General features: G+C 63.7%; 52 protein-coding genes (1 of these 52 only partly in view). 35 read left to right on the forward strand and 17 right to left on the reverse strand.

The window, feature by feature from the left end; translation table 11 throughout:
* Positions 1 to 239 (reverse strand): hypothetical protein (locus V0R59_RS21725; RefSeq protein WP_330076594.1); only part of this gene is annotated, 239 nt, incomplete at its 3' end.
* A gap of 54 nt (positions 240 to 293) precedes the next feature.
* On the opposite strand from V0R59_RS21725, the gene dkgB reads away from it, so the two are divergent.
* Positions 294 to 1,097 (forward strand): 2,5-didehydrogluconate reductase DkgB, encoded by an 804-nt coding sequence (dkgB, locus tag V0R59_RS21730; protein ID WP_330076593.1) that lies wholly within the window; start codon positions 294 to 296, stop codon positions 1,095 to 1,097.
* A gap of 1 nt (position 1,098) precedes the next feature.
* Here dkgB and V0R59_RS21735 read toward each other — a convergent pair whose 3' ends face one another.
* On the reverse strand, positions 1,099 to 1,350 hold the full coding sequence (locus V0R59_RS21735; protein ID WP_330076592.1) for a DUF2790 domain-containing protein: 252 nt from the start codon (positions 1,348 to 1,350) through the stop codon (positions 1,099 to 1,101).
* A 153-nt stretch (positions 1,351 to 1,503) separates the two neighbouring features.
* Between V0R59_RS21735 and pdxR the strand changes: the two genes are divergently transcribed.
* A complete protein-coding gene (gene pdxR, locus V0R59_RS21740; RefSeq protein WP_330076591.1) occupies positions 1,504 to 2,937 on the forward strand; it encodes a MocR-like pyridoxine biosynthesis transcription factor PdxR in 1,434 nt (477 codons plus the stop codon).
* On the opposite strand, the gene V0R59_RS21745 is transcribed toward pdxR, so the two are convergent.
* Both V0R59_RS21745 and V0R59_RS21750 read right to left on the reverse strand, forming a co-directional pair.
* A complete protein-coding gene (locus tag V0R59_RS21745) occupies positions 2,930 to 4,144 on the reverse strand; it encodes a CynX/NimT family MFS transporter (RefSeq protein ID WP_330076590.1) in 1,215 nt (404 codons plus the stop codon). The two genes, pdxR and V0R59_RS21745, sit on opposite strands and share 8 nt — an antisense overlap.
* Positions 4,141 to 4,599: a nucleoside deaminase gene (locus V0R59_RS21750; protein ID WP_330076589.1), complete on the reverse strand. Its 459-nt coding sequence runs from the start codon at positions 4,597 to 4,599 to the stop codon at positions 4,141 to 4,143. Before V0R59_RS21750 ends, V0R59_RS21745 begins: the two co-directional genes overlap by 4 nt.
* A 91-nt stretch (positions 4,600 to 4,690) precedes the next feature.
* On the opposite strand from V0R59_RS21750, the gene V0R59_RS21755 reads away from it, so the two are divergent.
* Both V0R59_RS21755 and V0R59_RS21760 read left to right on the forward strand, forming a co-directional pair.
* On the forward strand, positions 4,691 to 5,542 hold the full coding sequence (locus V0R59_RS21755) for a LysR substrate-binding domain-containing protein (RefSeq protein WP_330076588.1): 852 nt from the start codon (positions 4,691 to 4,693) through the stop codon (positions 5,540 to 5,542).
* 99 nt (positions 5,543 to 5,641) lie between these two features.
* Positions 5,642 to 6,082 (forward strand): carboxymuconolactone decarboxylase family protein, encoded by a 441-nt coding sequence (locus tag V0R59_RS21760; RefSeq protein ID WP_330076587.1) that lies wholly within the window; start codon positions 5,642 to 5,644, stop codon positions 6,080 to 6,082.
* Here the strand turns inward: V0R59_RS21760 and V0R59_RS21765 are convergent.
* Positions 6,079 to 7,089, reverse strand: coding sequence for an AraC family transcriptional regulator (locus V0R59_RS21765; protein ID WP_330076586.1), 1,011 nt, complete (start codon positions 7,087 to 7,089; stop codon positions 6,079 to 6,081). The two genes, V0R59_RS21760 and V0R59_RS21765, sit on opposite strands and share 4 nt — an antisense overlap.
* A 175-nt stretch (positions 7,090 to 7,264) precedes the next feature.
* Between V0R59_RS21765 and V0R59_RS21770 the strand changes: the two genes are divergently transcribed.
* The 8 genes from V0R59_RS21770 (at position 7,265) to makE (ending at position 14,435) form a co-directional block, all read left to right on the forward strand.
* A complete protein-coding gene (locus V0R59_RS21770) occupies positions 7,265 to 8,449 on the forward strand; it encodes an acetyl-CoA C-acyltransferase family protein (protein WP_330076585.1) in 1,185 nt (394 codons plus the stop codon).
* Between the two features lie 11 nt (positions 8,450 to 8,460).
* Positions 8,461 to 9,312 carry a 3-hydroxybutyryl-CoA dehydrogenase gene (locus V0R59_RS21775; RefSeq protein WP_330076584.1) on the forward strand — a complete coding sequence of 284 codons (852 nt, stop codon included), beginning with the start codon at positions 8,461 to 8,463 and terminating at the stop codon, positions 9,310 to 9,312.
* A gap of 6 nt (positions 9,313 to 9,318) precedes the next feature.
* Positions 9,319 to 9,921: a TetR/AcrR family transcriptional regulator gene (locus V0R59_RS21780; protein WP_330076583.1), complete on the forward strand. Its 603-nt coding sequence runs from the start codon at positions 9,319 to 9,321 to the stop codon at positions 9,919 to 9,921.
* A gap of 321 nt (positions 9,922 to 10,242) precedes the next feature.
* Positions 10,243 to 10,635: an alpha-pore-forming tripartite toxin MakABE regulator gene (gene makC / locus V0R59_RS21785; RefSeq protein ID WP_330076582.1), complete on the forward strand. Its 393-nt coding sequence runs from the start codon at positions 10,243 to 10,245 to the stop codon at positions 10,633 to 10,635.
* A 36-nt stretch (positions 10,636 to 10,671) separates the two neighbouring features.
* A complete protein-coding gene (gene makC, locus V0R59_RS21790) occupies positions 10,672 to 11,073 on the forward strand; it encodes an alpha-pore-forming tripartite toxin MakABE regulator (RefSeq protein WP_330076581.1) in 402 nt (133 codons plus the stop codon).
* 19 nt (positions 11,074 to 11,092) lie between these two features.
* On the forward strand, positions 11,093 to 12,190 hold the full coding sequence (gene makB, locus V0R59_RS21795; RefSeq protein ID WP_330076580.1) for an alpha-pore-forming cytotoxin subunit MakB: 1,098 nt from the start codon (positions 11,093 to 11,095) through the stop codon (positions 12,188 to 12,190).
* Between the two features lie 38 nt (positions 12,191 to 12,228).
* A complete protein-coding gene (gene makA, locus V0R59_RS21800) occupies positions 12,229 to 13,335 on the forward strand; it encodes an alpha-pore-forming cytotoxin MakA (protein ID WP_330076579.1) in 1,107 nt (368 codons plus the stop codon).
* A gap of 38 nt (positions 13,336 to 13,373) precedes the next feature.
* Positions 13,374 to 14,435: an alpha-pore-forming cytotoxin subunit MakE gene (makE, locus tag V0R59_RS21805; protein WP_330076578.1), complete on the forward strand. Its 1,062-nt coding sequence runs from the start codon at positions 13,374 to 13,376 to the stop codon at positions 14,433 to 14,435.
* Positions 14,436 to 14,453: 18 nt separating this feature from the next.
* Here the strand turns inward: makE and V0R59_RS21810 are convergent, their stop codons facing one another.
* The 5 genes from V0R59_RS21810 to V0R59_RS21830 are packed head-to-tail and all read right to left on the reverse strand — an operon-like array spanning position 14,454 to position 21,013.
* Complete coding sequence (locus V0R59_RS21810) at positions 14,454 to 14,831, reverse strand: response regulator (RefSeq protein ID WP_330076577.1); 378 nt, start codon at positions 14,829 to 14,831, stop codon at positions 14,454 to 14,456.
* A 53-nt stretch (positions 14,832 to 14,884) separates the two neighbouring features.
* Positions 14,885 to 16,120: a hybrid sensor histidine kinase/response regulator gene (locus V0R59_RS21815; RefSeq protein WP_330076576.1), complete on the reverse strand. Its 1,236-nt coding sequence runs from the start codon at positions 16,118 to 16,120 to the stop codon at positions 14,885 to 14,887.
* Positions 16,114 to 16,689, reverse strand: a complete 576-nt coding sequence (locus V0R59_RS21820; protein WP_330076575.1) for a chemotaxis protein CheB — start codon at positions 16,687 to 16,689, stop codon at positions 16,114 to 16,116. Before V0R59_RS21820 ends, V0R59_RS21815 begins: the two co-directional genes overlap by 7 nt.
* Complete coding sequence (locus V0R59_RS21825; RefSeq protein ID WP_330076574.1) at positions 16,686 to 17,507, reverse strand: CheR family methyltransferase; 822 nt, start codon at positions 17,505 to 17,507, stop codon at positions 16,686 to 16,688. The genes V0R59_RS21820 and V0R59_RS21825 overlap by 4 nt, the downstream gene beginning before the upstream one ends.
* A complete protein-coding gene (locus V0R59_RS21830; RefSeq protein WP_330076573.1) occupies positions 17,504 to 21,013 on the reverse strand; it encodes a response regulator in 3,510 nt (1,169 codons plus the stop codon). The genes V0R59_RS21825 and V0R59_RS21830 overlap by 4 nt, the downstream gene beginning before the upstream one ends.
* Positions 21,014 to 21,283: 270 nt before the next feature.
* Here V0R59_RS21830 and V0R59_RS21835 point away from each other — a divergent pair, with 270 nt between their 5' ends.
* The 9 genes from V0R59_RS21835 (at position 21,284) to V0R59_RS21875 (ending at position 35,136) form a co-directional block, all read left to right on the forward strand.
* Positions 21,284 to 21,640, forward strand: coding sequence for a response regulator (locus tag V0R59_RS21835; RefSeq protein ID WP_330076572.1), 357 nt, complete (start codon positions 21,284 to 21,286; stop codon positions 21,638 to 21,640).
* A gap of 636 nt (positions 21,641 to 22,276) precedes the next feature.
* The gene (gene glgA / locus V0R59_RS21840) at positions 22,277 to 23,836 is read left to right on the forward strand and encodes a glycogen synthase GlgA (protein ID WP_330076571.1); all 1,560 of its coding nucleotides are present in this window, start codon (positions 22,277 to 22,279) and stop codon (positions 23,834 to 23,836) included.
* Positions 23,837 to 23,839: 3 nt separating this feature from the next.
* A complete protein-coding gene (gene treZ / locus V0R59_RS21845; RefSeq protein ID WP_330076570.1) occupies positions 23,840 to 25,603 on the forward strand; it encodes a malto-oligosyltrehalose trehalohydrolase in 1,764 nt (587 codons plus the stop codon).
* Positions 25,600 to 27,666: a 4-alpha-glucanotransferase gene (gene malQ / locus V0R59_RS21850; RefSeq protein ID WP_330076569.1), complete on the forward strand. Its 2,067-nt coding sequence runs from the start codon at positions 25,600 to 25,602 to the stop codon at positions 27,664 to 27,666. The genes treZ and malQ overlap by 4 nt, the downstream gene beginning before the upstream one ends.
* Entirely contained in the window at positions 27,663 to 30,455 is a 2,793-nt protein-coding gene (locus V0R59_RS21855) for a malto-oligosyltrehalose synthase (RefSeq protein WP_330076568.1), read from the forward strand. The genes malQ and V0R59_RS21855 overlap by 4 nt, the downstream gene beginning before the upstream one ends.
* The gene (locus tag V0R59_RS21860; protein ID WP_330076567.1) at positions 30,452 to 30,727 is read left to right on the forward strand and encodes a DUF2934 domain-containing protein; all 276 of its coding nucleotides are present in this window, start codon (positions 30,452 to 30,454) and stop codon (positions 30,725 to 30,727) included. Before V0R59_RS21855 ends, V0R59_RS21860 begins: the two co-directional genes overlap by 4 nt.
* Before the next feature lie 97 nt (positions 30,728 to 30,824).
* On the forward strand, positions 30,825 to 32,987 hold the full coding sequence (gene glgX / locus V0R59_RS21865; RefSeq protein WP_330076566.1) for a glycogen debranching protein GlgX: 2,163 nt from the start codon (positions 30,825 to 30,827) through the stop codon (positions 32,985 to 32,987).
* 2 nt (positions 32,988 to 32,989) lie between these two features.
* A complete protein-coding gene (locus V0R59_RS21870) occupies positions 32,990 to 33,778 on the forward strand; it encodes an endonuclease/exonuclease/phosphatase family protein (RefSeq protein ID WP_330076596.1) in 789 nt (262 codons plus the stop codon).
* 299 nt (positions 33,779 to 34,077) lie between these two features.
* Positions 34,078 to 35,136 (forward strand): autotransporter outer membrane beta-barrel domain-containing protein, encoded by a 1,059-nt coding sequence (locus V0R59_RS21875; protein WP_330076565.1) that lies wholly within the window; start codon positions 34,078 to 34,080, stop codon positions 35,134 to 35,136.
* Positions 35,137 to 35,285: 149 nt separating this feature from the next.
* Here V0R59_RS21875 and V0R59_RS21880 read toward each other — a convergent pair whose 3' ends face one another.
* Both V0R59_RS21880 and V0R59_RS21885 read right to left on the reverse strand, forming a co-directional pair.
* Positions 35,286 to 36,179, reverse strand: coding sequence for a universal stress protein (locus V0R59_RS21880; RefSeq protein WP_330076564.1), 894 nt, complete (start codon positions 36,177 to 36,179; stop codon positions 35,286 to 35,288).
* A gap of 116 nt (positions 36,180 to 36,295) precedes the next feature.
* On the reverse strand, positions 36,296 to 36,643 hold the full coding sequence (locus V0R59_RS21885) for a hypothetical protein (protein ID WP_330076563.1): 348 nt from the start codon (positions 36,641 to 36,643) through the stop codon (positions 36,296 to 36,298).
* Positions 36,644 to 36,946: 303 nt separating this feature from the next.
* Between V0R59_RS21885 and fdnG the strand changes: the two genes are divergently transcribed.
* From fdnG to V0R59_RS21910, 5 genes are all read left to right on the forward strand, one after another.
* Positions 36,947 to 39,997, forward strand: coding sequence for a formate dehydrogenase-N subunit alpha (gene fdnG, locus V0R59_RS21890; protein WP_330076562.1), 3,051 nt, complete (start codon positions 36,947 to 36,949; stop codon positions 39,995 to 39,997).
* 10 nt (positions 39,998 to 40,007) lie between these two features.
* On the forward strand, positions 40,008 to 40,901 hold the full coding sequence (gene fdxH / locus V0R59_RS21895; RefSeq protein ID WP_330076561.1) for a formate dehydrogenase subunit beta: 894 nt from the start codon (positions 40,008 to 40,010) through the stop codon (positions 40,899 to 40,901).
* Entirely contained in the window at positions 40,898 to 41,539 is a 642-nt protein-coding gene (locus V0R59_RS21900) for a formate dehydrogenase subunit gamma (RefSeq protein ID WP_330076560.1), read from the forward strand. The genes fdxH and V0R59_RS21900 overlap by 4 nt, the downstream gene beginning before the upstream one ends.
* On the forward strand, positions 41,536 to 42,423 hold the full coding sequence (fdhE, locus tag V0R59_RS21905; RefSeq protein ID WP_330076559.1) for a formate dehydrogenase accessory protein FdhE: 888 nt from the start codon (positions 41,536 to 41,538) through the stop codon (positions 42,421 to 42,423). Before V0R59_RS21900 ends, fdhE begins: the two co-directional genes overlap by 4 nt.
* 515 nt (positions 42,424 to 42,938) lie before the next feature.
* A complete protein-coding gene (locus tag V0R59_RS21910) occupies positions 42,939 to 43,394 on the forward strand; it encodes a P-loop NTPase family protein (RefSeq protein ID WP_330076558.1) in 456 nt (151 codons plus the stop codon).
* 127 nt (positions 43,395 to 43,521) lie between these two features.
* Here V0R59_RS21910 and V0R59_RS21915 read toward each other — a convergent pair whose 3' ends face one another.
* From V0R59_RS21915 to V0R59_RS21930, 4 genes are all read right to left on the reverse strand, one after another.
* Positions 43,522 to 44,406 (reverse strand): hypothetical protein, encoded by an 885-nt coding sequence (locus V0R59_RS21915; RefSeq protein ID WP_330076557.1) that lies wholly within the window; start codon positions 44,404 to 44,406, stop codon positions 43,522 to 43,524.
* Positions 44,407 to 44,621: 215 nt separating this feature from the next.
* Positions 44,622 to 45,569: an STM4504/CBY_0614 family protein gene (locus V0R59_RS21920; RefSeq protein WP_330076556.1), complete on the reverse strand. Its 948-nt coding sequence runs from the start codon at positions 45,567 to 45,569 to the stop codon at positions 44,622 to 44,624.
* A gap of 71 nt (positions 45,570 to 45,640) precedes the next feature.
* Positions 45,641 to 46,825 carry a hypothetical protein gene (locus V0R59_RS21925; RefSeq protein ID WP_330076555.1) on the reverse strand — a complete coding sequence of 395 codons (1,185 nt, stop codon included), beginning with the start codon at positions 46,823 to 46,825 and terminating at the stop codon, positions 45,641 to 45,643.
* Positions 46,809 to 47,882 (reverse strand): nucleoid-associated protein, encoded by a 1,074-nt coding sequence (locus V0R59_RS21930; protein ID WP_330076554.1) that lies wholly within the window; start codon positions 47,880 to 47,882, stop codon positions 46,809 to 46,811. Before V0R59_RS21930 ends, V0R59_RS21925 begins: the two co-directional genes overlap by 17 nt.
* A gap of 739 nt (positions 47,883 to 48,621) precedes the next feature.
* Here V0R59_RS21930 and V0R59_RS21935 point away from each other — a divergent pair.
* Together V0R59_RS21935 and V0R59_RS21940 are read left to right on the forward strand one after the other, a co-directional pair.
* Entirely contained in the window at positions 48,622 to 48,930 is a 309-nt protein-coding gene (locus V0R59_RS21935; RefSeq protein WP_330076553.1) for a DUF3077 domain-containing protein, read from the forward strand.
* Positions 48,931 to 49,338: 408 nt separating this feature from the next.
* Positions 49,339 to 50,601 (forward strand): NAD(P)/FAD-dependent oxidoreductase, encoded by a 1,263-nt coding sequence (locus tag V0R59_RS21940; protein ID WP_330076552.1) that lies wholly within the window; start codon positions 49,339 to 49,341, stop codon positions 50,599 to 50,601.
* A gap of 27 nt (positions 50,602 to 50,628) precedes the next feature.
* Here the strand turns inward: V0R59_RS21940 and V0R59_RS21945 are convergent, their stop codons facing one another.
* Complete coding sequence (locus V0R59_RS21945; RefSeq protein WP_330076551.1) at positions 50,629 to 51,567, reverse strand: LysR substrate-binding domain-containing protein; 939 nt, start codon at positions 51,565 to 51,567, stop codon at positions 50,629 to 50,631.
* 225 nt (positions 51,568 to 51,792) lie between these two features.
* Between V0R59_RS21945 and V0R59_RS21950 the strand changes: the two genes are divergently transcribed.
* The 7 genes from V0R59_RS21950 to V0R59_RS21980 form a co-directional block, all read left to right on the forward strand.
* Complete coding sequence (locus V0R59_RS21950) at positions 51,793 to 52,686, forward strand: LysR substrate-binding domain-containing protein (protein ID WP_330076550.1); 894 nt, start codon at positions 51,793 to 51,795, stop codon at positions 52,684 to 52,686.
* A gap of 98 nt (positions 52,687 to 52,784) precedes the next feature.
* Positions 52,785 to 53,489, forward strand: coding sequence for an SDR family oxidoreductase (locus V0R59_RS21955; protein WP_330076549.1), 705 nt, complete (start codon positions 52,785 to 52,787; stop codon positions 53,487 to 53,489).
* 56 nt (positions 53,490 to 53,545) lie between these two features.
* A complete protein-coding gene (locus V0R59_RS21960) occupies positions 53,546 to 54,100 on the forward strand; it encodes a pyridoxamine 5'-phosphate oxidase family protein (protein WP_330076548.1) in 555 nt (184 codons plus the stop codon).
* Positions 54,101 to 54,262: 162 nt separating this feature from the next.
* Complete coding sequence (locus tag V0R59_RS21965; RefSeq protein WP_330076547.1) at positions 54,263 to 54,862, forward strand: DsbA family protein; 600 nt, start codon at positions 54,263 to 54,265, stop codon at positions 54,860 to 54,862.
* 2 nt (positions 54,863 to 54,864) lie between these two features.
* Positions 54,865 to 55,569: an SDR family NAD(P)-dependent oxidoreductase gene (locus tag V0R59_RS21970; protein ID WP_330076546.1), complete on the forward strand. Its 705-nt coding sequence runs from the start codon at positions 54,865 to 54,867 to the stop codon at positions 55,567 to 55,569.
* Between the two features lie 66 nt (positions 55,570 to 55,635).
* Positions 55,636 to 56,199 carry a TetR/AcrR family transcriptional regulator gene (locus V0R59_RS21975; RefSeq protein ID WP_330076545.1) on the forward strand — a complete coding sequence of 188 codons (564 nt, stop codon included), beginning with the start codon at positions 55,636 to 55,638 and terminating at the stop codon, positions 56,197 to 56,199.
* 44 nt (positions 56,200 to 56,243) lie between these two features.
* Positions 56,244 to 56,772, forward strand: the start of a protein-coding gene (locus V0R59_RS21980; RefSeq protein WP_330076544.1) for an FAD-dependent monooxygenase. Its footprint extends 995 nt past the window's final position; 529 of the gene's 1,524 nt are visible here — the first part of the coding sequence; it begins with the start codon at positions 56,244 to 56,246; its stop codon lies off the right edge, out of view.

Consider the following 56,772-nt stretch of genomic DNA (forward strand, 5'->3'; position numbering starts at 1 on the left):
CGGAGCGCAGCGTAGGGCCGGATGCAGGAGCAGGCGTTTTTGGTTACTTTTGCCGCCCAGCAAAAGTGACCCGCCGTGAAGGCGGAAGGGGCCGGCAGAGCCGCCGCAGGTAATGGATAAGCTCGCAGCACCAGCACCAGCACCTCAAAGCGAAAAAGAAGTGTAGATACCATGCCGGGCCCGCCGACGATTCGTGATCCACACGCAAGAATCTTGTTCCCCACCAGCGGTTTTTCCACCTCGTCGGCCCCGGGATACTACCCTCATTCCCACCCCACCGATGAGGACCTCCCATGACCCTTCCCCTGTTCGGCCTCGGCACCTTCCGCCTCAAGGACCAGGTGGTCATCGACTCCTTGTCGATGGCCCTTGAGCTGGGCTACCGGGCCATCGACACGGCGCAGATCTATGGCAACGAGGCCGAGGTCGGCCAGGCCATCGCCGCCAGCGGCGTGGCCCGCGACCAGTTGTACCTGACCAGCAAGATCTGGACCGACAACCTCGGCGCCGACCGCCTGATCCCCAGCCTCAAGGAAAGCCTGCACAAGCTGCGCACCGACCACCTCGACCTGACCCTGATCCACTGGCCGTCGCCCAAGGGCGCGGTACCGGTCGCCGAATTCATGGGCGCCCTGCTGGAAGCCAGGGCCCAGGGCCTGACCCGCGAGATCGGCGTATCCAACTTCACCATCGACCTGCTGCGCCAGGCCATCGCCGTCACCGGCCCGGGCCAGATCGCCACCAACCAGGTCGAGCTGCACCCGTACCTGCAGAACCGCCGCCTGGTGGAGTTCATGCAAACCCAACAAGTCGCCGTGACCTCCTACATGACCCTCGGCTACGGCAAGGTTCTGCAGGATCCGCTGATCCAGGAAATCGCCACGCAGCACAACGCCACCCCGGCACAGGTAACCCTGGCCTGGGCCATGCAACTCGGCTACGCGGTGATCCCCTCCTCGACCCGCCGGGACAACCTGGCCGGCAACCTCAAGGCCGTCGGCCTGCGCCTCGATGATGCCGACATGGCGCGCATCGCCACGCTGGACAGCGGCCTGCGCCTGACCGATCCGGCCGGCCTGGCACCGCAGTGGGACTGAGTCAGCCCTGGTCGGTGCACCCCGAGGACAGCTTGCGGTAGTTCAACGCACGCTCCTGGCCCTTGGAGTCCAGGTAGGTCATGGTCGCCACCACCACCTTGCACTGGTAGTCGGTGGCGGGCTCACGCAGGTCCAGCACCTTGGCCACATCCAGGTGCATGCCGTACCGGTAGTCCATCGGGACCGGCGCCTGGGTGGCCTGGGCGGCAGCGGACAGGAGCAGCAGGGGCAGCAACATCACACGCAATTTCATGGCGAATCTCCTCGTTTCAAGGTCATGCACCGAGTTGCGGTCACATCACCTTTGAGTGTGGATTCGCTTTGTTTGCTCCGTGCTCCGAGGGGATCAACGGCAGGCAAATCGGGTAACCTGACGAACTGCCTGCCCGCCCGGAAACCCACCTCCATGGAACTGCACATCACCCTGCACGGCCGCAAGGACCTTGCCGACCAGCTGTACCGGCAATTGCGCGACGGCATCGACAGCGGTCGCCTCGCTGCGGGCACGCAACTGCCGCCGACGCGGCTGCTGGCCGAGCAACTGGGGGTGTCGCGCAAGACCGTGGCCGAGGCCTATTCGCGCCTGACCTACGACAACCTGCTCAGTGGCCAGGTCGGCCGCGGCACATTCATCACCCCTCAGCCTCTGGCCGGCGCACCGCAGCGCCACGACACGCCCCTGGCCAGCGCCGCCAGCCTCGAACGCTGGCGCGCCCGCGGCCTGCCCATGGGCCGCCCGGCGCTGGAGCAGCCGTCGCGCTACGACTTTGCCGGTGGCGTGTCGAGCAAGGCCCACTTCCCCTTCGATAGCTGGCGCCAGTGCAGCCAGCACGCCCTGCGCCAATGCCAGCGCAGCACCACACGCTACGGCGATGCCCGCGGCCTGGCGGAACTGCGCGAAGCCATCGCCCGGCATATCGCCTTCGCCCGTGGCGTGCACTGCGACGCCGACAATGTGCAGGTGTGCAGCGGTGCACAGCAGGCCCTGGACCTGATCGCCCGGGTGCTGATCGAGCCGGGGTGCACGGTGGCCATGGAGGATCCCGGCTATCCGCCGGCCAGGCATCTGTTCGAAGCCCTGGGTGCGCGCATCCAGCATGTGCCGGTGGAGGCCGAGGGCATTCGCGTCGAGTTGATCGAAGCGGGCGTGCGGCTCATCTACGTGACGCCGTCGCATCAGTTCCCGCTGGGCATGCCCATGGCCCTGGCCCGCCGCCACGCCCTGCTGGCCCGCGCCGCCGAGCTGGGCGCGGTGATCGTCGAGGACGACTACGACAGCGAGTTCCGCTACGAAGGCCGCCCCACCGACGCCCTGCAGAGCCTCGACCAGCACGGCCTGGTGGCCTATGTCGGGACCTTCTCCAAGACCGTGCTGCCGGAGCTGCGCCTGGGCTACGCGATCCTGCCGCCGGCCTTGCTGGAGCCGGTGCGGATCGCCAAGCAACTGAGCGACTGGCACACCTCGACCCTGAGCCAGTGGACCCTGGCGCGCTTTATCGGCGAGGGACATCTGCAACGGCATATCCGCCGCTGCCACGGGCTCTATGCGGCGCGGCGCGAACGTATCCTGCAGCGCCTGGACGCGGACCTGAGCCCCTGGTTCGAGGCGGTGCCGAGCACTGCCGGCTATCACCTCAGCGCCCTGGCCAAGGACGCGCTGGACGTGGAGTTCGTCATCGCCCTGGCGCGCAAGGTGGAAGTCGGCCTGTACTCGCTGCGGCCGTTCTACAGCGAGGCGCCGCCGCAGCCCGGCCTGCTGCTGGGCTTCGGCGCCATCGAGTTGCTGGATATCGACCCGGCGCTGGACCGCCTGCGCGATACCTTGCAGTCCCTCAGTTGAGCACGCTGGCCGTGGCACCGCGCGCGGCCATGGCGCTGGCATAGCCGCGCGGGGCGAAGCGGCCGGTGACCAGCAGCATCAGCACCACGGTGACCGTCAGCAGGGTCCAGGAGGCCTGGAAATCGCCGCTGATATCCCGCAGCCAGCCGGTCAGGTACGGCACCAGGCCGGTGATGATGAAGCCGATGCCCTGGACGAAGGCCGCCAGGCCACCGGCCTGGCGCGGGTCCCGGAGGTGTTCCAGGGTGAGGGTCAGGCTCAGGCTGAAACAGGCGCCGAGGCCGAAGCCGATCAGCCCGACCCACAGTCCCGGCGACAGCGCCGGGTCCAGCAGCAGGCCGGAGAAGCCCAGCAGTTGTGCAGTCAATGCCACCCACAATCCCGGGCGGCGATCCGCAATGCGCCGCAGCAACAGCGGCAGGCCGAGGGCGCCCAGCACCTGGAAGATGGTCATCAGGCCCACCAGCTCTCCGCCACCACGGGCACTGCCGCCAACCTGCTGATAGTAGGCCGGCAGCCAGGCCACCATGCTGGTGTAGCCGCCATTGATCAGACCGAAATACACCGCCAGCAGCCAGGCCCGGCGATTGCCGAAGAAATGTCCGCCGCCGCTGCCACTGCGGCCGACGGCGCCTTCCAGGGTGGGACCGACCAGCCCCAGCAGCAGAAACGCCAGCAGCACCGGCAGCAGCCACACGCCAAGCCCGGCCTGCCAGTGGCCGAATGCCTCGGCGACCCGCGGCCCCAATACCGCCGCCAGGCCGCCACCACTCATCAGCGCCGCCGAATACACGCCCATGGCCAAGGCCAGGCGCCGCGAGAACCAGCGGTTGACCAGCCCCGGCATCAGCGCCTGGACGAAGGCCACGCCCACCCCGGCCAGCACCGCACTGGCAATCAGCGCGGTACCGCTGCCCAGCAACAGGCGCCACAGGCAGGCCAGGCCAATGGCCGCAAGGCCGAGCAGCAAGCCGCCCTGCTCGCTCAGCCAGCGCCGCAGCCAGGGTTGCAACAGCGGCACCAGGCCCATGCACAGCACCGGCAGCGCGGTCAGCAATGCCGCCTGCTGGTAGCCGATGCCGGTGCCGGCGCGGATGTCTTCCAGCAACGGGCCGATGCTGGTGAGGATCGGTCGCAGGTTCAGGGTGACCGCGATCACCAGGGCCATCAGCGCGGCGCCGCGCCAGCGGGAAGTCGCCGGGATCATGCCGGGCGTACCTGCTGCCACAGGGCGTAGAGCCCTTCCTCGCCCGCCGGCTTCAGCGGGCGCAGCGCCACCGACTGCTGCTGCGGCGGCCGGGCCATCTGCGCGTAGACGGCTGCGGTGGAAAGGCCAAAGGGCGCGCCCTCGTCGTTGTCGTAGGCGAACCAGGCACGCTCGATGCCGCACAGGTGCATGGCGGCCAGGCACATCGGGCAGGGATGGCCGCTGGCGTAGATCTCGCAGCCGTCCAGGCGCGACCGGCCCAGGACCTGGCTGGCCTGACGGATCGCCTGCAATTCGGCGTGGGCGGTAGGGTCGTTGCTGGCATGGATCTCGTTGACCGCTCGGGCGATCACCTGGCCGTCGCGCACCAGCACCGCACCGAAGGGCCGGCCACCGGCGTGGACGTTGTCCCGGGCCAGGGCCAGGGCTTCGCGCATGAAGGCTTCGTTGGGCATGTTCGGACTCCTGACGAATGAGGCGCGATTATCCCGGGCGGCAGGTGTAGCATGAAATTAATTGATTTCATGCATACCAGTGGATTTACGCATGCTTGACCCGCTTCTGCTTCGCGCCTTCGTCACCGTGTTGGAAACCGGCAACTTCACCCGCGCCGCTGAGCGCCTGCACCTGACCCAGTCCACCGTCAGCCAGCAGATCATCCGCCTGGAACAGAGCCTTGGCGCCCGCCTGCTGGACCGCAGCCAGCGCCAGGTGTGGCCGACCGAGGCCGGCGAGCGGCTGCTGGGCTATGCCCGGCGGATCCTGCGCCTGGAGGAAGAAGCACGCCAGGCCATGCTGCCGGCCCAGGCGCAGACCGCCCTGCGCCTGGGTGCGCCGGAGGACCTGGCAGGCGAGCTGCTGACCGAAGCCCTGCGCGGCTTTATCGGCGAGCGCCCGCATCTGCGCCTGGAGGTGGAAAGCGGCTTGAGCAATCCGCTGCTGCACCTGTACCGCAATGGCGAGCTGGACATCCTCCTGGTCAAGCAATGGGGTGCCGACCGCGATGCCCATGCGCGCTGGCCGGAGCCGCTGTCCTGGGTGTGCAGCGCCCGCGGCATGGTGGCGGACGAGCCGTTGCCGCTGGTGGTGTTCCCGGTGGGGGCGTTGTATCGGCAGGAGATGATCCATGCCCTGGAAAGCAGCGGGCGGGCGTGGCGGATCAGCTATTCCAGTACCAGCCTGGCGGGGTTGGGGGCGGCGGTGAGTGCCGGGCTCGGCGTGAGCCTGATTCCCGCGCGCTGCGTGCTGCCGGGGCATCGGGTGCTGGGACGGGAAGAAGGCTTCCCGCCGGTGGAGGGGCTGGAGCTGGCGCTCTATGCGCGAACCGGGCTGGATGAGGACGGTGTGGCGTTGCGCGACCTGCTGGCGGGGTTGTGTGAGGTGCGGTCACAGGCCTGACGATTGGCCTCCCGAAATCTTCCGGAATTGGCTATTCGGTCCGCAGCCCACGCCGCTTAAGGTGTTCTCCATTCCCTCATCACCTACGGAGCACCTGCAATGACCACCACCCGAATCGAATGGGCCAAGCACGCACCCGAAGCCTACAAGGCCATGATCGGCCTGGAGCAGGCCATGGTGAAATCCGGCCTGGAACACTCGCTGCTGGAGCTGATCCGCCTGCGCGCCTCGCAGATCAACGGCTGCGCCTACTGCGTGAACATGCATGCCAACGACGCGCGCAAGGCCGGCGAGACCGAGGCACGCCTGCAGACCCTCAGCGTCTGGGCCGACACCACCTACTTCACCCCACGGGAACAAGCCGCCCTCGCCTGGGTCGAGAGCCTCACCCGCCTGCCGGAAAAGCACGCGCCGCAGCATCAGTACGACGCGCTGCTGGAGCATTTCTCGGAAAGCGAAGTGGTGAACCTGACCCTGGCCATCGCCACCATCAACGCCTGGAACCGCTTCGGCGTCGGCTTCGCCATGGTTCCGGCCTAAACGGCAGCCAGCCTCTGGCGATAACTGCCGGGACTCTCACCGGTCCACTTCTTGAACGCCCGGTGAAACGCACTGGGCTCCTGGAAGCCGGTCTGCGCGGCGATCTCGGCGACACTGAGGTCGCTGTCGCGCAGGCATTCGAAAGCCATGGCCCGGCGCACCTCATCCTTGATCTGCTGGAACGAGCAGCCCTCGCGCTCCAGTTGCCGGCGGAAACTGCTCGGGCTGAGTCCCATCTCCCCCGCCAGCCCCAGCAAGGTCGGCCACTGGTCGTACTCACGCTGGCGCAGGTGCCGGTAAACCCGAGCCGCCAGGCCGTTCTGGTTGCGCCAGCGCACCACCAGCCCTTGCGGCGCGCTGCGCAGGAAGGTCTTCAACGCCCCCAGGTCCTGTATCACCGGCAACTTCAGGTAGTCGGCGGAAAACTCAAGCTCCGTTCGCCCGCTGCCCAGTTGCAGGTTCGGCCCCCATAGCAGGGCATCGTCCTCCAGCCGCACCCGCGCATCGGTCAACTCGGTACGGTCGATGGCGATGCGTCGCCCGCCCAGCCAGCACAGCAGGCTGATCACCAGCACCAGCAGGGTTTCCTCGGCATAGACACGGCGCTGCGGGTCGGCGATATCCGACTCCAGGCTGATCACCGCCCGCTGGCCACGCAGGCTGAGGCTGCCGCGCAGGTCGCGCAGGAACAGGCCGAAATAGTTCAGGCACTGGCGCAGGGCCTTTTCCAGGGTCGGCTCCTGGATCAATCCGCGACAGATCAGGGCGAAGCTGCCCAGGGGCATGCCGTGGCTGTCGAGGTGGAAGAATTCGTCGTCGAGGGCTTCGATCAGCAGCAGCCACAAGCGCGCGAAGGCCGTCGCCGGCACCCGCGCACTGCTATCGTCAAGCACCGCGGGATCGATGCCGGCCTGGCGCAACAGCACCGCGGCCCGCGCGGGCTGGTCGCGCAGGGCATAGAGCATGATGTGGACGAAATACACCGCGACCGAATCGTTTTCCCGCATGGCAGTTCCGCAAGCGCCGGCCCTTCATTGCAAAAAATGACAGGCAGGCTGGACAGTTAAGGCATAGGCCGGCAAACCCGCGTTGCCTAGACTCGCAGACAACCCGGGCGTGACCGGGCGCCATTCTCGCAGAGCGGGAGGTGCCCCGCCACGCCTTCGCCCATTGGAGTGGATCATGAATAGCAACGATATCTACGTAGTCAGCGCCGTGCGCTCGCCCATCGGCACCTTCGGCGGTTCGCTCAAGGACCTGCCGCTGGCCGACCTGGCCACCCAGGTCACCCGCGCCGCCATCGAACGCTCCGGCGTCGCCGCCGAGCAGATCGGCCATGTGGTGATGGGCAACGTGATCCCCACCGAAGCCCGCGATGCCTACCTCGGCCGTGTCGCCGCGATGAACGCCGGCATTCCCAAGGAAACCCCCGCTTTCAACGTCAACCGCCTGTGCGGTTCGGGCCTGCAGGCCATCGTCTCGGCCGCGCAGACCCTGCAACTGGGCGAAGCCGAAGCCGTGCTGGCGGCCGGCGCCGAAGCCATGAGCCGCGGCCCCTACCTGCTGACCCAGGCCCGCTGGGGCGCACGCATGGGCGACATGAAGAGCATCGACTACATGCTCGGCATCCTGCACGACCCGTTCGAAGGCTTCCACATGGGCATCACCGCGGAAAACGTCGCGGCCAGGCACGGCATCAGCCGCGAGATGCAGGACGAAGTGGCGATCACCAGCCAGCAACGTGCCGCCCGCGCCATCGCCGAAGGCCGCTTCGACAGCCAGATCGTCGCCATCGAAGTGCCCGGCCGCAAGGGCCCGGTGCAGTTCAAGGTGGACGAGCATGTGCGCGGTGAAGTCAGCAGCGAACAGCTGGCCGGCATGAAGACCGCGTTCAAGAAGGACGGCAGCGTCACCGCCGGCAACGCCAGCGGCCTGAACGACGGCGCGGCGGCGCTGGTCCTGGCCACAGGCGCGATGGTCGAGCGCGAAGGCCTGAAACCGCTGGCCCGCCTGGTGGCCTACGCCCATGCCGGCGTCGAGCCGGAACTGATGGGCCTGGGCCCGGTCCCGGCGACCCAGAAAGTGCTGGCCAAGGCCGGCATCAGCGTCGCCGACCTCGATGTCATCGAATCCAACGAAGCCTTCGCCGCCCAGGCCTGCGCCGTGTCCAAGCTGCTCGGCTTCGACCCGGAGAAGGTCAACCCCAACGGCTCCGGCATTTCCCTCGGTCACCCGGTGGGCGCCACCGGCGCGATCATCGCCACCAAGGCCATCCATGAATTGCAGCGCATCCAGGGCCGCTACGCCCTGGCGACCATGTGCATCGGTGGCGGCCAGGGTATCGCCGTCCTGTTCGAACGCGTTTGAAGGATAACCAAATGAGCATTGCCAATATCGCCGTGATCGGCGCCGGGACCATGGGCAACGGGATCGCCCAGGTGTGCGCGGTCGCCGGCTACCAGGTAACCCTGATCGACGTGTCCGACGCCGCGCTGGAGCGTGGCGTGGCCACCCTGCGCAAGAACCTCGATCGCCAGGTCAGCAAGCAGACCCTGGAGGCCGCCCAGGCCGAAGCCGCCGTCGGACGCATCCGCACCAGTACCGACTACGCGCAGCTCAAGGACGCCGAGCTGGTGATCGAGGCGGCCACCGAGAACCTGGAGCTGAAGAAGCGCATCCTCCAGCAGGTGGCGGCCAACGTCAGTGAAACCTGCGTGATCGCCACCAACACCTCGTCGCTGTCGGTGACCCAGCTGGGCGCGGCCATCAGCCAGCCCGAGCGCTTCATCGGCGTGCACTTCTTCAACCCGGTGCCGATGATGGCCCTGGTCGAGGTGATCCGCGGCCTGCAGACCAGCGACGCGACCTACGCCGCGGCCATGGCCCTGACCGGCCAGGTCGGCAAGACCGCGATCACCGCCGGCAACCGTCCGGGCTTCGTGGTCAACCGCATCCTGGTGCCGATGATCAACGAAGCGATCTTCGTGCTCCAGGAAGGCCTGGCCAGCGCCGAGGACATCGACACCGGCATGCGCCTGGGCTGCAACCAGCCGATCGGCCCGCTGGCGCTGGCCGACCTTATCGGCCTGGACACCCTGCTGGCGATCATCGAGGCCTTCCACGAGGGCTTCAACGACAGCAAGTACCGCCCTGCTCCGCTGCTCAAGGAGATGGTCGCGGCCGGCTACCTGGGCCGCAAGAGCGGCCGCGGTTTCCACGTCTACGGGTAAGCCGCCATGCCAAAGACCTGTGCCGAACGCTGCGCCGACTACGAAGACCGTCGCGACAAGGCCCTCGAACTCTTCGCGCTCAAGGGCTTCGGCCAGGTCAGCATGCGCGAGCTGGCGGCCCACGTGGGGCTGACTGCCGGTTCGCTGTACCACCATTTCCCGAGCAAGCAGCACCTGTTGTTCGACCTGATCGAAGAACTCTATGAGGAACTGCTGGCGACCGTGCAACCGGTCGCGCGCGGCAAGCCGGGGGCGATGCGCCTGGCGGCGGTGATCCGTGCCCACTGGGAGCTGCATGCCGAACGGCCGTTGCAGTTCCGCCTCGCCGAGCGCGACCTGTGCTGCCTGAGCGAGGAACAACAGGCGCAGATCGCCGCGATGCGTCGTGAATACGAGGGGCGCCTGCTGGACCTGATCGCCCCCCTCACCCGCCTGGGTGGCGACACCCTCGAAGCTGCCGCGCAGGTGGTGGCGAGCCTGCTCAACAGCCTGCCGGGCTGGCTGCAGAACACCACGGTGCCCGAGGCTCAGCGGCTGGCGCTGATGGAAAGCATGCTGCTGGGTGCCATCGAGGGCAGCTTGCCGGCAAAGATCAGTTCTGCTGCGTAAAAGAACACAAGTAGAGAGCTCGACGCAGACCCTGTGGGAGCGGGTTTACCCGCGATTACGGAGGTGAGTCCACCATCGCAATCGCGGGTAAACCCGCTCCCACAAGGTCCCTGCTAAATACTTAAGGATATTGGCAAGCCAGGAACCACCCCATCCACTCCCGTCCATTCAGCCCCTTTTTTCTACCGTTCGTAGGAAACCCTCTCCGCTTCATTGCCCCTCCCCAAGTCCTCGTCTAGACCTTGAAAACCCTTGTTGCCAATGATGGCTAACTGACGTTTCACCGCTGTCGCCGGTGGCTCTTCAGTTCGGAGAACGGACTTGAACCGCATCGATATCCTGATCGTCGTGGACGTGGAAGGCGCGCTCGCCGCCGGCACGCTCCAGGGCAGCGTCTATCTGGTCGACACCAACAAATACCTGGGTTCCTGGCAGGAAGGCCAGAGCACACTCAATACCGTGTGCCAGGACGGCCAGGCCCTGACCTGGTCGGTGACCCCCGTGGACCCGGCAGACGCCGTGGCCATCGCCGGCTTCTCCGGAAACATGCTCGACAACCACATCTGCACCCCCACCCAGGACCCCTTTCTCGGCAATACCGTGTGGAACGGACTGGTCGAGACCCAAGGCGCCTACGCCAGCTATCCCTACACCGTCAGCCTCGTCCTGAGCGGCACCACGCTCAGCTTTCCCAGCACGCTCAAGGTGGTCTGACGGCCCTCTCGCGGCACTCACGCAGGAAGCATCGCAATGGCAAACGAGATCTACGTACTGGTGGTAGTGGACGTCGAGGGCGCGCTCGCCAGCGGCAACCTCGGCACGAATGTCTACCTGGTAGACACCAACAAGTACTTCGGCTCCTCCGGCGAGGGTCAGGAAGAGCTGGTCACCAGTTGCACCGACGGGCAGATCGTGATCTGGTCGGTGAGCCCGATCAATCCCGGTGACAACGTGGTGATCAGCGGTTTCACCGGGCAAATGATCAACGACAAGGTCTGCCTGCCGCAGCAATCGACCCTGGTCAGCGGAGAGACCGTCTGGTCGGCCCGGGTCGAGTCCCAGGGTTCCACCGGTCAGTACCAGTACAGCTGCACCCTGTCGTTCGATGGCGACGCCATGACCTTCGACCCCTACCTCAACGTCACCGGCTGATCCGCACGGAGGCATCATCATGCTCGCTCCCGATGTCAACGATACCCAGGACAAACTCACCGACGCCTACTCGAACATCGTCGGCATGGATGGCTTCGCCCTGAGCTGCGACAGCATCAGCATCGCCACCCTCCCCGACGAGCCGAGCTGGCTGCCGGCGGTGGCCGTCGAGGTGCAGCAACTGGACGCCGCTGCGGACACCTGGCAACTGCAGCGGGCGTCGGTCTGGGCCCCGGTGATCCTCGCCTTCGAGAATTACTACGCGATGTTCAGCGGGGTGGCCGGGCTCTCGCCCACCACCAACAACGACGCCGGGTTCTGGATCAAGCTGTTGAGTGAAACCCTGCTGCCCCAGGTGAACCAGAGCCTGGCCGCCACCCAGGCCTCCGACCAGTTGCTCAAGCAATGCATGAACGCCTTCAGCGTGGTCCTGCCGGCGATGAACGCGTCCATCGCCCAGGGCTGGGATGCCCTGGCGGACGAAGAACAGCAGATGCTGCAACTGACCGAGCAACTGGGCGAACTGGTGGAGTCGGTGCAGGCCCTGGGCGCGACCTTGACCAGCGATGGCATCGCCTCCGACAAGGCCATCGCCCAGTCCGCCGTGTCGTTGCTCTACGAAGTCGGCTCGGCGGGCCTGGAAGCCACCCTGCCGGTCGCCGGCGTGGCCATGGCGGTGATCAGCATCGGCCAGAGCTTCTACAGCCTGATCGCCGACGACAACCAGTTGATCACCGACATGAACCAGATCAACGCGACCAAGGAGCAGCTCTCCGAAGATGCCCTGGGCGTAGCCCTGACCAAGTCGACCCTGCAGACCCTGTATCGCCTCGAAGGACAGTTCCTCGTGCTGCGCGATGCCCTGCCGGCACTGGTGGACCTGTGGGTCACCCAGCAGGCGAAGACCCAGGACGCCATCGATGCCCTGCAGGCCGGCGCCCAGCCCGACCAGTACCTGGACCTCCTGACCCTGCCCCAGGCCCTGGCGGCCTGGACCTCGATCAACACCTTCGTCACGCAGTTAGCGAAGACCGACATCGGCGTCGGCGAACCTGTGACGATCGACATTGCCGCGGCCACCGTTCGGCCGACCTTTCCGGACTTTCTGCGGAACTGAAGGAACTCCCTCCCGCCCTCAACCCGAGGATATTCATGATGAATGTCGCCCTGAGCAACCCGAACGACCTGACCCAGGCCCCGGACACCCTGATCGGCAATACCGGTGTCTCCTACAACGCCGCGCAACTGATCACCTTCGCCTGCCATGCCGTGGTCAACACCGTATTCACCCCTCCCAGCCCGCAGCCGAGCTGGTTCGACCAGCTCAACCAGGAACTGCAGGCCGCGCAGACCCTCTCCCAGCAGTGGATCGACACCCTGGGCCCGGACGTCACCAAGACCATCCCGCTGCAGGTGATCAACTTCGGTTCCGACTTCACCGCGGCAACCAACGCCATCCTCCAGATCGTCCAGCAGAACCCCACCGCCTCGGGTGCCGACAACCCCTATGTGATCGAGGTACAGACCATCATCGAGCAGACCCTGCTGCCACCGATCCAGCAGGTCATCGATGAGATGACCCAGACCACCACTGCGCTGACCACCTGGGGCGACCAGATGCAGACCGCGTACAACAATCTGGTCAGCGGCGCCACCAATATCCAGACCGCGGAAAACCAGCTGAACAACGACATCAACCAGATGAACGAAGCCATCACCGCGCTGAACGCGGAAATCCAGCAGGAAAACCAGGCCATCGCCTACTCGGCGGCCGGCATCGGCGTCGGTATCTTCGCCCTGGTGGTCGGTATCGCCCTGGCGCCGGAAACCGGGGGCGCGAGCCTGCTGGTCGGCGGGGCCGTCGGTGCGGCAGGGATCGTCGGCGGCAGCGTCACCTGGGGTGTGATGCAAAGCAAGATCAACGACCAGTTCAACCAGATCGCCGCCGATACCCAGGAACTGGACGACGACGAACGCCAACTGGTCGCCCTGCAGGGGCTGCAGATGGCCTCCGATGGCGCCGTGGCCAGCCTCGCCCTGGCCACCGAGTCGCTGTCCAAGCTGATGACCCAGTGGGGAACCTTCCAGGGTGAACTGCAAGGCGTGGTCAGCCAGTTGCAGCAGGCCGACCAGCAACTGTCGACCATCACCGAAGGCGTCTTCACCCAGGCCGCGGTCACCGAATGGCAGCAAGCCATCGTCACCGCGAACAACCTGGTCAACGCCCAGGTGCCGATCGAAGCGCAGACCCTGCCGATGTAACCCGGCCCTTCGCCTCCACCCACGACAGGAGTCCCGCCATGAGTTTCAGTGCCCAGCAGACCACCCAGCAACTCAGCGATTCGATCGGCACCATGTTGCTGCTCGACTCGTCGTGCCAGGCGCTGATCGAGGCGTCGATCGCACCCTCGGACTCGCCCTGGTACCCGGTGCTCGATCAGGAACTGGGCCAGGCGGAAAACCTTGTCGTGGGCTGGAGGCAAAATGGCTATCTGTACTTCCAGACACAGATCCTGGCCCGGACTGCCGCTTGCGCCCAGGCGTTCCTCAACGCGCAACCGGGACTGGACCAGGCCTTCGCCCAGCTCCAGATGCAATTCGACAGCAGCCTCCAGGCCAGCATCGTGGCGCAACTGAACGCCCTGGAAGCACCCGTGCAGGGCATGATCGATGCCATCGACGCCTACACCGACAAGCTCGGTACGTTCAACAGCCAGCTGGCCGTGCCCTACGCGGCGATGAACACCAGCGTGGCGCAGATCCAGGCCCAGGAAGCCGATATCCAGGCGCAGATCAACAGCATCAACGTGCAGATCGCCGCCTTGCAGCAGCAGGTACAAACCGACCGCCAGGCCATCGCCCAGGCCCAGGCGCAAAAGACCAGCGGATTGGTGGAAACCATCTTCGGCGTGCTGTTGACCCCCTTGACCGGCGGCCTGTCCCTGGTCCTGGCCGGCATCGGCGTTGCCAGCATCGCCGAGGCACAGGCGCAGATTTCCTCTTTGCAGAACACCATCAGCCAGTACCAGGGCACCATTGCCAGCGACCAGCAGGACCTCGACAGCGACCAGCAACAAGTGGCCACTCTCGGAGGGCTGAGCATGAGCCTGTCGCTGGTGATGGGCGATATCGCCGACATGACCACCGCCCTCACGGCGCTCAACACCAGTTGGGGCGTGCTGGGCGGCGAACTGGACAATGCCGCCGCCGACGTCGCCCAGGCCGGGAATGCCCAGCAGGCAATCGTCGCCCAGGTCTGGTTCGATGCCGCCTGCAACACCTGGCAGGCGATTCTGGAGTTCGTCCAGACCATGCAGGCCAACAATGCGCCGCAGCCGGTGATCGTCACTATCGGCCAGTGACGACCAATGCAGGAAATATCAGCGCAGCAGTGCCTGGATCTGCTCGCGCAGGCTGTCGAGGTCGAACGGCTTGGCCAGGATCGGCGCGCGGAAGGCGATGGGGCTGCCGGACTCGCGGATCTCCGCCGGGTAGCCACTGATGAAGATCACCTTAAGGTCCGGTCGCAGCTTCACCGCCGGCTCGGCGATATCGACCCCGGAAATGCCTCCGGGCAGGCGGAAGTCGGTGACCATCAGGTCCAGGTGCGGCTTGCTGGCGAGGATCTCGAAGGCTTGCGCGCCGTCTTCGGCGAGCAGCACGCGATAGCCCTCGCCCGCCAGGTAGTCATTCAGGACCATACGGATCACCGGCTCGTCTTCGACGACCAGTACCACATCTTGTGCATCTACGCTCATGCCAACGCCTTGATTCGATATCGTTCGGGGGTGATGACCATACGACCCCGGGGTTACACAGAGGTTGCCTGCGGGCGACCACTTTCATTGCTTTCATGCATATCGCATACCAGCGGCAGGTGCACGCGGAAGGTGGCGCCCTCGCCTTCGGCGCTGGCCACGCTGATGCGCCCGCCGTGGGCCAGGGCGATCTGCTCGGAGATGTACAGGCCCAGGCCGAGGCCGGCGACGCTATGGTTCGACGCCACCCGCTCGAACTGCTGGAAGATGCGCTGCTGGTTTTCCGGGCTGATGCCAATGCCCTGGTCGCGCACTTCGACGCAGGCCATGCCGTCCTGCTCCAGCACCCGCACCTGCACCGGCTGCTTGCGCCCGTAGCGCAGGGCGTTGCTCAGCAGGTTGGCGATCACCTGCTCGATGCGGAACTCGTCCCAGAAACCTTCCACCTCGGCGCTGCACTCCAGCTCGATGCGCGAACCGGCCGCCGCGGCCTGGGCGGCAAAGTTCTCCACCAGGCGGCCGACCAGCTGCGACAGGTCGAAGCGCGACGGGCTGATGGACAGCTTGCCGGTGCGGATCCGCGAGACGTCGAGCATGTCTTCGATCAGGCGGATGAGGCTGTTGATCTGGCGCTCGTCGCGCTCGACCATCGCGCGCATCTTGTCCAGGGTGAAGGCATCGGCGTTGTCCTTGGCCAGGTGCAGCTTGCGCAGCTGGGTTTCCAGGATCAGGCCGTTGAGCGGCGTGCGCACCTCATGGGAGACGATGGACATGAAGTCATCGCGCATGCGTACCGCGCGCTCCAGGTCGGCGCGGGCCACCTGCAACTGTTCCAGCAATTGCTGCTGCTCGCGCTGGCTGCGCTCCAGTTCCTGCAGCTGGCGGTCGAGGGCCTTGCGCTGGCGGTACAGCTCGACGAACACCGTGACCTTGCTCTTCACCGCATGGGTGTCGAGCGGCTTGTGCAGGAAGTCCACCGCGCCGCTTTCGTAGCCCTTGAAGGCATAGTTCATCTCCCGCGCCGCGGCACTGACGAAGACGATGGGGATGTGCTTGGTCTTCTCCGTGCCGCGCATCAGCTCGGCCAGTTCGAAACCGTTCATGCCGGGCATCTGCACGTCGAGGATGGCCAGGGCGAATTCGTGCTCCAACAGCAGCGACAGGGCCTGGTCGGCGGAGCCCGCCTGGTACACCGCGCGGTCGTCACCCTTGATCAGCGCTTCGAGCGCCAGCAGGTTCTCCGGGAGATCGTCGACGATCAGCAGCTTGGCTTGGATGTGGCTCAACATTCGTGTGATTCCAGCTTGGCGAGCAAATGCCCGATGCCATTCAAAGGGAGTACATGGTCGGGACGGTGCAGGGCCAGCGCGGCGGCCGGCATGGCCGAGACCTGGGCCTGGGCCGGGTCCTGGACGATGCTCAGACCACCCAGCTGGCTGATTCGTGCCAGGCCGGCGGCACCATCTTCGTTGGCCCCGGTCAGCAGCACCCCGGCCAGGGCCGGGCCGTAGGCGTCGGCGGCGGACTCGAAGAGGATGTCGATCGAAGGCCGGGAGAAGTGCACCCGCTCCTCCTGGCTCAGGGACAGGCTGCGATCGCGCTCCACCGACAGGTGATAACCGGGCCCGGCCACGTAGATCATCCCCGGCTCGATGCTTTCCTTGTCCCGCGCCTCGCGCACCGGGCGCCGCAGGCGGCGGGCGAAAACCTCGGCCAGCTGGCTGTCGTGGTTGTCCGGCAGGTGCAGCACGCTGATCAACGGGATGGCGAACGTTCTGGGCAGGCAGCCCATCACCGAGAGCAGCGCGCTGACGCCGCCGGCCGAGGCGCCCATGACGATCGCTTCGATGCGCTTCATAGCTTGCGGTAGATCCGTTCAGACTTGACCAGCGCCTCGAAGCGGTTGGCGTAGGCGGAGAAATCCAGGGTTTCCTTGCTGCCCAGCACGAGGAAGCCGCGATGGCACAGCGACTCGTGGAACAGCCCGAAGGAGCGGTCCTGCAGGTCCTTGTTGAAGTAGATCAGCACGTTGCGGCACGACACCAGTTGCACCTCGGAGAACACGCTGTCGGTGGCCAGGCTGTGGTCGGCGAAGGTCACGTTGTCGCGCAGGCTGCCGTCGAGGATGGCGTTGCCATAGGCGCAGGTGTAGTAGTCGCTGAAGTCCCGGGTGCCGCCGGCGGCGGTGTAGTTGCGCTCGTACTCGCGCATCGCCTGCATCGAGTAGATGCCCTGCTTGGCCTTTTCCAGCGAGTTGGGGTTGATGTCAGTGGCGTAGATGATGGTGCGCTCCAGCAGGCCTTCCTCGCGCAGCAGGATGGCCATGGAATACACCTCTTCACCAGTGCTGCAGCCGGCGATCCAGATCTTGATCGACGGCCAGGTCTTCAGGTGCGGCACCACCTCGCGACGCAGCGCGAGGAAGTGGCTGGGGTCGCGAAACATCTCGCTGACCGGGATGGTCAGGTACTGCAGCAACTGGCTGAACATGCCCGGGTCGTGCAGCACCCGCTCCTGCAGCGCAGTGATGGTCGCGCACTCGAACTGGCGCACGGCATGCAGGATCCGGCGCTTGATGGAAGCGCCGGAGTAGTCGCGGAAATCGTAGCTGTACTTGAGGTAGATGGCCTCGATCAGCAATCGGATCTCGATGTCGGTATTACGCTCGCTAGTCAAATTCGCTCCAGTTGTGGCAGCCATACGCGGATCAGGGAGAACAGCCGGTCGAGATCGATCGGCTTGGCCAGGTAGTCATTGGCCCCGGCCTGCAGGCAGCGCTCCTGATCGTCCTTCATCGCCTTGGCGGTGACGGCGATGATCGGCAGCTTGCGCCAGCGCGGATCCTTGCGGATCAGGCGGGTCGCCTCGAAGCCATCCATCTCCGGCATCATCACGTCCATCAGCACCAGGTCGATATCGCCCCCCTCCTCCAGGCGCTCGATGGATTCACGGCCATTGCGCGCGATTTCCACCAGGGCGCCCTTGTGCTCCAGGGCACTGGTCAGGGCGAAGATGTTGCGCACATCGTCGTCCACCAGGAGGATCTTGCGCCCCTCGAAGACCTTGTCGCGGCTGCGCGCGGTCCTGAGCATGCGCTGCCTTTCATGGGACAGCGTCGATTCGACTTTGTGCAGGAACAGTGTCACTTCGTCCAGCAGGCGCTCGGGCGAGCGTGCGCCCTTGATGATGATCGAGCGGGAATACTTGAGCAGCTCGGCCTCTTCGTCGCGGCTCAGGTTGCGCCCGGTGTAGACGATCACCGGCGGGAAGGACTGGATCTCGTCGACGGTCATGCGCTTGAGCAGCTCGTTGCCGGGCATGTCCGGCAGCTTGAAGTCGATCACCATGCAGTCGTAGACATGCGCCTTGAGCAGTTCCAGGGCCTGCTGCGCCGTACCCACCGCGGTGATCTGCACGTCGTCGTCGCCGATCAGGCGGGCGATGCTCTCGCGCTGCAGGTCGTCGTCCTCCACCAGCAGGATGTGCTTGAGCTTCTGCGTCAGCTTCTCTTCGAGACGGGCGAACACCGACTTCAGCTCGTCGCGGCTGGTGGGCTTGACCACGTAGCCCACCGCGCCCATGTGCAGGGCGGTCTCGATGCGGTCCTCGACCGAGATCACGTGCACCGGGATATGCCGGGTGGTGGTCTGCTCCTTGAGGCGTTGCAGCACGGTCAGGCCGGAGTGGTCGGGCAGGCGCATGTCCAGCAGGATGGCGTCGGGCACGAAGCGCTCGGCCAGCTCGAAACCGTCGTCGGCGGCGTGGGCCACCAGGCAGTTGTAGCCCAGCTCGTGGGCCAGGTCGAAGAGGATGCGGGCGAAGTTCGGTTCGTCCTCGATCACCAGGATGCAGCGGTTGCTGAAGGGTGCTTTCTGGCGGTCGTCCTCGAAGGCCGGACGCCGGGCAGGCAGGGGCACCGGCGCGTCCTCGACCGCTTGCGGTTGCACCCGCGGGGCGATGCGCGGCAGCGGCAATGGTTGCGGCCGGTTGAGCGGCGCCTGCGGCGGCTGGTCGACGATAGGCTCGTAGGCCTCCGGCAGGGTCAGGCTGAACACGCTGCCCTGGCCTGGCGTGCTCTGCACCTGGATCTGCCCGCCGAGCAGGCGCGCCAGGTCGCGGGAGATCGACAGGCCCAGGCCGGTGCCGCCGTAGCGGCGGTTGGTGGTGCCGTCGGCCTGGTGGAAGGCCTCGAAGATGGTCTGCTGCTGGTCGGCGGCGATGCCGATGCCGCTGTCCTGCACATGGAACAGCATGCCGACGCCGGGCTGATGGTCCACGGTCAGGCGGACCTGGCCGTGCTCGGTGAACTTCACCGCGTTGGACAGCAGGTTCTTGAGGATCTGCTCCAGGCGCTGGCGGTCGGTGTACAGGGTCGCCGGCGCATGGGGCTCGACGATGACCTCGAAGTCCAGGCCCTTGTGCGCCGCCAGCGGCTCGAACATCGCCCGCAGGCCATCGGCCAGACGCGAGACGTGGGTGGTTTCGGCACGCACGTCGAGCTTGCCGGCCTCGACCTTGGCAATGTCGAGGATGTCGTTGATCAGGTTGAGCAGGTCGTTGCCGGCGGAATAGATCGACTCGGCGAACTTCACCTGCTCGTCGCTGAGGTTTTCCTGCGGGTTTTCCGCCAGCAGCTTGGCCAGGATCAGCGAACTGTTCAGCGGCGTGCGCAGCTCATGGGACATGTTGGCGAGGAATTCCGACTTGTATTTGCTGGAGCGTTGCAGTTCCTCGGCGCGCTCCTGCAACTGCACCTGGGCGTCGTTCAGTTCGGTGTTCTTCACATCCAGGGCATCGCGCTGCGAAGCCAGGGCCTCGGTGCGCTCGGCCAGTTGCTCGTTGGTCTGTTCCAGCTCCGCGCGCTGGGTTTCCAGGTGTGCCTGGGACTCCTTGAGCACCCGCGACTGCTCTTCCAGTTCCTCGTTGGCGGTCTTCAGCTCTTCCTGCTGGACCTGCAGTTCTTCGTTGAGCTGCTGGGTCTGCGCCAGCACTTCCTGCAGGCGCTGGCGGTAGCGTGCGCTCTCGATGGAGGTGCCGAGGTTGCCCGCAACCCGCTCCAGCAGCTCGCTGTCACGCGGGCTCAACGGCCGCAGGAAGCCCAGTTCGAGAACCCCGTTGATCTGCCCGTCGTTGGTCGCCGGCATCAGCATCACGCTGCGCGGCAGGCCCTCGCCGAGGCCGGAACTGACCTTGAAGTAATCCTCAGGCACCTCCTCCAGCGCCAGCAGGCGGTTCTGCACCAGGACCTGGCCCACCAGGCCCTCGTTCGGCCCGACCACCTGGTCGCGGGCTTCCTGCTCGCGGGAGAAGCCATAGCTGGCGACCCGGTGCAGGTTGTCCTGTTCGTCGCGCACGTAGAGCGCCGCCACCACGCTGCCGAGGTAATTGGAGAAGAACTGCAGGATGTTGTGGCCCAGGGTCGGCAGGGTCTGCTGGCCCAGCACCCGCTCGGCCAGCTGGCTCTGCCCGGTGCGGATCCAGGCTTGCTGCTGCAGGCCCTCGCTGGCGCGCTGCTGCGCGTCGATATTGGCCTGGTAGCTGCGCGACAGGTTGAGCAGGTCGCGCCGGCCGATCCAGGCGAGCAGGCCGCTGACGACGATGACGAACAACAGGTACAGGGAGATCGACACCCAGGTGGTGGTGCTCACCTGCTCGTTGCGTCTCTCCCGCAGTTGCTGCTCCAGGGTAATGAATTCCTCGTACTCCTTGCGGATCTGGTCGGTAACACGCTTGCCGCGGCCAGCCTGGATGTCCGAGCTGTAGTTGCCGCCGTTGCGGCGCAGCTCGATCATGTCCCCGGCGAAGTCGTTCCACTCGGCCTGCAAGGCGTCCAGGCGTTTCAGCCGGTCGATCTGTACCGGGTTGTCGGCCACCAGCTCGCGCAGGGTCTGCATCTGCGCCTGGATTCGCGGTCGGGCCAGCTCGTAGGGGTCGAGGAAATGCTCTTCGCCGGTGAGCAGGTAGCCGCGCATGCCGGTTTCCTTGTCGATGGAAAGCTTGAGCGACTCATTGGCGTTGTTGATCACCCGGTCGGTATGCCCGACCCACTGGATCACCGAAAGCAGGTACGCAATCACCGCGATGAATACCACGGCGCTCAGCAGCCCCACTCCCAGGGGCAGGCTGACGTTGCGTACCAGCAGCTTCTGGAAGCGCTGCTGATCGATAGTTGACTGATTCATCTGTTGGTCCGTGCGGCAGAGTGGCAGTTGTTTTTCTGGGTTCGTGGTTCCGCCCGGGTTCTCTGGAAGCCCGGCGGAACGGCGCTGTGCTCACAGTCTATCCGTCTTCGCGGCTTCCGACAGGGCACAAAGCCAGTATTTGAGGCATGACGTGCGCATTCGTTCCGTGCATTATCGCGGCCCGCTATGCTGCACGCATGCTCGCCGGGGGAACTTCCGCCGGCACGCTGCTTACAGAGCTAGTACATATCATTGCCGCAGGAGTCACCCATGCCCGCCACCTCCCCGCTTCTGGTCGTCGAAGACGACAACATCGTGCGCATGCTCATGGTCGACGTCCTTGAAGAACTGGGATACGAGGTCAAGGAAGCCGAGGACGCCGAACAGGCCCTGCAACTGCTGGGCGACCCCGAGGAGCATTTCGCCCTGATGCTGACCGACGTCGGCCTGCCGGGGATGGACGGCAAGGAGCTGGCCCGGCAGACCCGCGAGTTGCGTCCGCTGCTGCCGATCCTGTTCGCCAGCGGCTACGGGCAGACCCTCGACGTGCCCGAGGGCATGCACATGATCAGCAAGCCGTTCAGCATCGACCAACTGCGGGAAAAGATGCACACGATCCTCGGCTGACCCTCCTCCTTCGCCGGCCGATGGCTTGCCGCGCGCCGGCATGGGTATCTACACATCTTTTTCGCTTTGAGGTGCTGGTGCTGGTGCTGCGAGCTTATCCATTGCCTGCGGCGACTCTGCCGGCCCCTTCCGCCTTTACGGCGGCTTACTTTTTTCTTGGAAAAAGTAAGCCGCCGTAAAGGCGGAAGGCGTCGGTGGTGTCACCACCGCGACCGGATATGCTCGCAACACCAGCACCACAGAGCAAAAGATGTGTAGATACCCATGCCCCCGCCGACACGCCATCGCGGCACCGTGATTGTCTTCAGACTGAAATGTGACCAACGGGTCACCCTTTTATTCCTTCCTCTCCTACACTCCAGAATCCTGCCTGGTTCCGCCCGGAAGCACTCGGCGAAAAACTTTGAACCTTCCGCGAACCCGGCCAGTCAGGAATTCAAGTAGGTCATCGTTTCCGGCATTCCCGGGCGCGGCCCGCCCATCCCTACACTTCGTCACCTCGTCAGCGGCAGGAGCGCCGGCTGGCGCAGCGCTTGCACGAGTGACCGGGACGCAACACCGAACAGAAGAGAGAACAACGAACAGGCATCGCAATTCGGGCGCATCGCCCAAAGAACAAGGGACGGAGAGAAGTAAATGATCAGTGCCGCTGTCGAACCGCATTTCGAGCATTTCAATCCAGACAACAGCGCCCCCGTGGGCAGCGATATCGTCAGTACCGGCCGCGGCTTCGTCGGCGATAACAGGCAGAACCGGCACAAACGCAAAGTCTTGTTCGTCACTTCGGAAATCGCCGACCTGGTCAAGACCGGCGGCCTTGGCGACGTTTCCGCCGCCCTGCCGCGGGCCCTGCGCCACCTGCACGACGTGCGCGTGCTGATTCCCGGCTACCCGCAGGTGATGGACAGCGACAACCCCATCCACGTGGTCGGCGAACTCGGCGGCCATGCCGCCCTGCCGCCCTGCCAGATCGGGCGCATGGACCTCCCCGACGGCCTGGTCATCTATGTGCTGATCTGCCCCGAGCTGTACCAGCGCGAAGGCACGCCCTACGGCGCCAACAATGGCCGCGACTGGCCCGACAACCATATCCGCTTCGCCCGCCTGGGCCTGGCCGCCGCGGAGATCGCCGCCGGCGAAGGCATGGTGCACTGGACCCCGGACCTGATCCACGCCCACGACTGGCCCGCCGGCCTGGCCCCGGCCTACATGCACTGGCGCGGCCTGAGTACGCCGACCCTGTTCACCATCCACAACCTCGCCTACCAGGGCGTGGTCAGCCGCGCCTGCTGCCCGGAACTGGCGATCCCCGACCACGCCCAGCAACAGGAAGGCATGGAGTTCTACGGCAAGCTGTCGTTCCTCAAGGCCGGCCTTGCCTACTCCAGCCACATCACCACGGTCAGCGCCACCTACGCCCGCGAGATCACCACCCCGGCGTTCGGCTGCGGCCTCGATGGCTTCCTCGACAGCAAGGCCCAGCAGGGCCTGTTGAGCGGCATCCCGAACGGCATCGACGAGAGCTGGAACTCGGCCACCGACAGCCACCTGCAACACCGTTTCGGCCTCAACGACTGGGACGGCAAGGCCGCCAACGCCGCCGAGGTACGCGCCCTGTTCGGCCTGGAAGCGTCCAGCGGACCGCTGTTCGCCGTGGTGTCGCGGCTGGTCTACCAGAAAGGCCTGGACCTGACCCTGGGGGTGGCCGACTACATCGTCGAGCAAGGCGGGCAGATCTGCGTGATCGGACGCGGCGAGCCGGAGGAAGAACAGGCCATGCGCGACCTCGCCCTGCGCCATCCGGGCAGGATCGGCGTGCGCATCGGCTTCAACGAAACCGACGCCCGGCGCATGTTCGCCGGCAGCGACTTCCTGCTCATGCCGTCGCGCTACGAGCCCTGCGGGCTCAGCCAGATGTACGCGCAGCGCTTCGGCTCGCTGCCGGTGGCGCGCAACACCGGCGGCCTGGCCGACACCATCGAGAACGGTGTCACCGGCTTCCTCTTCGACGAATCCACCGTCGACAGCTACCGCGAAGCGCTGCACCGGGCCTTCTATGTCTACGGCAAGAAGGACCTGCTCAACGCCATGCGCTGCCTGGCCATGACCCAACCCTTCAACTGGTGCCAGGCGGTGGAACCCTACGCCCGGCTGTACGAGGAATTGGTCGAACGCGCCACGTGCCAGCGGGGGTGAGCCATGGCGGCACTGCCCCTGCGTTTCAGCCACGGGGCGCTGGTGGAAGATGGCCAGCGCACCCGCTTCGCGTTGTGGGCACCGGATGCCCGCAGCGTCGAACTCGAACTGGACGGCGCCTCCTTCGCCATGGCCCCCGAGGCCGATGGCTGGTTCCGCCTGAACCGGCGCTGTCCCCTTGGCGCCCTGTATCGCTACCGCATCGATGGCGAGCTGTCGGTGCCCGACCCGGCCTCGCGCTTCCAGCCCCAGGGCGTGCACGGCCCGAGCCAGGTGCTGGCGCCGCAGCGCTATCACTGGCGCAACGCGCACTGGCGCGGCCGCCCCTGGCGCGAGGCGGTGATCCAGGAACTGCACGTCGGCCTGCTCGGCGGTTATGCCGGGGTCATGCGCGAACTGCCGCGCCTGGCCGAACTGGGCATCACCGCCATCGAGCTGATGCCGATCAACCAGTTTCCCGGAGAGCGCAACTGGGGCTATGACGGCGTGTTGCCGTTCGCCCCGCAGAACAGCTATGGCACCCCGGACGAGCTGATGGCGCTGATCGACCAGGCCCACGGCCTGGGCCTGATGGTGCTGCTCGACGTGGTCTACAACCACTTCGGCCCCGACGGCAACTACCTGCACCGCTATGCCGGGCGCTTCTTCCGCGAGGACCGGCAGACCCCATGGGGTGCGGCCATCGACTTCCGCCGCAGCGAAGTGCGGGACTTCTTCATCGAAAACGCCCTGATGTGGCTCAGCGACTACCGCTTCGACGGCCTGCGCCTCGACGCGGTGCATGCCATCGACGACCCGGACTTTCTCCGTGCACTGTCCGGCGCCGTGCGCCAGCACATCGGCGAGCAGCGCCATTGCTGGCTGGTACTGGAAAACGAAGCGAACCAGGCGCAACTGCTGGAGAGCGCCTTCGACGGCCAGTGGAACGACGACGGCCACAACACCCTGCACGTCATGCTCACCGGGGAAAAGGAAGGCTACTACGCCGACTTCCAGCAACCCACGGCACGCCTGGCTCGCTGCCTGGGCGAGGGCTTCGTCTACCAGGGCGAGACCAGCCACCATGGCACGCCCCGTGGCGAGTCCAGCGCGCACCTGGCGCCCAGCGCCTTCGTGCTATTCCTGCAGAACCACGACCAGACCGGCAACCGCGCACTCGGCGAACGCCTCCCGGCCCTCTGCCCGCCCCAGGCGCTGCGCGCAGCCACCACGCTGTTGCTGCTGTCGCCAATGATCCCGCTGCTGTTCATGGGTGACGAATGGGCCAGCGAGCAGCCGTTCCTGTTCTTCACCGACCATCACGACGAACTGGCCGATGCCGTGCGCGAAGGCCGCCGCGCCGAATTCAAGGGTTTCGCCGCCTTCGCCGATCCCGGGCAGCGGGCGCGGATCCCCGATCCCAACGCCCTGCAGACCTTCCTCGACTCGCGCCCCAGGCGCAACGCCCACAGCGGCCAGTGGGAAGACTTCCATCGCCAACTGCTGGAGCTGCGCCGCCAACACATCGTGCCGCGCCTGGACGGCGCCCGCGCCCTGGGCGCCGACGTCATCGGCGAACAGGCCGTCAGCGCGCGCTGGCGACTGGGCGACGGCAGCGAGCTGCGCATCGATCTCAACCTTGGTCCGGACCCGGTGCAAACGCACCTGCCGGATTCCCATCAACCGCTATTCAACTGCACCGAAGCAGTGCATCAACCCGGTACGCTGCACCCCAGCAGCGCCGTGGTCAGCCTGAGTCCAACCTCCGCAGCGGAGCCTGCCCCATGAGTGACCTGCATCTGCATTATCTGGCCCGACGCGCTGGCGTCGCAGTGGACTGGATCGACGCCAACGGGCGTGCGCAACAGGTCAGCGAGCCAAACCTGCGCCGGGTGCTCGGCGCCCTCGGCCACCCTGCCGACGATATCGAGAGCATCGAGCTCAGCCTGGAACGCCTGGAAGAACAGGAGGACGCGGCGCACCTGCCGCCCCTGTTGACCGTGGATGTCGATGCGGCCCTGGACCTGTCGCGCTGGTTCGATGGCGGCAGCCTGTGCCATGCCGCCCTCGAAGACGGCAGCGAGCAGGCCCTGCGCCTCGACCGCAGCGGCGTGCTGCCGGGGGGCCTGCCAATCGGCTATCACCAGTTGCGCATCAACGAACAGGCGTTCACCGTGGCGGTCGCCCCGCTGCGCTGCTACACCCTGGCCGATGCGCAAGACCAGGCCACCCCGCGCAGCTGGGGCATCGCCGCCCAGCTCTACAGCCTGCGCCGCCCCGGCGACGGTGGCTTCGGTGACTGCCTGGCCCTGGAAGCCCTGGCCCGCAGCGCCGCCGAGCGCGGTGCCGACGCCCTGGCGATCAGCCCGATGCACGCCATGTTCGCCAACGACAGCCACACCTTCAGCCCCTATTCGCCGTCCAGCCGGCTGTTCTTCAACGCGCTTTACGCAAGCCCCGAAATCCTCCTTGGCGAGCGCGCCGTGCGGGTGGCCCGGGAAGCCCTGGAACAGCCCTTCGACGAGCTGGAGCAACTGCCGCTGATCGACTGGCCCCACGCCGCTGCCGCCAAGCAGAAACTGCTGCGCGCGCTGTACCGGGATTTCAGCCGCGGCGAGCACCCGCAACGGGAAGACTTCACCAGCTTCCGCAAGGCTGGCGGCCAGGCCCTGGAAGACCACTGCCGCTACGAGGCCCTGCTCGACGCTGCCACCAGCCGCGGCAGCAGCGCCGACTGGCGGAACTGGTTCGATGGCTGGCGCGACCCGCGCAGCGCCGAGGTCGCCCAGTTCGCCGACAACTACCCTGCCGCCATCGAGTACTACGCCTTCTGCCAGTGGCTGGTGGCCCGCGGCCTGGAGCGGGTACAGCAAGCCGCCCGCGGCCAGGGCATGGCGCTGGGCCTGATCGCCGACCTCGCCGTCGGTGCCGACGGCGCCGGCAGCCAGGCCTGGAGCCGCCAGGACGAGCTGCTGGCCGAGGTGCATGTCGGCGCGCCGCCGGACATCCTCAACCGCGCCGGGCAGAACTGGGGCATCAGCGCCTTCTCGCCCCAGGGCCTGAAGCGCAACGGTTTCCGCGCCTTCATCGAGATGCTGCGGGCCAACCTGGCGCATGCCGGCGGCCTGCGCATCGACCATGTCATGGGCCTGTACCGGCTATGGCTGATCCCCGCCGGCGCTGCCGCCCCCGACGGCGCCTACCTGCACTACCCGCTGGACGACCTGCTGCGCCTGCTGGCCCTGGAATCGGTGCGGCATCGCGCGATCATCCTCGGCGAAGACCTCGGCACGGTGCCCGAGGGCCTGCGGGAAAAACTCGCGGCGCGGGGCATCCTCGGCATGCGCGTGCTGCTGTTCGAACAGGACCCGCCCGGGCGCTTCAAGCCGATCCTCGACTGGCCGGACAGCGCCCTGGCCACCAGCAGCACCCACGACCTGTCGCCGCTGGCCGGCTGGCTGGTGGCGCGGGACATCGAATGGAACCAGCGCCTGCAACTGATCGACGCCATCACCGAACGGGACTGGCGGGAAACCCGCCAGAGCGAAATCAAGGGACTGCGCCAATTGCTGGAAAGCAACTACCACCACGACCTGCCCGACAACGACGCGCTGATCGACGCCAGCGTGCGCTTGCTCGGCCACACCCGCGCGCCACTGGTGCTGCTGCCGCTGGAAGACCTGCTGGGGGTGGACGAACAGCCCAACCTGCCCGGCACCATCGACGGCCATCCCAACTGGTGCCGGCGCTTCGCCGCCCCCGCCCGCGAGCTGCTCGACGATGTCGATGCCGCGCGGCGCCTGGAACTGCTGGCGCAAGCCCGTGAACAGGCCTGGGAGCGCGACCGATGAAAGCCATGACCGCCACCCTGCGCCTGCAATTCCATGCCGGCTTCACCCTCGACGATGCGGTGCCGCTGGTGCCCTACTTCGCCCGCCTCGGCATCAGCCACGTCTACGCCTCGCCGCTGCTGCAGGCACGGCCGGGCTCGATGCACGGCTACGACGTGGTCGATCCGACCCGGGTCAACCCGGAGCTGGGCGGCGAGGCGGCGCTTGAGCGCCTGGTCGCCGCCCTGCGCCAGCACGGCATGGGCCTGCTACTGGACATCGTCTCCAACCACATGGCGGTGGGCGGCGAGCACAACCGCTGGTGGCAGGACCTGCTGGCCTGGGGCCGCAACAGCCGCTATGCCGAGTTCTTCGATATCCAGTGGCACTCCCCCGATCCGTTGCTGCGCGGGCAACTGCTGTTGCCGTTCCTGGGCGACGACTACGGCAAGGTGCTGCAGGCTGGCGAGGCGCCGCTGCGCTTCGAGGCTGACAGCGGGCGCTTCGTCGTCCATCACCATGAACACCGCTTCCCCGTCAGCCCGCCCGACTACGCGTTGATCCTCGCCGGCAGCCAGCTCGCCGACCTGCGCGAACTGGCCGGGCGCTTCGCCGCCGCCAGCAGCGCCGACGACGCCGAGCCGCTGCACACAATGCTCGCCAGCTTCGCCCGGCATGCCCAGCACGCAGTGGACATCGAGCGCCTGCTGGAAGGCTTCAATTCACGCCAGCCCGAGGGTTTCGAACGCCTGCACACCCTGCTCGAACGCCAGCACTATCGCCTGGCCAGCTGGCGCACGGCGGCGGACGACATCAACTGGCGGCGCTTCTTCGACGTCAACGAACTGGGCGGCCTGCGGGTGGAGAAACCGGCGGTGTTCGAGGCCACCCACGGCAAGCTCTTCGAGCTGATCGGCCGTGGCCTGGTGGACGGCCTGCGCATCGACCATATCGACGGCCTCGCCGACCCGCGCGGCTACTGCCGCAAGCTGCGCCGGCGGACCACCGCCCTGCTCGCGCAACGGCCCCTGGACGCGGCACTGGAGCACCTGCCGATCTATGTCGAGAAGATCCTCGGCGCGGGCGAGCGCCTGCACCGTGACTGGCAGGTGGACGGCACCACCGGCTACGAGTTCATGAACCAGGTCTCGCTGCTGCAGCACGATCCCGCCGGCGAGGAAGCGCTGGCGGCGCTGTGGCACGACCTGAGCGAGCGTCCGGCCTTCGCCGACGAGGTGCGCCAGGCCCGCCAGCTGGTGCTGCAGGGCACGCTGGCCGGGGATTTCGAGTCGGTGGCCCAGGCCCTGCTGCAGGTGGCGCGCAACGACGTGATGAGCCGCGACCTGACCCTGGGCGCCATCCGCCGCGCCTTGCAGGCGCTGGTGGAGCACTACCCGGTGTACCGCACCTATATCAACGCCTGCGGCCGCCCCGAACAGGACGAGGCCTTCTTCCAGCACGCCCTGGAACAGGCGCGGATCAGCCTTGGCGACGCCGACGCCGGGGTCCTCGACTACCTGCAGCGCTGGCTCGGCGGCGAGTCGTGGCGACGCCTGCCGCCCGGTCGTCCGCGCAAGCAGTTGCGCCATGCCTGCGTGCGCTTCCAGCAACTGACCTCGCCCACCGCCGCCAAGGCGGTGGAAGACACCGCGTTCTATCGCTCGGCAGTGCTGCTGTCGCGCAACGATGTCGGCTTCGATGCCGAGCGTTTCAGTGCCCCGCCGCAAGCCTTCCACGACAGCTGCCAGCAGCGCCTGGGGGACTTCCCGGACAACCTCCTGGCCACCGCCACCCACGACCACAAGCGCGGCGAAGACATGCGCGCCCGCCTGGCCGTGCTCAGCGAGCGCGCCAACTGGTACGCCAGCCGCGTCGAACACTGGCGCGAACTGGCCGAGCCGCTGCGCCAGGCACTGGCCGACGGGCCGGCGCCTTCGCCCGGCGACGAACTGATGCTGTACCAGACCCTGCTCGGCAACTGGCCGCTGGACCTGGGCGCGGACGATACCCTGGCCCTGCGCAGCTATGCCGAGCGCCTGCGCCAGTGGCAGGTCAAGGCCCTGCGCGAAGCCAAGCTGCGCAGCAGCTGGAGTGCGGCCAACGGCGCCTACGAAGACGCCTGCGCGGCCTTCCTCGACGCCATCCTGCTGGACAGCCAGTGCCAGCAACTGCGCCACTCCATCGCCGAGGCGGCCAATGCCCTGGCCTGCCCCGGCGCGCTGAACAGCCTGGCGCAGACCCTGTTGCGCATGACCGCCCCGGGGGTGCCCGACCTGTACCAGGGCGCCGAGTTCTGGGACTTCAGCCTGGTCGACCCGGACAACCGCCGCCCGGTGGACTTCGCCGCCCGGCGCCAGGCCCTGGACGACAGCCAGCCCGCCGCCGCACTGCTGGCCAGCTGGCGCGACGGCCGGCTCAAGCAGGCGCTGATCGGCCAGGTGCTGGAGCGGCGCCAGCGCTTCCCGGAACTGTTCCTGCGCGGCGACTACCTGCCGCTGCAGGTCGAGGGGCAACACGCCGAGCGCGTGCTGGCCTTCGCCCGCCTGCATGACGACCAACGTGCGGTCGTCATCCTTCCCCGCCTTGCCTGCCCCCTGCTCGGCAACCAGGCGCAACCGCTGATCCCGGCACAGAACTGGGGCGATACGCGGGTGCTGCTGCCGTTCGCCGTTTCGCCCGGAAACTGCACGGGACTTTTCGACCAGCGCGCAGTCACAAAAAACAGAGAGCTGTGGCTGAACACCGCGCTGCGAGAGTTTCCCGTGAATCTCTTCATTGATCACATCGAGTCACCAGGAGCGTACCCATGAGTGTCGAGGAAAAACGCATTCGCGAATTCGCCTATCAGATCTGGGAATCGGAAGGCAAACCGGAAGGCCAGGAAGAACGCCACTGGGACATGGCGCGCAAGCTGGCTGAAGCCGAGGCGCTGGCACCGAAGGCCAGCACCCCGCGCAAACCGCGCACGGCCTCGGCCAAGCCAAAGGCCGCACCGGCGCCGACCCTCGGCAGCAAGGCCGCGGCGACCAAGCCGGCGGCGCCGAAGAAACCCCGCGCGCCGAAGAAACCCGCCGCGCTCTGACGCCCCCGGCGCCCTCGATCGTTCTACCCGCCGTGGCGGCCTTCGGGCCGCCGCGCCGGGCAACTGTTCCCGAAATCCAGCGTTTTCCAGGTGACCAATGAGCCGTAGCAAAGAGACAACCGAAACCGTGCATCACGAACCGTCGCGCATCCGTGAAGGCCTGCCCTTCCCCCTCGGCGCCACCTGGGATGGCCTGGGGGTGAACTTCGCGATCTTCTCGGCCAACGCCACCAAGGTCGAGCTGTGCCTGTTCGATGCCAGTGGCGAGACCGAGATCGAGCGTATCGAGCTGCCGGAATACACCGACGAGATCTTCCACGGCTACCTGCCCGACGCCCATCCCGGGCTGATCTACGGCTACCGCGTGCACGGCCCGTACGAACCGCACAACGGCCATCGCTTCAACCCCAACAAACTGCTGATCGATCCCTACGCCAAGCAACTGGTGGGCACGCTGAAATGGTCGGAGGCGCTGTTCGGCTACACCATCGGCCACCCCGACGGCGACCTCAGCTTCGACGAGCGCGACAGCGCGCCCTTCGTGCCCAAGTGCAAGGTGATCGACCCGGCCTACACCTGGGGCCGCGACCAGCGCGTGGCCACGCCCTGGGAAAAGACCATCGTCTACGAGGCCCATGTACGCGGCATCAGCATGCGCCACCCGGCCGTGCCGGACGCTGCCCGCGGCACCTTCGCCGGACTGATGAACGACGAACTGCTCGGGCATATCAAGGACCTCGGCGTCACCGCCATCGAGCTGTTGCCGATCCACGCCTTCGTCAACGACCAGCACCTGCTGCAGAAGGGCCTGAACAACTACTGGGGCTACAACAGCATCGCCTTTTTCGCCCCGCATCCGCGCTACCTGGCCAAGGGCAAGATCGCCGAGTTCAAGGAGATGGTCGCGCACCTGCACGACGCCGGCCTGGAGGTGATCCTCGACGTGGTCTACAACCACACCGCCGAAGGCAACGAGCTGGGCCCGACCCTGTCAATGCGCGGCATCGACAACGCCTCCTACTATCGCCTGATGCCGGACGACAAACGCTACTACATCAACGACTCCGGCACCGGCAACACCCTCGACCTCAGCCACCCCTGCGTGCTGCAACTGGTGACCGACTCGCTGCGCTACTGGGCCGGCGAAATGCACGTGGACGGCTTCCGCTTCGACCTGGCGACCATCCTCGGGCGTTATCACGAAGGCTTCGACGAGCGCCACAGCTTCCTCGTCGCCTGCCGCCAGGACCCGCTGCTGCGCCAGGTCAAGCTGATCGCCGAGCCCTGGGACTGCGGCCCCGGCGGCTACCAGGTGGGCAACTTCGCGCCCGGCTGGGCGGAATGGAACGACCGTTTCCGCGACACTGTGCGGGCCTTCTGGAAAGGCGACGAAGGCCAGCTGGCCGACTTCGCCGCGCGCATGACCGCCTCCGGCGAGCTGTTCAACCGCCGCGGCCGGCGCCCCTACGCTTCGGTCAACTTCATCACCGCCCACGACGGCTTCACCCTGCGCGACCTGGTCTCGTACAACGACAAGCACAACGAGGACAACGACGAGAACAACCAGGACGGCAGCAACAACAACCTGTCCTGGAACCACGGCGTCGAGGGCCCGACCGACGATCCGGAGATCAACGCCCTGCGCCTGCGCCAGATGCGCAACCTGTTCGCCACCCTGCTGCTGGCCCAGGGCACGCCGATGATCGTTGCCGGCGACGAGTTCAGCCGCACCCAGCACGGCAACAACAACGCCTACTGCCAGGACAGCGAGATCGGCTGGATCAACTGGGACCTGGACGAGGACGGCAAGGACCTGCTGGCCTTCGTCAAGCGCCTCACCCGCCTGCGGCGGACCTACCCGATCCTGCGCCGCGCCCGCTTCCTGGTCGGCGACTACAATGAGGCGATCGGCGTCAAGGACGTCACCTGGCTGGCGCCGGATGGCAACGAGATGACCGTGGAACAATGGGAGGACGGCCAGGGCCGCTGCCTGGGCATGTTGATGGACGGTCGCGCGCAGGTCAGCGGCATTATCAAGCCGGGGGCCGACGCCACTTTGCTGCTGGTGGTCAACGCCCACCACGACACCGTGCCGTTCACCCTGCCGGAAGTGCCCGAGGGCGAGTACTGGAACTGCCTGGTCGACACCGACCAGCCGCACCGGCGCAAGCCGCGCAAGCACGAGTTCCGCAGCGCCTACGAGGTGACCGGGCGCAGCCTGTTGCTGCTGGAACTGCAACGCGACGAGGAGGCCATGTGAAGGTGACACCCCAGCGCCCGCAGACGCCCCCGCGCTCTGCGGCGCAAACGGTCAAGGCCCTCAAGGTGCTGACCATCAACACCCACAAGGGCTTCACCGCGCTGAACCGCCGTTTCATCCTGCCGGAGCTGCGCGAAGCCGTGCGCAGCACCGGTGCCGACCTGGTGTTCCTCCAGGAAGTGCTCGGTAGCCACGACCGCCATGCGGCCCGGCATGACGACTGGCCGCAGGTGTCGCAGTACGAGTTTCTCGCCGACAGCATGTGGACCGACTTCGCCTACGGGCGCAACGCGGTCTACCCCGACGGCGACCACGGCAACGCCCTGCTCTCGCGCTTTCCCATCGTGCAGTACCGCAACCTCGACGTGTCGATCACCGGCCCCGAGCGACGCGGCCTGCTGCATTGCGTGCTGGAAGTGCCGGGCCAGGCCGAGGTGCATGCCATCTGCGTACACCTGTCGCTGCTGGAGAGCCATCGCCAGCAGCAGCTCGGCCTGCTCAAGCGCCTGCTCGACAGCCTGGCGCCAGGGGCCCCGGTAATCATCGCCGGCGACTTCAACGACTGGAAGCTGCGCGGCAACCGCCTGCTCAACCAGCACCCCGACCTGCACGAAGCCTTCGAGCAGCACCATGGCATGCTCGCCCGCACCTATCCGGCCCGTTTGCCCTTGCTGCGCCTGGACCGGGTCTATCTGCGCAATGCCCGCAGCCATGCGCCGCGCATCCTTGGCAGCAAGCCTTGGACGCATCTTTCCGATCATTTGCCACTGGCGGTCGAGGTGCATCTCTAAAATGATTCGGAATAGCGCCACCGGGTTAAATCGCCGACCTCTCTATGGCGACTGAATTCACATTCAATTTCAACGACTTGATCCTGATAGCGAAACCCTCACGGGTTTTTCACGCAATCTTGACGCCCCCCTGCCGATCTCCTTGACTTCACCTTAGCGACATCCGTCCAGCACTCATTCCGAGCGTCTAGCTCGCGCCTTTCCGCGCGGGACGGGGTTCGCTTGCTGGTTTGGGTCGCCCCTCCTCGAGCCGTGACATCAGGCCAGAACCCCTGGCTGTTACTTTGAGGAGATCCGCCATGCAAAAACTGTCGAACCCTTCGGGCTTTGAATCGTTTTTCTTCGCGGTTTCCACGTCGCTGCTCCTGGCAACCCCGGTGGAATCGCAAGCACTCGACCTCGACGACCAGGATCCGGCCACGGCTTTCGCCGTGCCGGCCCTGACCCTGCAACCGGTGAGTTTCAGCGGCCTTGGCCGAGAGACCCTGGGCGCCTTTTCCGAGCGTCGAGCGCAACGCGACGTACTGGCGCCGCCGGAGATGCTGCAAAGCCAGTGGGCACAGTTCTTCCCCACGGCGGCACGCCCGGCGCCGGGCGAGGCACGCCTGGAGATGCCAGGTAACGACCTGCGCCTGAGTCCCGATCTGTTCGTCCGAGAAACGGCCGGTGGCAGTACCCACCGGGCGGGGATCTTCGTCGGTCACAGCAACCTGCAGAGCGGCTTCGACGGCCGGCGTCCGCAACTGGGCGACAAGGGCAGCAGCGTGCAGTTGCAGGGGGAAAGCGTCGGCATGTACTGGAGCATGCGTCATGAACAGGGCTGGCATGTGGATGCGGTGGCCATGGGCACCCGCTTCGACGCCAACGGGCGCAATGCCAGTGGCGAGCGCATCGATGGCGACGGGCATGCGCTGACCTTCTCGGTGGAGGGTGGCTTCCCCATCGGCCTGGGCAAGAACTGGGTGATCGAGCCGCAGGCGCAGTTGGTCAACCAGCAATACTTCGCCGCCAACCAGGCCCAGGCCGACGAGCTGCAAGCCTATGACGGGCAGCCGAGCTGGAGTGGTCGGGTCGGGGCGAAGCTGTCCGGGCACTATGTGGTCAGCGGCATGCCGATCGAACCGTTCGTGCGGACCAACGTCTGGTACGACTTCTCCAATGCCGACACGGTGACGCTGGACAAGGTCGACAAGATCAGCAGCGGGCGCAACTCCACCACGGTGGAGCTGGGCTTGGGGCTGGTGGCCAGGGTTACGCCGAAGGTGGCGCTGTTCGTCAGTGCCGACTACAGCAGTGATGTGGATGACAATGACCTGAACGGGTTGATTGGCAATCTGGGGGTGCGTGTCAGGTGGTGAACACCGATCACTGTGGGAATCTGCCCAGCACAGAGAACAGGTCTAAAGAGCAACGTGGACCCTGTGGGAGCGGGTTCACCCGCGATTGCGTCGGTGAATTCACTATCGCAATCGCGGGTAAACCCGCTCCCACAAGTTCCTGAGCTGCCTTACTGTCCGCGCACCGCCAGCACATTGCACGGCAGGTGCTGCAACACATGCTCCGTGGTACTCCCCAGCAACCCCTCCGCGCCCTTGCGCTGGCTGCTGCCCATGACGATCACGTCCGCCCGGTGATGCGCCGCATACTCGGCGATGGCATGGCTGGCCGGACCGGTAACGAAATGCCGATGGGCCTCCGGCACCCCGTGGCTCTGGGCCAGATGCTCGAACGCCAGTTGCGCCGAACGCCGCACCTCGCTATTGAACCCGGGCATGGTCACCGCCCCGGCGCCGAAATCGGCAACCCGCGTCTGCGCCACATCCCAGGCATGCAGCAGGTGCACGTCGGCATCGCACTGCACCGCCATGGCATTGGCTGCCTGGATCACCCGTTCGTTGATCCGCGTGTGCTGGCTGTCCGGGTGCAGGGTGTCCACCGCCGCGATGATCACCCGCGGCAACGGGCAGCGCACATCGCTGACCAGGTGCAGCGGCACCGCGCAGTCGCGCAGCAGCTGCCAGTCCGGCGGGGTCAGGAATACCCGGCGCAAGGCTGATTCGTGATGGACATCCTTGATCACCAGGTCTGGCTGCATCTCTTCGACATGCTCGATCATGTCCTTCATCACCTGGCGGCTGACCTGCACCTCGCAGGTCACCTCCAGGCCGTCATGGCGCAGTTGCGCGGCTTCGTCGCGCAGCCAGGTCCAGGCGTCCTGCTCCATCGACTGGCGCAGCGCCGTGCCCGAGGCCATGCGCCCGAGCAGGTCGCCTTCCTCGATGAACACGGCAAGGTGCAGGGCGGCATCGGTGGCCCTGGCGATCGCCACGGCCCGCTCCAATGCCGGGGTATGGTGCAGGCTGGGCGAGGCGATCATGAAAAGTCGTTGATACTGGCGCATCAGACACCTCCAACGGGTAGTCCGCTTGCCCCATCCTGGGAAGATCAACGCGCCCGGCCTGGGGCGGTGGCGCCAGTGCCTGATGCACCGGCGGCGTCTTCAGTATATGCCGCGGTTCAGAGACAGGTAGCCAGGGCTGCCATACGGCGCTGGGCCAGCGGCCCCTTGGTCTTGGCGTAGTACTTGACCACGCTGCCCTCGCCGCCGGCGGCGATATCGGCGAAGAACTCGGCGCCACGGGTGGAGACCACGATCAGCTCCTTCTCCCGCTCCAGGTAACCACTGGCATCGACACCGAACACCGCCTCGTCCTGCCAGCTGAACTGCACGCACTCGGCGACCTTGGCTGCTTCTTTGGTCGAATTGAAAATCCTGTCCGGTTGGCCAGACCGCGCGTCGTTGATCACCGACGAGGCGCAGCCCGCCAGCAGCATCGCGGCGAAGATCGCCAGTCCTGTACGCATGTTCCACCTCATCGAGCGCAAAAAAGGAGGCGACTGTAGCACCGCCGGGCCCGTCGCCGAAAACCCTGTTTTTTGTGCGTCAATAGATGGCATCGATCAGCCCATCAAGAAGGTCGATTAGTCACACAAAAAACAGGGGCATACACTGCGCGCGAATACGCCTGCAGGCCGCCAGAAGAGCGGGCCACCGCGTATTCCCTGCATGCTTTGGCCTGAAGACCACTGACCGATCCTGACGCTTTTACCGGCGGGCGCCCGCGTGCGCGCCGCACGCCCAGGCTCGGCCGCAACAAGGAGATGATCATGGGACTGGGTAGACGACAGTTCTTCAAACTGTGCACCGTGGGCGCCGCCACCGCGACCTGCGCGACCCTGGGCTTCGCCCCGGGCATGGCCCAGGCGACCCAGTCGCGCCAGTACAAACTGCTGCGGGCCAAGGAAACCCGCAACAACTGCACCTACTGCTCGGTGGGCTGCGGCCTGCTGATGTACAGCCTCGGCGACGGCGCGAAGAACGCCAAGGCGCGGATCTTCCATATCGAGGGCGACCCGGACCATCCGGTCAGCCGCGGCTCGTTGTGCCCGAAAGGCGCCGGCCTGGTCGACTACATCCACAGCGAGCAACGCCTGCTCTACCCCGAATACCGCGCGCCGGGCTCGGACAAATGGCAGCGGGTCAGCTGGGAGTACGCCATCGAGCGCGTCGCCCGCCTGCTCAAGGACGACCGCGACGCCAACTTCATCGAGAAGAATGCCAAGGGCACCACGGTCAACCGCTGGCTCAGCACCGGCATGCTCTGCTCGTCGGCGGCCAGCAGCGAAACCGGCTCGCTGGACCAGCGCTTCACCCGCGCCCTGGGCATCCTCGGCACCGACAGCCAGGCCCGGGTCTGCCACGCCCCCACCGTCTCGGCCCTGGCGCCGACCTTCGGCCGCGGCGCGATGACCAACAACTGGGTCGACATCAAGAACGCCAACGTGGTGCTGATCATGGGTGGCAACCCCGCCGAGGCGCACCCGGTGGGCTTCAAGTGGGTGATCGAGGCGAAGATCCGCAACGGCGCCAAGGTCATCGTCGTCGACCCGCGCTTCAACCGCAGCGCCGCCGTGGCAGACATCTACGCGCCGATCCGCGCCGGCTCCGACGTGACCTTCCTGATGGGCATGGTCAACTGGCTGATCACCAACGACAAGATCCAGCACGAGTACGTGCGCGCCTACACCAACGCCAGCCTGATCGTGCGCGAGGACTACCACTTCGACGAAGGCCTGTTCAGCGGCTACGACGCCAGCAAGCGCAGCTACGACCGCAGCTCGTGGAACTACGAGCTGGACGAGAACGGCCACGCCCGGCGCGACATGAGCCTGAGCCACCCGCGCTGCGTGTGGAACCTCCTCAAGGCCCACGTCTCGCGCTACACCCCGGAGATGGTCAGCAACGTCTGCGGCACTTCGCAGGAAGACTTCCTGCAGATCTGCGCGATCCTCGGCGAGACCAGCGCCCCGGACAAGACCGCCACCTTCCTCTACGCCCTCGGCTGGACCCACCACACCAACGGCGCGCAGATGATCCGCGGCTCGGGGATGATCCAGCTGCTGCTGGGCAACATCGGCATGGCCGGCGGCGGCGTCAACGCCCTGCGCGGCCACTCCAACATCCAGGGCTACACCGACCTCGGCCTGCTCTCCCTGCGCCTGCCGGGCTACATGAACCTGCCGTCCGACGCCCAGGCCGACCTGGCCACCTACCTCAAGCAGACCACGCCGGCCGCGCTGCTGCCGGAGCAGGTCAACTACTACAAGAACACGCCGAAGTTCTTCGTCAGCCTGATGAAGAGCTTCTGGGGCGACAAGGCCACCAAGGACAACGACTGGGGCTTCGACTGGCTGCCGAAGTGGGATGACAGCTACGACGTCATCAACTTCACCAACCGCATGTACGAAGGCAAGGTCAACGGCTACATCGCCCAGGGCTTCAACCCGGTGGCCGCCTTCCCGGACAAGAACAAGGCCCAGGAAGCCCTGGCCAAGCTCAAGTTCCTGGTGATCATCGACCCGCTGGCCACCGAGACCTCCAGCTTCTGGAAGAACCACGGCGAAGAGCACAACGTCGACACCGCGGCGATCCAGACCGAGGTGTTCCGCCTGCCCTCCTCCTGCTTCGCCGAGGAAGACGGCTCCATCGTCAACTCGTCGCGCTGGCTGCAATGGCACTGGGCCGGAGCCGCGCCGCCCGGCGAGGCCTGGCACGACGGCAAGATCCTCGGCCACCTGTTCATGAAGCTGCGCGAGCTCTATGAAAAGGAAGGCGGCGCCAACCCTGCGCCGATCCTCAACATGGCCTGGGACTACGCCGACCCGCTGGACCCCAAGCCGGAGGAAGTGGCCAAGGAATCCAACGGCCGCGCCCTCGCCGACCTGCACGACGAGCAGGGCAACCTGATCCTGCGCAAGGGCCAGTTGCTCGACAACTTCGGCCAGCTGCGCGATGACGGAAGCACCGTGTGCTTCAACTGGATCTTCGCCGGCTCCTGGACCGAGCAAGGCAACCAGATGGCCCGCCGCGACAACAGCGACGTTGGCCTCGGCAACACCCCCGGCTGGGCCTGGGCCTGGCCGCAGAACCGCCGCGTCCTGTACAACCGCGCCTCCGCCGACCCGGCCGGCAAGCCCTGGGACCCGAAACGCCAGCTGATCGGCTGGGACGGCGCGCGCTGGAGCGGCGTCGACGTACCCGACTTCGTCCCGAGCATCGCCCCGGGCACGGCTACCTGCCCGTTCATCATGCTGCCGGAGGGCGTCGGCCGCCTGTTCTCCGGCGGCTCGCTCAACGACGGGCCGTTCCCCGAGCACTACGAACCCACCGAAAGCCCGCTGGCCAGCAACCCGCTGCACCCGGCCGTGACCTACAGCCCCACCGCGCGGGTGTACGAGCACGACCGCTCGCGGATGGGCAAGCGCGAGGAGTTCCCCTACGTCGCCACCACCTACTCCATCACCGAGCTGTTCCGCCACTGGACCAAGCACTCGCGGCTCAACGCGATCATCCAGCCGGAGCAGTTCATCGAGATCGGCGAAAAGCTCGCCGCGGACAAGGGCATCCAGCACGGCGACCGGGTCAAGGTCAGCACCAAGCGCGGCTACATCAAGGCCAAGGCCGTGGTCACCAAGCGCATCCAGCGCCTGACCATCGACGGCCAGGCCGTCGACACCATCGGCATCCCCTGCCACTGGGGCTACGAAGGCAGTACGCGCAAGGGCTTCCTGGCCAACACCCTGACCCCGGGGGTCGGCGATTCCAATACCCATACGCCGGAATACAAGGCGTTTCTCGTCAACGTGGAAAAGGTCTGAGGGCTAACGCATGTCATACCAGTCCCAGGACATCATCAAACGCTCCGCCACCAGCAGCCTGACCCCGCCGCCCCAGGCACGCAGTCACCAGGCCGAGGTGGCCAAGCTGATCGACGTGAGCATCTGCATCGGCTGCAAGGCCTGCCAGGTCGCGTGCAACGAATGGAACGACCTGCGCGACGAGGTCGGCCACAACGTCGGCGTCTACGACAACCCCGCCGACCTCTCGGCGGACACCTGGACGCTGATGCGCTTCGACGAAGTGGAAAACGAAAGCGGCCGCCTCGAATGGCTGATCCGCAAGGACGGCTGCATGCACTGCGCCGACCCGGGCTGCCTCAAGGCCTGCCCGCAGCCGGGAGCGATCATCCAGTACGCCAACGGCATCGTCGATTTCCAGTCCGAGCACTGCATCGGCTGCGGCTACTGCATCGCCGGCTGCCCGTTCGACGTGCCGCGAATCAGCCAGAAAGACAACAAGGCGTACAAATGTACTCTTTGCGTCGATCGGGTATCGGTCGGCCAGGAACCGGCCTGCGTCAAGACCTGCCCCACCGGCGCGATCAACTTCGGCGGCAAGGCCGAGATGCAGGAAGTGGCGGCCGGGCGCGTGCGCGAGCTGCAAGGCCGCGGCTTCGCCGGCGCCGGCCTGTACGACCCGCAGGGCGTGGGCGGCACCCACGTCATGTACGTGCTGCAGCACGCCGACAAACCGCACCTGTACCACAAGCTGCCCACCGACCCGCGCATCAGCGGTGCCGTGCAGGGCTGGAAAGGCTGGCTCAAGCCGGTTGCGGCGGTGGCCTTCTTCGCCACCCTTGCCGGCACGGTGTTCCACTATGTCGGCGTCGGCCCGAACGAAGTGGACGAGGACGAGAAACACGACGAGGAGACCCACGCATGAACAAGGACAAGATGATCCTGCGCACGCGCTTCATCGAGCGCGCCAGCCACTGGCTGATGGTGATCTGCTTCTTCACCGTCGCCCTGTCCGGGCTGTCGTGGTTCTTCCCCTCGCTCAACGGCCTCAACGCCGTGTTCGGCACGCCGCAGATGGCGCGCATCCTCCACCCGTTCTTCGGCGTGGTGGTGTTCCTGCTGCTGGTGTTTTTGTTCATCCGCTTCGTGCGCTACAACCTGCCGGAACCGGAGGACCGCCTGTGGTTCAAGAACGTTCCGCAGGTACTGGCCGGCAAGCATGAGCCACAGTTGCAGATCGGCAAGTACAACGCCGGGCAGAAGGTGCTGTTCTGGGGAATCATGGGGTTGATCAGCGTGCTGCTGGTGAGCGGCGTGGTGATCTGGCGGCCCTGGTTCGCGCCGCTGTTTTCCATTCCGGTGATCCGCATCGGCTTGCTGGTGCATGCCATGGCGGGGATCGGCCTGATCCTGCTGGTGATCGGCCATGCGTACCTGGCGTTCTGGGTGAAGGGCTCGATTCGCGGGATGGTCACCGGCTATGTGTCGCATCGCTGGGCCAGGACCCACCATGACCGCTGGTATCGGCAGATCAGCGCCAAACAGGGTGGGAAAGGCAAATGAACAGTATCCGCATGACGCCGCTGGAGGGTGGCCAGGCTGCCGTGGGTGAGATCATTCCGGTGCTGTTGCCGTTTCCCGGCGGGGACTACCTGAGACGGGCGGCGCGGCTGCGGGTGCTGGCGGTTGGGCATCCGATGGCGGGTTACCTGGACTTCGTCGCCGGGTTGGTGGAGACCCAGCAGTACCTGCTGCAACGCATGCCGCTGCCACCTGCCTTATTGGCGGGTTTGCCAGCGCTGCTCGACAGTGACGGCGCGCCGCTGGACTGCCAGCGGCATGTGCGCCATCCGCACTGGCGCGCGTTGCTGCGCGGGCTCGGGGAAACCATCGAGCATGCGGTGCTGGAGGATCTGCTGGCCGAGGAAGACTGGCGGCTGGAAGCCTATGCCGACTCGCTGCTGCGCGGCGACTATCACCAGGTGAATAGTGGCGAGGCGCTGTTCGTCTGGGCGGCGTTGTCGTTGTACTTCAGCCAGCTGGCCGCGCATCTGCCGGCGGCGGGCAAGGCCCATGGCGAGGGGCGGCAGCATTGTCCGGTGTGCAACAGTGTGCCGGTGGCCAGCAGTATCCAGACCGGCGCGCAGGCCGGGTTGCGGTATCTGCACTGCGGGTTGTGCGAGAGTCGCTGGCATATGGTGCGGGTGAAGTGCAGCAACTGCGAGGGGACTGGGGCGCTGGATTACTGGTCGCTGGATTCGGAGCGGGCGGTGGTGAAGGCGGAGAGTTGTGGGGAATGTGAGAGTTATTTGAAGGTGTTTTATCCGGAGCATGATCGGGAGCTGGAGGTGTTGGCGGATGATCTGGCGACGTTGGGGTTGGATGCAGAGGTGGAGCGGGAGGGGTTTGGGCGGAGTGGTGTGAGTCCGTTTTTGTTTCCGGGTTGAGCCACGATCTCGCGGCTGAACCAGGCCCCTGCGAGAGCCGCCGCTAGAGCCACCGTGGGAGCGAGCTTGCTCGCGAAGGGCCGCAAAGCGGCCCCAAAACCATCCCCTTTCAATGTGTCAGACAAGTCGCGGACTTAGGTTTTCCGACGGCCTGTGGGAACTGGCTTGCCGCTGATAAGCATGGCTATCTACACATATCCTGCCGTACCTAAATAGCCGGACAGCCGCGATCCTGTAGGAGCGGATTCATCCGCGATTGGCCGCAAAGCGGCCATAAAACCTGCCTCTTCGGTGCATCAGACAAACCCGGGACTCAGGATTTGCAACGGCTGCGCCGCCTATCGAGGCGGTCCAGCCTCCCGATTAATCTTCCACTCCAACAGCTTTGCAACGCACCAAAGTCGTGTGGATACCCATGCAGCGATTTGGCCCGACAGAACGACACGACTGTAAGGTCAACGCAGAAGTAAGGTATGTTCCCTCCCCGAAACCGGCTGGCATTCATGGAGGAACAAATGCGGATCTACATTACAGGTGCATCCTGTGCAGGCGTGACCACCCTGGGACAGAACCTTGCCGGGCAACTCGGGCTGCGTCATGTGGATGTCGACGATTACTACTGGATGCCCACAGACCCGCAGTTCACCACCAAGCGGCCGGTCAGCGAACGCGCTCCGCTGCTACAGCAAGCACTCGGCCAGGACGATTGGGTACTGACCGGGTCCTGCATGGTCTGGGGGGATGAACTACTGGCGCATGTCGACCTGATCGTGTTCGTGGTTACGCCAACAGCTGTCCGCCTTGAACGTCTGGCGGCTCGTGAAAAGGCTCGCTTTGGGGATCGCATTGCTCCGGGTGGGGACATGCATGAAATACATGTGGGGTTCAGGGAGTGGGCTTCGCAGTACGACAATCCGGAGTTCTCGGGGCGCCGAATCAAACGGGACAGATTTAGTTTTAAAGATCACTGATAAAAATAAATCCGTCCCGTTTTTGCTAAAAATGGTTTGTCTATAAAAGAGCGTGCAAAAGTGGATGGATCTATTTTTTCGTTGGTGCGAACACCCAAATAAATCCACCATTTTTCAAGAGCATTGACTACGCCATTTTAAAAAGTCGTGATAACTCCAGCGCGTAGCTATCAGCCGCCCAGTACGCGATTTTTTTACACAAATTAAACTCCTCTGAGCCAACAGTTAGCTCGCCGTGAGCCAAGTCATTGCGAACATCTGCAAGCTGAATAGACTTTTGCAGATCAAATTCATTATTCATAGCCAGTAACAAGAAGTAGATTTTTGTACGCTGACTACCTTTGGTGCTTAGCCCAAACTTTGCAAGATCTTCAGCGATTGTGTTTGACGACGGTATCGATCTCGCCGAGGCGAGATCATCTGATATTATTTCCAATATATTATAGTAAGATAAGAAACTAAATCTTCTTGAAATATCCTCCAACTCGAGAGACTCCTTGAGTCGACGCCTTAGGGCCGCGCATTTTTTTGAACGCTTATCAGTGCGAACCGCTGCCACCTCGTAAGCTTCGATAACTTCATGTATGTTTTGATGAGGAAGTTCGCTATGGATTCTTTGCATAACCATAGAACCACCACCAGCGATTGATGTAATCCACTCGCCCTCATACTCCTCCCACTGAAGATAATCGAGAGGAAGCCTATACCTAAAACCAAGAACAGGCATTATTCGATCTAAACACTCTGAGAGATCAAAATTATTGCCATTCCTATGAGATTGCTGGGTAGATACCACCTCACAGTTAAATGCGGACGGAAAACCGCCCTCGTATCGCAACTCCTTTTGATCTGCTGATAGCGGTGTCAACTCCACCTCAAACCCATTGAATTCAAAACCAGCAGTAACCTCCAATATATTGTCAGAGTATACGACCGCCTTAAGCTTGTAACGACTTGGCTTTATACCCCTTTCATAGTAATCCAGCCATTTTTTTGCATCTTCTTTATTCAATTCCATCCTCCTATTCATTTGAGCAAACAAGAAATGGCACAGATTTATTCTTCAGAAATACGGCCTTAAAAATAATCCCCCCCTTTCCTCGCACCTTCTTTTCACAACAATAATCGCAATCACCCTCGAGACTTCACACCCATGACCAAAAACGGGACAGATTTATTTTTCAAGGATCATTGATAAAAATAAATCCGTCCCGTTTTTGGTCGGAATCACTCGTTAGGTACGGTTGGCGCCGACTTTTTCTCCAGACTGCACAACATAACGATAGCCGAGGCAGTCATGTGCAGAACGTAGGCAGCAATCTCAGGCTCGACCTCTACAACCGCAGCCCCTTGCCCATGGCCTCCTTCCTTATTACGAATTGTTGGCACACTGCTTTCCAACAGGATCGTGAGAGCACTTAGGTGGCTCTGGTGATACGACGGCAGAAAGTTATTAGCCAGCAGCACACCCAAAAGCTTCTTCGCTGGTGAAGTCTTATCGTACTCCCACCCTCGCAAATGCAGCACGACCTTGATGGTACTTTCAAATGCTTTCAACGCGTCGTTGAGGGCTTCTTTAAGATTGTCATGCCTGTAATGCTCATATGCCCCGAAAAATTCATCTCTAGCCCCTGCATATTCAGGTTGATTCAAGAAACCGATGGCGGGCTTTACAATTTCTGCATGCAAGAGCTCGGAATCAATCCGCAGAACCATTCCATAACTTATCTCATAGCCTTTTCCATGTTCTTTGAATCGAGTATTTATCTCGGACACACAAGCATCGACGCATAACGCGCTATCTTCCCTAGGGTATCCGTATACGTACGCTTTATCGCGATAACCTTCGGCAATCCTGAAACACAACTCAACAGCGTCAAGTACGCGATCTACATCCCTCTCGTTACGAATGAACTGGATGAGTTCGTCAGCGCCATCAGAGTGGTCATACTGATCCCGTGCTAGCCTGTGAACCCCATACTCGCGGCGTAAAAGTGCACAAATACCTCGGTAGTTTCGCTCTTGCTCGTTACGAGCCTGAACCCCAAGCACGTCGCCGATCACATAGCAAATTTGATTGCGCAAGCTGGAAGTGAACTCATCATACGTGTAGACATCAGGTTCCAGACCAAGCTCACGCTTCCTACGTTTTGAATACAAGTCGATGACTGGCATAGGTCCTCCCGGCGCTGTGAATGGGCATCATAATATAGATTTAGTTATCGACATATACCATGACCAGGGAATCAGAAAAACCAATTAAAGATTGGTCGCGTATGAACCACGTAGTAGAGAGCACACCATAGAAGCATGAATAAATCCAACGCAGCGATGGCATATACGGCAAAAAACTGCCACCACAGTCTGTCTTTAACTGCCTGAAGCTCTCCAGCGTACGCGGCTTGGTTGTTATCGAACCTCTTCTCGAATACGATCCGCTGCCGTTCAACTTCAGAACTTATGGTATTCAGTGTTGCGTGTTGGTTGACAAGAAAGCCAACCAGCAAGACACAAAACATCAATACACCGAAGAATATTGCCGTATTTGCCGCAAATTGTGCATTGAGAGAGCTGGTAACTTTCAATTGGCTCAAGGCGATAAAAGTTGCAATTGGCAGACCCAAAACCTGCGCCTGGATGTCTGAAATTGCCTTGTGTACTTTTGTGATGGCATCAACTTTGAACGCATGGACTTCTGCAACAGCTTTATCGTACGTGTAATCGGAGGCAAAGACGTTATAACTTGCTTGCAGGCGCTGACACAGTTCGTTGATATTTTTTATTAAATATGGGAATCGTTCCTTTTCAGGAGTCAACATCAGCATCTCAATCAGGTTCTCAGCAAGCATTTTCACCTTTTGTTCTTTGTGGTAGCTGTCGAGTACAAAACGCTCAAGCTTTTCGAAGCCGGAAAAGTCCAAACTGTTGACCTCAGTCTCCCCATAGGTCACCGGCACGACAAAACGACCATCCTTGTAGAATATCAACTCTTCTTTTTGTGTATCCAGGTAGTGCGCGGAGTCGGCCAGCAGCCTGATGAGACGCAAAACTTGACGGTACCGGTTTACGACCACCAGAGTTTTTTGGTCAGCGGAAGAGAACTTCTCCTCGATCAAGTAATAGTTGTCTCTTTCCTTAACCCGAGCACCTGCTGTTGCCGATATATATTTTGCGAAGTTCTCTGCCAGTATACCCATGCCAACCCGTGGAGGGGATACATCCAAGAGAAATACATCATTTAATTTAATATCAGCGTAGTCGCCTTGGAGAACGGTTACTCCTGACTCTTCAAAATTCTGTTCATCGACCGCTTGGGTCAACGAACGTTGCAATAGGTCATTGGTTATTTTCAGCGTAAATCCACCACCGGATGCCTTTTCCATGGCCCTGTAGATGGGGAGCAAATCTGAAAATTTAATCCTCTTCGCCATCTTGGTTGACTTCCGTCCTTAGGCGCGCCGCCAGCTCTTTTGGCAGCTGCTTGATGATCAGTGCTTCTGATTCCATATCGAACTCGATTTCACCGTTGCTCAAGGCAGCGCGGTCAAAGGTAATACTCCAGTTCTTTGAGCCACCACTGAATTTCACAAGGCTTCTGAGTGAGCGTTTGTCCGGAATGAAGCCATCTGATATGTCAAGGCCTGAAGCTTCAAACAGGCCGCTAAGTGCCTCCGGATTTTCGGGCCATACTTCGTTGGCGAATGCATTTAGCTCGAATGGAACATCCTTTTCAGCATAGCGCTTGCATATCACATAAGCGTTTCTGAGAAACTCCTCTCGATGTTCTTCGGTCATCTCCTGAGATTGAACGAATTTGTCGAGCGCTGTTCCAAGCTTTCGGGTTTCAAGCACTGCGGCTACCGAGTTGTTGCAGCCCAGGAAAAGTTTGAAGAAGTCAGAAACCTTGTCCTGCCCACGGCCTTTGATAAAGCTGAGGTACTTATCTCCGCCGTCAGTCCAGTCGGTCATGTTCACCCGGCCTGCCAGACGGAATCCTTTGATGTCGAGATGAAGAGCATCAACCACTTCCTTTGATTTGTTGAGCGCGGCGCCCAGCTCGTCATTCAGGATCGCAACGATAAAGAAATCGGTCCCGTCGACAGTACGACGGAAGTGGGCAAAGAAAGCGTGCCCGCCGGTCGAGGCTGTTCCCTGGGCAGATTTCCGCAGGTTTTCGGCCATCTGTAAGGTAGTAGCAACGAAGTCGCTGCTGTCGTTTTTAAAGTAACCCTCAAGGAATCTGGACACCGGGTAATTGTCGGTGTCTTCCTCGAAGCGACCGTGTGATTTACCCGTTTTTCCGGCATAGATTCTTGCCAACTGGTCGATCAGCCGTTGTACGGTCTCTCCGACGTCTAGGACTCTCTCGCGTCCGTCCACGATGAATCCCGCCTCGCCCTTGTTCAGAGTGTGCACGATGACGTTGACGATCTCGTTTTCTAGGGTGACACCTGAGGCCTCTGGGGCCCCTTCACTGCCATCTGCCATGTCTCTTCCTTTTGTAGTGAACTCCAAGGTGCAGCGTGGCTGTTGAGCCTAGATAGCCGACCAGTCAGAAATCGACACAGGGTAAGCTGGCACTTTGACATCATCAAGTGTTGATTTTAGGTCCCATTGCCGGGCTGCTGCAGCTGATTCCGACAGGCGTGTCGTGCAGATCGCACCCGAAAATGCAGAGTTCACTACCTGATAATCAAGTAGCCACCCCGCTGCTACGCCTTCTGTCCTTTTTACGGATTACCGTAAGCTGACATCAGGCTGGCGTTGCAGCTCCAAGCAGCGGTGTTGTTTCCCACCAGGTCCAACTCATCGACAATCCACCGTCCCCAAAACTGGGCTCTGTCTCACATAGCTGGAGCCAAAATCTTAATCGGGTATCGCATAAAGCTACGAAAGCGCAGCTAACTCCGACTTTCACGTAGGCAATTTCCCGATCATACTTCCACCCCGCCTCACCCCATTGCGTGCCCTGGAATCGATCCCTAGTCTGCCCCCCGTCGCTGCCAATTCAGCGATCAGGTTTGGTCGCCTGTCGATACCAAGGCGCGTAAGCGCCATTCCGATTCTGTTGGCGCTTTATTGTGCTCGCTGTCCAGTTCCATGGCGGCTGTGCGCAGGGCGCCTTCGGGTGCGCCGGATTGCCTTGGTTCCCGGTCGACCAGCCTGCGTACAGTTGCCACCCATCGTCTGGTCGCGTGCGTGGTGACTCCAACCAAGGAGTTTTGCCATGAAGAAGATCGTTCCTGATCCGCCTACCCTTCCCCGACGTCCCGTCACCGCCCACACCCATTTCGGCTCCTGCAACAACACCCATCCCCACCTGTTCAGCGTCTGCGCGGGCATCAGCATGGAAGACGCCCTGGCGCATCTGGCCATGGTCCTGATAGCTGCCAGTGAAACCAACGTCCAGGTCTGCGAACTGGCGGGCAAGCCGGTGCAAGGGTTGGCGTGGGCTACCCAGCAGTCGTTGGAGATGGGGCAGGCGTTGGTTGATTCGTTGTTGGGGGGTGGGGGTGATGGTGCTCAGGTGAGCTGAGGGATTTTCATCGATTCTGGAATCAGTTACCTGGCCGGCGGAGAGCGCGATCCTGTGGGATTCACCGAAACGCCGGACCGTCGCGATCGGCGGAGAAGCCCTAGTAAACCCAGTGTTCTCGGCGCTTCAGGCAGATATGGAACTCAGGTTTTACGACGGCTTCGCCGCCGATCGCGGATAAATCCGCTCCTACACCGATCGGGCTGCGCCACAACCGACTCAATGCTCGATGAAACGGGACAGATTTTCACGGGGATCGATACGTAAAAAACACCCTTCGCCCACCAACGTACACGCAGAACCCTGCCTGTAGTTTCACTACTGTCTGGCGCCAATATTTCTGGTTAGTCCGACTCAATACAATCTGGCCTCATACAGCGGAGTCACTAACCCGCTGAGATAACAAGCATGTCAAACCAGCAAAACGCATCGTCAAAAGACGCTTCCTGGCAGATCAATCTTCCCCGGTTCGAGGTAGCCCCAAAGCACAAATCCTACGATGTCGTCATCATCGGCGGCGCCACCATGGGTGCGTGCACGGCCTGGTTTCTGGCATCGAATCCCGACTTCAAAGGCAATGTCCTGGTCGTCGAGCCAGACCCCACCTTCGCCAAGGCCCAGACCGGCGCATCGAATAACTGCATGCGGCAGCAGTTTGCCAACCCCATCAATGTCAGGATCGGTCAGTTTGCCGCCGAGTTCGTGAAGTCATTCCGTCAGAACCTGGGCGGAGATCCCGCAGTACCAGACCTGCCAATCCGTAACTTCGGCTACCTCTATCTTTCCGACAACGCCGATCTCACATCGGTACTGGAGCGGGATCAGCAGGTGCAGGCGAAGAATGGCGCCGGCACGCGCATGGTGGATCGCCAGGAGATTGCCGCTGCCTATCCGTTCTACAAGCTCGACGATATCGAGGCGGGCAGCTTGAACATCCAGGACGAGGGCTATTACAACGCGCCGCTGATGGTCGAGTGGCTGATCAGGAAATCGACCGAGCTTGGCGTGGATTATGTGCGCAACAAAGTCGTTGCCATTGGCCGTGCAGGCGACAAGGTAACCAGTGTCACGCTGGCATCCGGGGAGGTCATCAAGGCAGGCCATGTCGTCAATGCGGCGGGAACCCGTGCGGGTCAGATCGCAGCCATGGCGGGTCTTGAACTCGATATCCAGCCCAAGCGGCGATACACCTACATCTTCCGGGCAAGACAGCCGCTGGATCGTGACCTGCCACTGACCATCGATCCTACCGGCGTCCACTTCCGCCAGTTTGGTGACGACTATCTGGTTGGCTGCCCGCCATTGGGCGAGGATGAGACTGTCGACTGCGATGACTTCACCGCCGAAGAGGGTATCTGGGAGAAGAAGATTCACCCGATTCTCTCGAATCGCATTCCGCAGTTCCGTGACGTGGAAATCATCGATTTCTGGATGGGTCACTACGATTTCAATACCTTCGACTACAACGTCGTGATCGGCCCGCATGACGTGGTGTCGAACTTCCACTTCAGCAATGGTTCTTCCGGTCATGGCTCACAGCAAGGACCAGCTGTTGGCCGCGGGATCGCCGAGCAGATCATCTACGGCGAGTTTCGCTCCCTCGACTTGTCGCCGTTTCTTTACGCCCGCTTTGCCAAGGGTGAGCGCGTGATCGAGCGGGCTGTGATCTGACTGGCCTGGCGGCGCTGAACCTGGCGGTCAGCGCCGCCCCTTTTCAGCACTGGTGCTTGCTTCGACTTCGTCGAGCAACCAGGCAACGACTGTCCCCAGGGCTGAGTCGGGCATGATGGGGGCAGCCGTCACAACGTAGAAACCTTGTTCGGTTTTCAGGGGGTAAGGGTCAGCGAATGCCATGACCAGAGTGCCCGCCTTGAGCGAGGGGCTCACCAGAGGTTCAGGAATCAACGCAATCCCCATCCCTTGTTCGGCAGCATCAAGCGCGAGGTCGGTCTGCGAAAAGGAAGGCCCCGAGAAACGAGCGCCAGGCAACCCATAGAAGTCAAACCAACGCGCCCAGTTGTCATGCGTGTCCGAGATCAGCGGCACGTTCAGTACATCCTCGGGGCGTCGCCAACTGCCGTGTCCGCTCAAGGCTGGAGAACACACCGCAATCCCCTGCCCCGGCAGCAGGAAACTTGCAGTGGTATCCAGGAAGGGTGGCGCTCCCCATCTGATCGCCATGTCGATGCTCCCCGGACCTTTCAGCGGTCGCCTGGCATCCGTGGCATCGATCATGATCGATATCCGTGGGTGCTTTTCAGCCAATCGCACAAGACGAGGCATTAACCAGCGACTGGCAAATGCCACCGTCGTACTGATTGTCAGTCGGCATGGGGAGTTTTCGACTTCGCTCTGCAGCAGGACTTGTGTTGCCTCCTGGATGATGCCCATGGCCAGACGAACGCGGTTGACGTACTCCTGCGCCACCGGAGTTGGCGCCAGGCCACGGGGAAGGCGGGTAAACAACCTGATACCCAGTTTGTCCTCCATGGCTCGCACCTGCTGGGCGATCGCGCCCTGAGTCACGAAAAGCTCGTCGGCGGCTGCCCTGAAGCTACCAAGCCTGGCGGTAGCTTCGAACGCAATAAGCTGGTTGTGTACAGCCTGGCTCATGCGCTGCGCGTTAGTGATCTTCATCCTGCAGCTCTCTCGCTACGCAAATAATCGCCAGACCGGAATCATGTCGCTTCAGGCGAAGCTCACGAAGACAAACAAAGGTTTTCTACTGGCGCGGGTTTCTTTAATCATGTTCAGGGAGTAGCTTCGGTACGGTAAGTCTTGCGATCCCGTTCAGGTTATCAACCTTGTGCAGGCATCAGAGAGACAAAAGAAATCACACAAGCCGATAGAATTTCCATTGCCATGCCAGACGGTTTCCTTGAGTTGCCCTCGCTTAACGCGTTGCGTGTTTTTGAAGTGGTGGCTCGCCACTTGAACTTTCGTGTGGCCGCTGAAGAGCTGGGCGTGACCCAGGCGGCAGTGGCCCAACAGATCCGCGGGCTGGAAGCCAGCCTGGATCTTCGTTTGTTCGAACGTCTACCCCGGGGCCTGGCGTTGACCGATGCGGGCAAGGGCTACAGCGGCAGCATCCGCAGTGCATTTGCGATGATCGACGAGGCAACACGCCTGCTCAGGCCGAAAGCCTCCCATCTCACGGTCAGCGTTACCCCTACCTTTGCCTCGAAATGGCTCATTCCCAGGCTCGGCAACTTTGCCCAGAGCCATCCAGACATCGATTTGCGTGTGCTGGCAACAGATCGGCTATCCCACTTCAGCACCGATGGCGTGGATATCGCTGTCCGCTACGGCAAGCCCGAGTTCGGAGCGGGCTTGAACAGCGAACTGTTGATGGAACAGCGCATCGTTGCAGTGGCCTGTCCAACGTTGTTCGAAGGAAGCGAAATCCCCGTCAGCTTTGAACAGCTCCAGGATTTCATCATGCTTCACGATGCCCATGATTTCTGGCCCCAGTTCCTTGCCGAACTGTTCCCGCAGCACGCGCAACCCACTGCCAGGAACCTGCGATTCAATCAGACCTCACTGGCCATCGAGGCGGCCACCAGGGGCCAGGGCATTGCATTGGCCAGCTCGGCGTTCGTAAGCGATGAGCTCGCCTCGGGCAGGTTGATCCAGATCTTCGCCCAGCAGCTCAGGCTCGATAAGTCGTTCTATCTGGTGTGGCCACGAAAGACGAAGCAGCCAGAGTCGCTGGGCATCGTCCAGCACTGGCTCAAGCAGCAGGCTGACAATAGCTGATCTACTGGATTGGTAAAGTTTTGCTGTCTCCCTCGCCACCGGCGCTGCTGCTAAGGTTGATGCACCTTAGCAATCAGCATTCGAAACCAGGAGGCAGCATGTCAGTAGAAAAAGTTGCAATTATCACGGCAGGCGGCAGCGGTATGGGCGCGGCAGCCGCACGACGTCTGGCCGCTGACGGTTTCAAGGTTGGCATCTTGTCCTCATCTGGCAAGGGCGAGGCGCTGGCTGCCGAACTCGGTGGCATCGGGGTCACCGGCAGCAACCAGTCGGTTGAAGACCTGCAACGCCTGGTCGACGCTGTCGTGCAGAAGTGGGGCCGTATCGACGTGCTGGTCAACAGCGCCGGCCACGGCCCGCGCGCGCCGATCCTGGAAATCAGCGACGAAGACTGGCACAAGGGCATGGACACCTACCTGCTCAATGTCATTCGTCCAACCCGCCTGGTGACGCCCTACATGCAGCGCCAGAAGGGGGGCGTGATCGTCAACATTTCCACCGCCTGGGCGTTCGAGCCCACCGAGATGTTCCCGACTTCTGCCGTGTTCCGCTCAGGCCTGGCCGCGTTCACCAAGATCTTCGCCGACAACTTCGCCGCCGATAACGTGCGGATCAACAACGTGCTCCCTGGCTGGATCGACAGTTTGCCAGCCACCGAGCAACGCCGTGACAGCGTACCGCTCAAGCGCTACGGCACAAGCGAAGAGGTCGCTGCGACCATCGCGTTCCTCACCAGCGAAGGCGCCGCCTACATCACCGGGCAGAACATCAAGATCGATGGCGGCGTAACCCGCAGCATTTGATCATCCGTGGCCGCAGCATCGCTGCGGCCACCGTTTCAGGGAACATGGATCACTTCATGCTGGACGATCTGTTTCAGTTTATCTGGACGCAACTGGCGATCCCGGTCGGCCCCGTGCGCAACCCCTATCGGCTCATGCAACTGTCCTCTCTGGATGAGCAAGGGTGGCCTGTCTCCAGGACGGTTGTGCTGCGTGATGCCGATGCCCGTGCCGGCGCGCTGTACTTCTACGCGGACAGGCGCTCGGCAAAATGCACCCAGATAGCCGTTGACCCACGCGTTGCACTAACGGCACTGAGCCCTTGTGGCCTGACGCAGGTGCGCATGCAGGGGCTTGCCACCCTGATCGAGGATCCCGGGCATCGACTGTCCTGCTGGTCCGCTGCGCGTGACAAGACACAGGCATTGTTCCGCCATGGCGCTGTGCCGGGGCAGGAGGTTGAACGCCCTGAGGTCGCCTACGAAAGCATCCAGGATGGTTTCGACAACTTTGCGATTGTCTGTATCGAGCCGCGAGTGCTGGAGTGGCTGGATCTCACGCGACCTGTTCAGCAACGGGCTCGCTTCTTGCGCCATGAAGGATCGTGGCAATCCACCTGGCTTGCTCCCTGAGGCAGGGTTCTCCTGGGAGCATGAAATCGCCGGTCAACCAGCCCACAAGGTGCTCTGGACGAGCGAAAGTTCTGTGGCTCGCCTTTCAGGATGTCAATTGACATCCAAAATGGATGACGACTAACATCCACCCCATCGCCCACCCACACAGGACCGCGATCCATGCACCTGCAATCCGTCTTCGACTACCTCAGCCCCTACGCCTACCTCGCCAACACCCGCCTCCCGGGCCTTGACCACCCCGTCGAGTACTTGCCCATCGACATCCTCAAGGTGATGAAACAGGTCGGTAACCAACCCTCCCCGGCCTGCCCGCCCAAGCTGAAGTACTCCGGCATCGACGCCACCCGCTGGGCCGCGCTGTACCAGGTGCCATTCGCCCCCAATGGCGCCCTGTTCCAGGCCATTCGCGCAGGCCAGCTCGACAGTGCCCTGCTGATCCGCGCTGCCATCGCCGCACAGCAAGCCGGCGTCTTCGAAACCTTCCACCCCGCTCTGTTCGCCGCCGTCTGGGCCAGCACCACCGACCTCACCACCGCGCAAGCCCGCAGCGCCTTCCTGCACACCCTGAACATCGACACCGACCTCTGGCACCTCGCCGAAACCCCGGCCATCCACGCCCAGCTGGCCGCCAACAACGCCCAGGCCGTGGAAAAAGGCGTGTTCGGCGTCCCTACCTTCTTCTGTAACGACGAGATGTTCTTCGGCAACGACCGGCTCGACTTCGTACGCGCCGCCCTCAAGCAAGCAAAAGGAGTTTGACCATGACCACTAAAAAACTGGCCATCGTGACCGGCGTAGGCCCCGGCACCGGCGCGTCCATCGTTCGCCGCCTGGTCGCCGACGGCTACCGCGTGGCGATGCTGGCGCGCAACGCCGAGCGCCTGGCGGAACTGGCCAACGAGTTGCCGGACACCCACGCCTTCCCGGTGGATGTCACCAACAGCGAACGTCTGGAACAGACTCTCGACACTATCCAGTCCCAACTGGGCGACGCCGACGTACTGGTGCACAACGCCGTCGGCGCCACCTTCGGCAACTTCCAGGAAATCGACCCGCAGGCCCTGGAAACCAATTTCCACACCAATGTCATGGCCCTGCTCCATCTCGCTCGAAAACTGTCGCCGGCCATGGTCGACAAGGGCCAGGGCGCGATCATCGTCACCGGCAACACCTCGGCGCTGCGCGGCAAAGGCCATTTCGCCGGCTTCGCGCCGACCAAGGCGGCGCAGCGCATCCTCAGTGAATCCATCGCCCGCGAACTGGGCCCCAAGGGCGTGCACGTGGCTTACCTGGTGATCGATGCAGTGATCGACGTGGAGTGGACGCGCAAGCTGCATCCGACCAAGCCGGACACCTTCTTCATCCAGCCCGTGGACATCGCCGCCGAGGTCGCCCACCTGATCCAGCAGCCGCGCAGCGCCTGGACCTTCCTCACCGAGGTGCGCCCCTACGGCGAGACCTGGTGAGCTGAACCGCGCCCGGGGGCCGGGTGCTATCATCCGCCCCCGGACCACGCCACGAGGACAGCAACCATGGGCCATTCCCAAGCCAGCAAGCAGAACACCCACGAGCGCATCGTCAATCTGGCGGCGGAGCGCTTCTGCGAGCTGGGCCTCGACGGCCTGAGCATTGCCAACCTGATGAAGGAAGCCGGCCTGACCCACGGCGGCTTCTACAAGCATTTCGATTCCCGCGACCAACTGGTGGCCGAGGCACTGGAGGCGGCGTTCAAGCGTTCGGAGAACCCGGAGAAGCTGGCGCGGCACAACTTCCAGGCCATGATCGGCGACTACCTCAGCCCCGAGCACCGCGACGGCGTCGGCACGGGCTGCGCGGTGGGCGCGCTGGTCAGTGATATCGGCCGGGTCGAAGGCGAGGCCCGCGATCTGTACACGCGCAAGCTGCGCGGCAACTTCAAGGGCATCGCCGCGTTGCTCGGCGGCGGCGATGGCGAGAAGCGCAAGGAGGCCATCGTCGCCTTCAGCGCCATGGTCGGCGCCCTCGGCCTGGCACGGGCCACGGGGGATGACGAACTGTCCCGGGAAATCCTCGCCACCGTGCAACAGTTCCTGCTGGACAGCTTCGGCGAAGACTGACACCCGCCTCTACACTCTCCTGACAAGCACCGGGAGAGCGTGGCATGAATGACACCGAAGTCCTGATCATCGGCGCCGGCCCGACAGGCCTGGTCCTCGCACTGTGGTTGAGCAAGCTGGGCGTGCGCCTGCGGATCGTCGACAAGGCCGCGGGGCCCGGCACCACCTCCCGGGCCCTGGCGGTCCAGGCTCGAACCCTTGAGCTGTATCGGCAACTGGACCTGGCCGGGGCGGTGGTCGAGCGCGGGCACCAGGTGCCGGCGGCCAATCTCTGGGTCAGGGGCCAGCCGGCGGCCAAGCTAAACCTGCAGAATATCGGCGCCGGCCTGACGCCCTACCCCTTCCTGGAAATCTTCCCGCAGGACGAGCACGAGAAGCTGCTGATCGAGCGCCTGCAGGGCTTCGGCGTGCAGGTGGAATGGAACACCGAACTGCTGGAACTGCATCAGGACGCCCAGCAGACCCACGCCCGCCTGCGCCGGGTCGACGGCAGCGAGGAAGACTGCGCCACGGCCTATCTTGCCGGCTGCGACGGCGCCCGCTCGGCGGTGCGCAAGGGGCTGGAGATCGGCT

This window comes from Pseudomonas ulcerans (genome assembly GCF_036324125.1).
Taxonomy (GTDB): Bacteria; Pseudomonadota; Gammaproteobacteria; order Pseudomonadales; family Pseudomonadaceae; genus Aquipseudomonas; species Aquipseudomonas ulcerans.

What these genes read in the sequence shown, in the direction of transcription:
- V0R59_RS21815 (WP_330076576.1), bottom strand. Translation starts at nt 16,120, where the DNA reads ATGTTGAGCCACATCCAAGCCAAGCTGCTGATCGTCGACGATCTCCCG.
- V0R59_RS21960 (WP_330076548.1), top strand. Translation starts at nt 53,546, where the DNA reads ATGCTGGACGATCTGTTTCAGTTTATCTGGACGCAACTGGCGATCCCG.
- V0R59_RS21935 (WP_330076553.1), top strand. Translation starts at nt 48,622, where the DNA reads ATGAAGAAGATCGTTCCTGATCCGCCTACCCTTCCCCGACGTCCCGTC.
- V0R59_RS21745 (WP_330076590.1), bottom strand. Translation starts at nt 4,144, where the DNA reads ATGATCCCGGCGACTTCCCGCTGGCGCGGCGCCGCGCTGATGGCCCTG.
- V0R59_RS21945 (WP_330076551.1), bottom strand. Translation starts at nt 51,567, where the DNA reads ATGAAGATCACTAACGCGCAGCGCATGAGCCAGGCTGTACACAACCAG.
- V0R59_RS21755 (WP_330076588.1), top strand. Translation starts at nt 4,691, where the DNA reads ATGCTTGACCCGCTTCTGCTTCGCGCCTTCGTCACCGTGTTGGAAACC.
- V0R59_RS21940 (WP_330076552.1), top strand. Translation starts at nt 49,339, where the DNA reads ATGTCAAACCAGCAAAACGCATCGTCAAAAGACGCTTCCTGGCAGATC.
- V0R59_RS21775 (WP_330076584.1), top strand. Translation starts at nt 8,461, where the DNA reads ATGAGCATTGCCAATATCGCCGTGATCGGCGCCGGGACCATGGGCAAC.
- V0R59_RS21950 (WP_330076550.1), top strand. Translation starts at nt 51,793, where the DNA reads ATGCCAGACGGTTTCCTTGAGTTGCCCTCGCTTAACGCGTTGCGTGTT.
- V0R59_RS21930 (WP_330076554.1), bottom strand. Translation starts at nt 47,882, where the DNA reads ATGGCAGATGGCAGTGAAGGGGCCCCAGAGGCCTCAGGTGTCACCCTA.
- V0R59_RS21835 (WP_330076572.1), top strand. Translation starts at nt 21,284, where the DNA reads ATGCCCGCCACCTCCCCGCTTCTGGTCGTCGAAGACGACAACATCGTG.
- V0R59_RS21885 (WP_330076563.1), bottom strand. Translation starts at nt 36,643, where the DNA reads ATGCGTACAGGACTGGCGATCTTCGCCGCGATGCTGCTGGCGGGCTGC.
- makA (WP_330076579.1), top strand. Translation starts at nt 12,229, where the DNA reads ATGAATGTCGCCCTGAGCAACCCGAACGACCTGACCCAGGCCCCGGAC.
- V0R59_RS21955 (WP_330076549.1), top strand. Translation starts at nt 52,785, where the DNA reads ATGTCAGTAGAAAAAGTTGCAATTATCACGGCAGGCGGCAGCGGTATG.
- V0R59_RS21970 (WP_330076546.1), top strand. Translation starts at nt 54,865, where the DNA reads ATGACCACTAAAAAACTGGCCATCGTGACCGGCGTAGGCCCCGGCACC.
- fdxH (WP_330076561.1), top strand. Translation starts at nt 40,008, where the DNA reads ATGTCATACCAGTCCCAGGACATCATCAAACGCTCCGCCACCAGCAGC.
- makC (WP_330076581.1), top strand. Translation starts at nt 10,672, where the DNA reads ATGGCAAACGAGATCTACGTACTGGTGGTAGTGGACGTCGAGGGCGCG.
- V0R59_RS21975 (WP_330076545.1), top strand. Translation starts at nt 55,636, where the DNA reads ATGGGCCATTCCCAAGCCAGCAAGCAGAACACCCACGAGCGCATCGTC.
- makB (WP_330076580.1), top strand. Translation starts at nt 11,093, where the DNA reads ATGCTCGCTCCCGATGTCAACGATACCCAGGACAAACTCACCGACGCC.
- V0R59_RS21965 (WP_330076547.1), top strand. Translation starts at nt 54,263, where the DNA reads ATGCACCTGCAATCCGTCTTCGACTACCTCAGCCCCTACGCCTACCTC.
- glgA (WP_330076571.1), top strand. Translation starts at nt 22,277, where the DNA reads ATGATCAGTGCCGCTGTCGAACCGCATTTCGAGCATTTCAATCCAGAC.
- fdnG (WP_330076562.1), top strand. Translation starts at nt 36,947, where the DNA reads ATGGGACTGGGTAGACGACAGTTCTTCAAACTGTGCACCGTGGGCGCC.
- V0R59_RS21780 (WP_330076583.1), top strand. Translation starts at nt 9,319, where the DNA reads ATGCCAAAGACCTGTGCCGAACGCTGCGCCGACTACGAAGACCGTCGC.
- pdxR (WP_330076591.1), top strand. Translation starts at nt 1,504, where the DNA reads ATGGAACTGCACATCACCCTGCACGGCCGCAAGGACCTTGCCGACCAG.
- V0R59_RS21770 (WP_330076585.1), top strand. Translation starts at nt 7,265, where the DNA reads ATGAATAGCAACGATATCTACGTAGTCAGCGCCGTGCGCTCGCCCATC.
- V0R59_RS21920 (WP_330076556.1), bottom strand. Translation starts at nt 45,569, where the DNA reads ATGCCAGTCATCGACTTGTATTCAAAACGTAGGAAGCGTGAGCTTGGT.
- treZ (WP_330076570.1), top strand. Translation starts at nt 23,840, where the DNA reads ATGGCGGCACTGCCCCTGCGTTTCAGCCACGGGGCGCTGGTGGAAGAT.
- V0R59_RS21760 (WP_330076587.1), top strand. Translation starts at nt 5,642, where the DNA reads ATGACCACCACCCGAATCGAATGGGCCAAGCACGCACCCGAAGCCTAC.
- V0R59_RS21810 (WP_330076577.1), bottom strand. Translation starts at nt 14,831, where the DNA reads ATGAGCGTAGATGCACAAGATGTGGTACTGGTCGTCGAAGACGAGCCG.
- V0R59_RS21900 (WP_330076560.1), top strand. Translation starts at nt 40,898, where the DNA reads ATGAACAAGGACAAGATGATCCTGCGCACGCGCTTCATCGAGCGCGCC.
- V0R59_RS21750 (WP_330076589.1), bottom strand. Translation starts at nt 4,599, where the DNA reads ATGCCCAACGAAGCCTTCATGCGCGAAGCCCTGGCCCTGGCCCGGGAC.
- V0R59_RS21820 (WP_330076575.1), bottom strand. Translation starts at nt 16,689, where the DNA reads ATGAAGCGCATCGAAGCGATCGTCATGGGCGCCTCGGCCGGCGGCGTC.
- V0R59_RS21735 (WP_330076592.1), bottom strand. Translation starts at nt 1,350, where the DNA reads ATGAAATTGCGTGTGATGTTGCTGCCCCTGCTGCTCCTGTCCGCTGCC.
- V0R59_RS21910 (WP_330076558.1), top strand. Translation starts at nt 42,939, where the DNA reads ATGCGGATCTACATTACAGGTGCATCCTGTGCAGGCGTGACCACCCTG.
- V0R59_RS21880 (WP_330076564.1), bottom strand. Translation starts at nt 36,179, where the DNA reads ATGCGCCAGTATCAACGACTTTTCATGATCGCCTCGCCCAGCCTGCAC.
- dkgB (WP_330076593.1), top strand. Translation starts at nt 294, where the DNA reads ATGACCCTTCCCCTGTTCGGCCTCGGCACCTTCCGCCTCAAGGACCAG.
- V0R59_RS21765 (WP_330076586.1), bottom strand. Translation starts at nt 7,089, where the DNA reads ATGCGGGAAAACGATTCGGTCGCGGTGTATTTCGTCCACATCATGCTC.
- fdhE (WP_330076559.1), top strand. Translation starts at nt 41,536, where the DNA reads ATGAACAGTATCCGCATGACGCCGCTGGAGGGTGGCCAGGCTGCCGTG.
- V0R59_RS21855 (WP_330076568.1), top strand. Translation starts at nt 27,663, where the DNA reads ATGAAAGCCATGACCGCCACCCTGCGCCTGCAATTCCATGCCGGCTTC.
- makE (WP_330076578.1), top strand. Translation starts at nt 13,374, where the DNA reads ATGAGTTTCAGTGCCCAGCAGACCACCCAGCAACTCAGCGATTCGATC.
- V0R59_RS21875 (WP_330076565.1), top strand. Translation starts at nt 34,078, where the DNA reads ATGCAAAAACTGTCGAACCCTTCGGGCTTTGAATCGTTTTTCTTCGCG.
- V0R59_RS21925 (WP_330076555.1), bottom strand. Translation starts at nt 46,825, where the DNA reads ATGGCGAAGAGGATTAAATTTTCAGATTTGCTCCCCATCTACAGGGCC.
- V0R59_RS21830 (WP_330076573.1), bottom strand. Translation starts at nt 21,013, where the DNA reads ATGAATCAGTCAACTATCGATCAGCAGCGCTTCCAGAAGCTGCTGGTA.
- V0R59_RS21860 (WP_330076567.1), top strand. Translation starts at nt 30,452, where the DNA reads ATGAGTGTCGAGGAAAAACGCATTCGCGAATTCGCCTATCAGATCTGG.
- glgX (WP_330076566.1), top strand. Translation starts at nt 30,825, where the DNA reads ATGAGCCGTAGCAAAGAGACAACCGAAACCGTGCATCACGAACCGTCG.
- malQ (WP_330076569.1), top strand. Translation starts at nt 25,600, where the DNA reads ATGAGTGACCTGCATCTGCATTATCTGGCCCGACGCGCTGGCGTCGCA.